Origin of the sequence: Streptomyces sp. DvalAA-43, from assembly GCF_900091725.1 — a bacterium.
Taxonomy (GTDB): Bacteria; Actinomycetota; Actinomycetes; order Streptomycetales; family Streptomycetaceae; genus Streptomyces; species Streptomyces pulveraceus.
Genome location: NZ_FMBW01000026.1, coordinates 170575 through 226074, shown reverse-complemented (window position 1 = coordinate 226074; position 55500 = coordinate 170575). Strand labels below are relative to the sequence as shown.

Sequence of the window (55500 nt, the reverse complement as noted above, 5' to 3'; positions counted from 1 at the left end):
GGTCGATGCGGTTGCGGATGGAGTCGATGAACGGAACGACGATGTTCAGGCCTGCGTTGAGCGTGCGGGTGTAGCGGCCGAAACGCTCCACGATGGCGGCGCTGGCCTGCGGGATGACCTGGATCGTCTTGATCAGGGCGATGAAGACGAGCACCACCAGAATGATCAGAACGATGATGATCGGTTGCATCGTGTTCCTCGTTGCCCTTCGGTTGCCGACGGATCGCGATGATCGAGGTCGAAATCGCGGGAGGGGCCGGGTGTCGTGCCGGCCCCGATCTCATGATGATCGACATCGAGTGTGACAGAACGTGCGCTGCCTTGTGGGTGGTTCGGTCACATGACGACTGCCGTTGCTCCGTCGATGTCGACGACATCGACCTGTTGGCCGGGGTCGAAGCTCTGGCCCTCGTCGAGCGCGCGGGCGGACCAGACCTCCCCGGCCAGCTTGATCCGGCCACCGCTGCCGTCGACCCGTTCCAGGACGACGGCCTGACGGCCCTTCAGCGCATCGATGCCGGTGGCCAGTTGGGGCCGGTCGGAACGGTGTCTCGCGGCGATCGGGCGGACCACGGCGACGAGCGCCACGGAGACCACGACGAACACCAGCACCTGGGCCACGATGCCGCCGCCGAGTGCCGCGACCACTGCCGCGGCGATCGCTCCGACGGCGAACATGCCGAATTCGGGCATCGCAGTCATGACGAGCGGGATGCCCAGTCCCACCGCGCCGATCAGCCACCACACCCACGCGTCGATGTCCACGTGGTCATGGTAGAACCGCGAACGCCCTCGCGGACAGGGCACAAGCGGGCCACTGCACCCGCCGTGCCTGTTGAGTCCGTCGTGCCCGTCGGGTCCGGAGGCCGTCGCCGTCCGCCACCGGGGACGACAAGTCCTAGGAGAGCGGCAGTCCGTGGGCCGTGTAGCGGTCGCCGGTGTGCTCGACGACGAGCGGCAGCCCGAAGCAGAGGGAGAGGTTGCGGGAGCTGAGCTCGGTCTCCATGGGGCCCGCGGCGAGCACCTTGCCCTGGCGGATCATCAGGACGTGGGTGAATCCGGGGGCGATCTCCTCGACATGGTGGGTGACCATGATCATGGAGGGGGCGTACGGGTCGCGGGCCAGCCGGCCGAGGCGGCGGACCAGGTCCTCACGGCCGCCGAGGTCGAGTCCCGCCGCCGGCTCGTCGAGGAGCAGCAGCTCGGGGTCGGTCATCATGGCGCGGGCGATCAGGGTGCGCTTGCGCTCGCCCTCGGACAGGGTGCCGAACTTGCGGTCGAGGTACTCGGTCATGCCGAGCCGGTCGAGGAAGGCGCGGGCACGCTCCTCGTCGACGGCCTCGTAGTTCTCGTGCCAGGTGGCGGTCATGCCGTACGCGGCGGTGAGAACCGTCTGCAGCACGGTCTGGCGCCTGGGCAGCTTCTCGGCCATGGCGACGCCCGCGATGCCGATGCGGGGGCGGAGCTCGAAGACATCGGTGCCGACGCCGCCGAGCTGCTCGCCGAGGACCCGGGCGGTGCCGGTGCTCGGGAAGAGGTAGCTGGACGCGATGTTGAGGAGGGTGGTCTTGCCGGCGCCGTTCGGGCCGAGGATGACCCAGCGCTCCCCCTCCTTGACCGACCAGGAGACGTCGTCCACCAGAGCGCGTCCGTCGCGGACCACGGATACGTCCACCAGCTCCAGTACATCGCTCATGGCGCGTTGTCTCCCCATGCAGTGTCGAGATCGTCGGTGCCTGTGGGCACAGCCTCCAGGGAAATCTACGCCACCGTACGAGTGCTCCCGGCGCTGGGCCCGCGTGAGGACAGGCCCCGGGCGCGTTCCCTAGGCTGTTCCCATGCTTTCGGAACCACGCTCAGGGCTGTTGGCCGCTTGGGGAAACGCGCTTCTGGCGGGACTGGTGTCGCCGGACGAGGCGGCGCTCGCCATTGTCGGGGAGGACGCGGTGCACCGCGTCGAGGGATTGCCGGGCGAGGCGGGGCCGGTCGGGCTCACGCTGGCGCTCGGGCGGTTGCGGGGTCTGGGGGTGACGGGTTTCCGGGTGGCGTTGCCGGCTCCCGGGCATCCGCTGGGGCTGAGCGGTCCGCCGGACTTCAACGCGCGGGCGCTGGAGGCCGAGGAGGCGGTGGTGGGCTTCGGCGCTCCGTACGGGCTGGTTCCCGAGGTGCGTGAGGTGGGCCCGGACGGGGATCTGCACATCGAGGTGGTGTGGCGGTGTCTGCCCGTACGGGAGGCGCCGCCGGCCGATGTGCCGTCGCTGAGCGAGGCGGAGCGGGAGCTGGCCGAGGGGCTGCGGGACGCGACGGCGGTGCTGTCGCGGCTGGACGTGGCCGGTTCGGGGCCGGTGGCCGATGCGGCGGTGGACGCGTACCGGGCACGGGCGGAGCGGGGGCGCGAGGTGCTGGCCCCGGGGTATCCGCCACGGGCGGTGCGGGTGCTGGAGCTCGCACAGCGGGTGGGGCTGCTCATCTCGGTGGCGTACGAGAACGGGCACGGTGGGGCGGTGAGCGCTTCGGAGATCGCGGCCCGGGGTGAGGCGCTGCGGCCGGTGGAGCGGGTGGCCCGGCGGGCGCAGGTGGCCGCGTACAACGCGTATGTGGAGGAGCGCGAGCGGGAGCGGTAGGCCGTGGGGGCGGGCTCCCGGCGTCGCCGGACGGGGCTCTGCGCGCCCGTCCGGCGAGGTGTGACCGTGCAGCCGTCAGCGGGCTGTGGGGCCGGTCAGCCGTTCAGGCCGAAGTTGCCGAAGGCCGGGTTGAGCAGGCCGATCACGTTGACCGTGTTGCCGACCACGTTCACCGGGATGTGCACCGGGACCTGGACGGTGTTGCCGCTGACCACACCCGGGGAGTGGGCCGCGGCGCCGTGGGCACCCGCGCCGTGTCCGGCGGCGGAGGCCGCGCCCGCACCGGCGGCGATGATGCCACCGGCGATCATGGTGACGGCAGCGGCCTTCTTCAGGTTCTTCACTTCAGGATCCTCCTAGCGTGGCTGCGGCAAAGCCGCCGCAGCACCCTGGAGAACGGCCGTCCGTCGAACAGGTTGCGCCGTCCGGGTGACATACACCCGACAGTATGAATCTCAGTTATGAATCCCGGTCCGGGAGAAGGCTGGAGAAGGCGGCCCGCTTCGCCGGCGGTCAGTCCGCCGCTCCATGCCGGACGGCCCAGAGAGCCGCCTGGGTCCGGTCCGAGAGATCCAGCTTCATCAGGATGTTCGAGACGTGGGTCTTGACGGTCTTCTCGGAGAGGACCAGCGCTCGCGCGATCTCGCGATTGGAACGGCCGTCGGCGATCAGGCCCAACACCTCCCGTTCCCGTTCGGTGAGCGTGCTCCCCCGGCCCGTACCGCTGCCCGGGTCCTCCTGGGCGAGCAGGGCCCCCGCGACCTCCGGCTGGAGCAGGACGTGGCCCGCGTGCACCGAGCGGATGGCACCGGCCAGGGCGTCCGGGTCGACGTCCTTGTACACATAGCCGGAGGCTCCGGCGCGCAGGGCGGGGACCACGGTGCGCTGCTCGGTGAAGCTGGTGACGATGAGGACCTTGGCCGGGTTCTCCAGCTCACGGAGCCTGCGCAGGGCCTCGATGCCGTCGGTGCCGGGCATCTTGATGTCCATCAGGACGACGTCGGGACGGAGCTCCTCGGCCCTGGCCACCCCCTCGGCGCCGTCGGCCGCCTCGCCGACCACTTCTATGTCGTCCTGGATCTCCAGGAACGTACGCAGACCGCGGCGGACCACCTGGTGGTCGTCGACCAGCAGCACCCTGATGATCTTGTCAGCCACCGGGCACCTCCATCTCGATCGTGGTGCCCTTGCCGGGCGCCGATTCAACGGTGAGCCTGCCGCCCACGCCACTGGCCCGGTCCCGCATCGAGACCAGGCCCAGGTGCCGGCCGGCCTGCCGGGTCGCCGCGGGTTCGAAGCCGCTGCCGTCGTCGGTGATCCGCAGCAGCGTGCCGCTGCCGTGCCGGGCCAGTGTGACGTCGACCCGGTCCGCCCCGGAGTGGCGCAGCGCGTTGTGCAGGGCTTCCTGGGAGACCCGGAGCAGCGCCTCCTCCTGGGCGGCGGGCAGGGCTCGTATGCCCAGGCTCTCGAAGGTGACCCGGGCCGTGTGGGCCCGGTCGAGGACCTGGATCTGGGTGCGGAGGGTGGCGACGAGACCGTCCTCGTCGAGCGCCGCGGGGCGCAGCTCGACAACGGCGGCACGCAGTTCCTCCGCGGCTTCCGCGGCGAGCGCGGCGACCTGCTGGAGCTCGCCCTTGGCGCGGGCCGGGTCGCGGTCCACCAGGGCGGCGGCGGCCTGGGCCGTCAGCCGCAGCGAGAAGAGCTTCTGGCTGACCGCGTCGTGCAGCTCGTGGGCGAGCCGGGAGCGCTCCTCGGCGATGGTGAGCTCCCGGCTTCGTTCGTAGAGGCGGGCGTTGGTGAGGGCGATCGCCGCGTGCTGGGCGAGGGTGGCCAGCAGCTCCTCGTCCTCGGCGGTGAAGCCGCAGCTGCCCTCGGGCTTGGGGCAGCGCTTGTTGGCGAGGAAGAGCGCGCCGATGATCTCCTCGCCGTCCCTGATGGGCAGTCCGAGGAAGTCGGACATGTCGGGGTGGGCGTCGGGCCAGCCCTCGAAGCGGGGGTCCTCGCGGACGTCGGCGAGACGCTCGGCCTTCGCCTCGTGGAGCATCGCGGCGAGAATGCCGTGCTGTCGGGGCAGCGGGCCGATGGCCTTCCACTGCTCGTCGCTGACTCCGTCGACGACGAACTGGGCGAAGCCCCCGTGGTCGTCGGGGACGCCCAGGGCGGCGTACTCGGCGTCCAGCAGCTCGCGGGCCGAGGCGACGATCGTCTTCAGGACGTCGCGCACTTCGAGATGCCGGCTCATGGCGAGCAGGGCGGCGCTCACGGCTGCGAGGCCCGACGGTGGGCGATGGCTCATGGCCTCACCGTACCGGCGGGGTTCGAACGCCGTATCGGCCTGTGGACGGCTGCGGATTAGGGCGCAGGGACTAGGTCTCCTCTCGGCCCCGGTCCGCCGTACGGACCCCGGGCCCGTACGCCCGGAGGCCGGGGTGCGGGGCCTTCCCAGCTCCGGAACCTCACACTCCGAATTGCTGGAGCAACGGTTGGTCAGGTTGTTACCCGGCCGATGTGAGGCCGGGCATAGGACCCACATCACTTACGAAGCCTGCTAGTGGACACATAAGCGCCACATCAGTGGTCATGAGCGCGGCCCGACACGTTCGAGCGGGGGCCCGGTCCACTATCGGGGTTCGTACGTCACACCTTTGCCACCAGATTTTGCTGGCGCTAAGAATTGCACTCGTCCCCGACGGAGATGCGAGAACGCCGCTTCCCGTCTTCGTCCTCCGTGAGGACTCCCGCGATTCGAAGAGGTACGTCTGCATGTCCCTGTCCAGCATCTCCGGCCGTCGCCGCCGCCTGAACAAGACCCAGAAGCTCTCCGTCGCGGGTATCTCCGCCATGGCCGTCGCCGCGCTCTCGTTCTCGCTCGTCCCCGCCAACGCCGACCCCAAGCCCGAGGCCGCGACCCCCGTGTCCGCCGCCCCCGCGGTCTTCACGTCGGTCGCCGGTACTCCGCAGGCCAAGGCCGTGCAGGCCAGCATCATCGAGCAGCACTCCACCGCCGAGAAGCTGGTGAAGGCCGCCGACCTCGCCAAGGCCAAGAAGGCCGCCGCCGTCGCGAAGGCCAAGGCCGCGAAGGCCGCCGAGGCCGCGAAGGCCGAGGCGAAGGCGAAGGCCGCAGCCCGGGTGAAGGCCGAGGCCACCGCCGCGAAGCGCACCGAGACGCAGGCCGCCAGCCGCTCCGAGGTCCGTACCCCGGTCTACGCCAACAACCTGGACGGCTGGATCAGCCAGGCCCTGGACATCATGCGGGCCCACGGCATCCCCGGTTCGTACAACGGTCTGCACCGCAACATCATGCGCGAGTCGACCGGCAACCCGAACGCGGTCAACGGCTGGGACGTCAACGCCCAGAACGGCACCCCGTCCTGCGGCCTGCTCCAGGTCATCCAGCCGACGTTCAACGCGTACCACGTCCCCGGCACCTCGTCGAACATCTACGACCCGGTCGCCAACATCACGGCCGCGGCCAACTACGCGGCCGACAAGTACGGCTCGATCGACAACGTCAACAGCGCGTACTGACCGGCGGCGCGCCGCGCCGGACCGCGTCCGCACACGCCGAAGGGCGGCACCCCGCGCGGGGTGCCGCCCTTCGGCGTGTGGTGCCGGTGCCCGCGCCTACTTGCGCATGACCTCCGGCTCGTGGCGGCGCAGCAGTCGCGCGACCACGACGCCGCAGACGACGCCGAGCAGCAGGAGTACGGAGATGTTGATCCCCCACTGGCCGGCCGAGTGCTCCCACAGCGGGTCCAGGTCGGTCGGGTTCTTGGGGTCCCACGGCGCCATGAGGTGCGAGAGGTCCAGCGTGGTGCCCGCGCCGGCGATGGCCCAGCGGGACGGCATCAGCCAGGCGAACTGCTCCAGGCCGGGAGATCCGTAGACCTGGAAGAGGATGCCGGTGAAGACGACCTGGACGATCGCGAACATGACCAGCAGCGGCATGGTCTTCTCGGCGGTCTTCACCAGCGAGGAGATGACCAGGCCGAACATCATCGAGGTGAAGCCGAGCACGATGATCGTCAGGCAGATCTCGACGGCCGGCGGCATGATCAGGCCCTCGGCCGGCAGCTCACGGGTGGCGAAGCCGATGCCGCAGATGATGACGCCCTGGATGGCGGTGATCACGCCGAGGACGATCACCTTGGACATCAGATAGGCGGAGCGGGACAGACCGGTGGCCCGTTCCCGTTCGTAGATGACGCGTTCCTTGATCAGTTCTCGTACGGAGTTGGCCGCGCCGGAGAAGCACATGCCGACCGCCAGGATCAGCATGATCGTTCCGGCGGCGCTGTTGAACCGGGACGGCGGGTCCGGCGGGGCCAGGCCGAACTTGGCCGGGATGACCACGCTGACGATGCCGAGCACGGCGGGCAGGATCACCATCAGGCCCATGAAGCCCTTGTCGGACGCGATCACCGAGACGTACCGGCGTATCAGCGTCCACAGCTGGGCCGACCAGCTCTGCGGCTTCGGCGGCCGCAGCTGCTGCGGGGGCGGCATGTGCACGGACTGCGCGGCGACGGCGTCGATGTCCGCGGCGTACATCTGGTAGTGCTGCGAACCGCGCCAGCGGCCCGCCCAGTCGTAGTCGCGGTAGCTCTCGAACGCGGAGAAGACATCGGCCCAGGTGGTGTAGCCGAAGAAGTTGAGCGCTTCCTCCGGCGGGCCGAAGTAGGCGACGGAACCGCCCGGCGCCATGACCAGCAGCTTGTCGCAGATCGCCAGCTCGGCGACGGAGTGCGTGACGACCAGGACGGTGCGGCCGTCGTCGGCCAGTCCGCGCAGCAGCTGCATGACATCGCGGTCCATGCCCGGGTCGAGGCCGGAGGTCGGCTCGTCCAGGAAGATCAGCGACGGCTTGGTGAGCAGCTCCAGGGCGACGGAGACGCGCTTGCGCTGTCCGCCGGAGAGCGCGGTGACCTTCTTGTCCTTGTGGATGTCGAGCTTGAGCTCGGCGAGGACCTCATGGATCCGGGCCTGGCGCTCGGCCTCGGTGGTGTCCGCGGGGAAGCGGAGCTTGGCCGCGTACTTGAGCGCCTTGGTGACGGTGAGTTCCTTGTGCAGGATGTCGTCCTGCGGGACCAGACCGATGCGCTGGCGCAGCTCGGCGAACTGCTTGTAGAGGTTCCGGTTGTCGTAGAGGACGTCGCCCTGGTTGGCGGGCCGGTAGCCGGTGAGCGCCTTGAGCAGGGTGGACTTTCCGGATCCCGACGGGCCGATGACCGCGATGAGCGACTTCTCCGGGACGCCGAAGGAGACGTCCTTGAGGATCTGCTTCCCGCCGTCGACCGTCACCGTGAGGTGGCGGGCGGAGAAGGAGACCTCACCGGTGTCGACGAACTCTTCCAGCCGGTCCCCGACCAGGCGGAAGGTCGAGTGACCGACGCCGACGATGTCGTTGGGGCCGATGAGCGCGGAGCCGGACTTGGCGAGCGGCTGGCCGTTGACGTACGTGCCGTTGTGGGATCCGAGGTCACGGATCTCGAAGCGGCCGTCCGGCGTCGCGTGGAATTCGGCGTGGTGACGCGAGACCTGGAGGTCGGAGACGACCAGTTCGTTCTCCAGCGCACGACCGATGCGCATGACGCGGCCGAGGTCCAGCCGGTGGAACGTGGTCGGGCTGCGGTCGCCGTACACCGACGGGGCCCCCGCGGCCCCGCCGGGACCGCCCGCGCCGGGTGTCCCCGCCATGCCCTGCTGATGCGGGACCTGGGGTTGCGCGGGCTGCGGCGGCGGGCCCTGGGGGGCCTGCTGCTGCCAGCCCTGCTGCGGCTGGTGCGGGGCGGGCGCCTGCTGGCCGGGCCAGCCGGGGCCGCCCTGCTGGGGCTGCTGAGCGGGAGCCTGCTGAGCGCCCGCGCCGTGTCCGCTGTACACATCGGCGCCCGCCGCGGCGGCGATGCTCAGCCGCGGCCCGTCAGTGGCGTTGCCCAGATGGACGACGGTGCCGGGGCCGATCTCCAGCTGCTGGATCCTGCTGCCCTGCACATAGGTGCCGTTGGTGCTGCCGTGGTCCGCTATGAACCAACTCCGGCCGCCCCAGCTGATCGTGGCATGCCGCCACGACACCCTGGCGTCGTCGATCGTCAGGTCGCCCTGCGGATCGCGCCCGAGGGTGTACGGCCTGGACGGATCGAGCGTCCAGGTCCTTCCATTCAATTCCAGTACGAGTTCCGGCACTCCGCGCCCCACTAGTTGTCCCCCGTGTCGCCCCCGTCGCAGGGGGCCTAGGGATGCTGAACATCGTGGGGAACTATTCCAGGAGCAGTCCCGGATACGAAAGTCGGGCGGGGCGAAGACCCTGCCTGGGCCTGCATCGTTACGGTGCCGACACGAAGTAACGGAGCAGGGCGCGGCAAGCATGCCGAGTGCGTACGAAATAACGGCGAACGGGATGTCCCGGGCACTGTGGCCCGCCGCTTGCCGTCCGCCGGATACCGGGCGGATCCGGACGCGCGCGGTCCGTCACGGGGCGGGCGCACCGGGCGGGGGTACGGGGGCGACGCGCCGTCCGGTCCTCGGGACGGGCCTCCGGTACCGCGGGAGGGACCGATACGGTGGAAGCACCATGAGCGCATCTCAGCCACCTCGGTCCTCCTCGTCTCCTGAGTCCCCTGAGTCCCGTCGGGGCACCGGCACACCCACCCTTCTCGTGAAGATCTTCGGGAAGGACCGCCCCGGCATCACCGCCGGGCTCTTCGACACCCTCGCCGCCTACTCGGTCGATGTCGTCGACATCGAGCAGGTCGTCACCCGTGGCCGCATCGTCCTGTGCGCGCTGGTCACCGCCCCGACCGCGGACGGCACCACCGAGGGCGATCTGCGGGCGACCGTGCACAGCTGGGCCGACTCGCTGAAGCTCCAGGCCGAGATCATCTCCGGTACGGGTGACAACCGGCCGCGCGGCGACGGGCGTTCCCATGTGACGGTGCTCGGGCACCCGCTGACCGCGGAGTCGACCGCCGCCATAGCGGCCACGATCACCTCGACCGGCGGCAATATCGACCGCATCTTCCGGCTCGCGAAGTACCCGGTCACGGCGGTCGAGTTCGCGGTGTCCGGCACCGGGACCGAACAGCTGCGGACCGCGCTGGCGACGGAGTCCGCCGGCATCGGTGTCGATGTGGCGGTGGTGTCGGCCGGGCTGAGCCGCCGGGCGCAGCGGCTGGTCGTCATGGACGTCGACTCCACGCTCATCCAGGACGAGGTCATCGAGCTGTTCGCGGCGCACGCGGGCTGCGAGGACAAGGTCGCCGAGGTGACCGAACAGGCGATGCGCGGCGAGCTCGACTTCGAACAGTCGCTGCACGCGCGGGTGGCGCTGCTGGCCGGGCTCGACGCGTCGGTGGTGGACAAGGTGCGCGCCGAGGTACGGCTGACGCCGGGCGCGCGCACCCTGATCCGTACGCTGAAGCGGCTCGGGTACCAAGTGGGGGTGGTCTCGGGCGGGTTCACCCAGGTCACCGACGATCTGAAGGAGCGGCTCGGGCTCGACTTCGCCTCTGCCAACACCTTGGAAGTGGTCGACGGAAAGCTCACGGGACGGGTCGTCGGCGACATCGTCGACCGGGCCGGCAAGGCCCGGCTGCTGCGCAGCTTCGCCGAGCAGGCCGGGGTGCCGCTGGCGCAGACCGTCGCGATCGGTGACGGTGCCAACGACCTGGACATGCTGAACACCGCCGGGCTCGGGGTGGCCTTCAACGCCAAGCCGGTGGTCCGCGAGGCCGCGCACACCGCGGTGAACGTGCCGTTCCTGGACACCGTGCTGTATCTGCTGGGCATCACGCGCGAGGAGGTCGAGGCCGCCGACGGTCTCGTCGACTGACGCGTTCGCGCGTACGACGCGTTCACACATACGGCGCAGGGCCCCGGTGCGGGAAGCACCGGGGCCCTGCGTCGTACGGCGGCGGGGTCAGTCGTTGGGCGTCCAGTACTCGACCAGCTTGCCCACTCCGTGCTCCACGCCCTTCCAGGAGCCGGTGAACTCGACGACGGCGAACGCGGCGGTGGGGAAGCCGCCACGGGTCATCCGGGCCAGGGTGTCGCCCTCGGCCGATTCCGAGAGGGCGTCGGCGACCGCGTGCATGCCGGGGTTGTGGCCGATGACCAGGAGGTCGCGCACATCGTCGGGGGTCTCGTTGATGAGGGCGATGAGCTCGCCGAGAGACGCCTCGTACAGCCGCTCCTCGTACACCGTCCGGGGGCGGTGCGGCATCTCGTGGACGGCCAGCTTCCATGTCTCGCGCGTCCTGGCCGCGGTGGAGCAGAGGGCCAGATCGAGATCGATCCCGGAGTCGACGAGTCTGCGGCCTGCGACGGGGGCATCCTTGCGGCCGCGCTCCGCGAGCGGCCGTTCGTGGTCGGAGTCCTGCGACCATTCCGCCTTTGCGTGCCTGAGAAGGACGATCCTGCGAGGTGTATCGACGCTCATACACCTCAGCTTCGCACGAAATGTGCCGCCCGGCTCAGGGTGTTGAAGGGCTTCCACGGGGTGCGCGGGCGACGTCAGCGGGTCACCAGGGCCGTGATTCGCTCAAGCAACCGGTTGACCGCCGGGGCGGTGGCGTCGGCGTGCGCCTCACCGGGTCCCACGATCAGCAGCAGCAGTGCGGCGAACGCGAGCGCGGGCAGCGCGATGGCCCACCACGGCAGCCGGACCTCGACGCTGCCCGTGGCCGGGTGGGTGGTCCGGGTGTGCGTTCGGGCCGGCATGTCCGCCTCCGTAAGTCATCGGTGCTGATACCGGAAAACTACGGTTCCGGGACGGCCGGCCCCATCCGGTGAGCCACCCAGTTCACCCTGACCCTGGCCCCCTAGGGGATGCGGGGGCTAGCCCCACCATCGGCGGCGCACGGCCGCACGGCTCAGGGTGACGCGATCGAGGCGATCACGGCGACGATCACGGTGATCAGCAGCATCGCCCCGAGGACGACGAGGAGCTTCTTCTGACCGTTCTGAGGATTCGGGTCGAGCACAGGAGACATGGGCTCAGTCTCGCATCTCAGCACTCGTTCTCGATCGTCCGGTCCCGCCCGGCCAGGATTCCGACCGCCATCTGCGGCACCATGAGGCCCGCCATCAGGGCGATCGGCAGCTCCCAGCCGCCGCTGTGCTGGTAGAGCACACCGATCAGCAGCGGTCCGGGGATCGAGATGAGGTAGCCGACGGACTGGGCGAACGCGGACAGCCGGACCACTCCCGCGCCGGTCCGCGACCGCATGCCGATCATGGTCAGGGCGAGCGGGAAGGAGCAGTTCGAGATGCCGAGGAGCAGTGCCCAGGCCCAGGCCCCGCCGGCCGGGGCGAGGTAGAGGCCCGCGTAGCCGATGAGGCCGCAGCTGCCGAGGAAGACGACGATCGGGCCCTGGTTCTTCATCCGGGCGGCGACCCTCGGGATGACGAAGGCGAGCGGTACGCCCATCGCCATGGTCACGGCGAGCAGCACACCCGCCGTACCGGCCGAGACCCCGGCGTCACGGAAGATCTGCGGCATCCATCCCATGGTGATGTACGCGGCGGTGGCCTGGAGGCCGAAGAAGCAGGCGAGGGCCCAGGCGGTACGGCTGCGGGTGATCTTGAGGGCCGGGGTGCCGGTGCCGGCGTGCTGGGCGACGGGCTGCCCCGGGGCGCCGCCGCGGTCCCGTACCACCGGTATCCAGGGCAGGATCGCGACGACGGCGAGCGCGGCCCAGACGCCGAGTCCCAGCCGCCAGCTGCCGCCCAGCGCGCTGGTCATGGGCACGGTCACCGCGGCGGCGAGCGAGGTGCCGAGGGCCAGGGCCATCGAGTAGAGCCCGGTCATGGAGCCGACCCGGTCCGGGAACCAGCGCTTGACGATGACCGGCATCAGGACGTTGCTGACGGCGATGCCCATGAGGGCGAGGGCGCTCGCGGCGAGGAAGCCGGCCGTCCCGCCGACGAGCGGCCTGATCACCAGACCGGCGGTGATGGCGATCATCCCGGCGCAGACGACCGCGCCCGGACCGAAGCGTCGGGCGAGGCGCGGCGCCATGATGCCGAAGACCGCGAAACAGAGCGGCGGCACAGAGGTGAGGACACCGGCGACGCTGCCGCTCATGTGCAGCCCGTCCCGTACCTCTTCGAGGAGGGCACCGAGGCTGGTGATGGCGGGGCGGAGGTTGAGTGCGGTGAGGACCAGCCCGACGACGACCAGCCGGAGCAGCCAGGGAGCGGGTCCTTGGGCGGCCTCGGCCGTCTGCGGGGCCGTGGGTTTCGTGGGGGTGTTCGCCGGGGTGGCGGGGCTCAGGGTCCGGGTCTCGTCATCGGGCATGAGGCCCATCATAGAATCATGGGATGATTGATTGTCCAATCCGCCGGGAGCCTTTCCGTCCCATCCGCCGGGAGCCCTTCTGAGACCATGCGCTCCAGGCACAGCGACTCCCGTCACCCCTCATCGCCCCAGCAACCCGACCAAGGAGCACCATGGCGCTGACGTCTCCGCGGCGTTCGGCACTCGCCGACCAGGTGATTGCCCAGCTCAGGAATCAGATCACCTCGGGCGAATGGCCCGTGGGTTCACGCATTCCCACCGAGCCCGAGCTGGTGGAGCAGCTGGGGGTGGCCCGCAACACCGTCCGGGAGGCCGTGCGCGCCCTCGCGCACAACGGTCTGCTGGACATCCGGCAGGGTTCGGGCACCTATGTCGTCGCCACCAGCGAACTGGCCGGGGTGATGCACCGCCGTTTCGCCTCGGCCGATCCGGTCCATATCGCCGAGCTGCGCTCCACCCTGGAGTCGTCGGCGGCGAGGCTGGCTGCCGCCCGGCGCACCGAGCGGGATCTGAAGCAGTTGGACGCGCTCATGGCGCGTCGGGAGGAGACCTGGGCCGCGGGTGACGCCGAGGCGTTCGTCGCGGCGGACGCGACGCTGCATCTGGCCGTGGTCGCCGCCTCGCACAACGACGTGCTGACCGGTCTCTACGCCGACCTGGGCGATCTGCTGCGCGACTACCTCCGGGGCGACATCGGCCACGAGCTGCGGCCGGAGAACCACATGGACCACGCCAGGCTGGTCGAGGCGATCCGGGTCGGGGACGCGGAGACGGCGGCGGCCGAGGCCGCGGGCCATGCGCTGAGCTGTCTGGTGGACCGGGTCTAGGGAACCGGGTCCAGGGTCTGCCCGGCATCGTCCGTCCGGATGAAAACCCGGATCAGGCCGGGCGGTCCGGCGACGCGTCCCGCACCCGGTGCGTGACCCAGGCGGAGCCGACTTCCTTCCAGCAGCGGTCATCGAGCCGGACGGTCCGTCCGGGGCCCACGTCGACCGGGGTGGCGTCGGCGTCTATGTCCCACCAGCGGCGGCATTCGGTGTGCAGCTGTACGCGGTCGGTGGAGGGGTACGGGTTGTGGCAGTAGGTGACGACCCGGGAACCCCGGACCGACGTACGGCATTCGGCTCCGGCGGGTTCCGGGCTGGGAGCGGCGGGGGCGGACGCCCCGGCTCCCGCCCGGCCCGCCATGGATATCCCCACCGGGGCGGCGAGTCCGGCGAGAGCTATGGCGGCCGCCAGCAGCGCCCCGGTCCGGCGACGTATGGAGCGCACGCGACCTCCTCCCGTAGCCCGACCCGAAGTCCGGTTCACCACATTCTGCGGTGGATCGACCGTCTTTTCGACTTGAGCGGGGCGAAGGGCCCGGACGCGGACGAGCCGCGTACCGCCTCCTCGGAGGCGGTACGCGGCTCGCGGGTCAGAACCTGTCGTACGGGATCAGGCACCCATCATGTGCACGCCTCCGTCGACGTGGATGATCTCGCCCGTCGTCTTCGGGAAGAAGTCCGAGAGCAGCGCGACGACCGCACGGCCGGCCGGCTCCGGGTCGGACATGTCCCACGCCAGCGGGGAGCGGGTGTTCCACACGTCGGCGAGCTCGCCGAAGCCCGGGATGGACTTGGCGGCCATCGAGCCGATCGGTCCGGCGGAGACCAGGTTGCAGCGCAGCCCGTCCTTGCCCAGGTCACGGGCGAGGTAGCGGGAGGTGGCCTCCAGCGCGGCCTTGGCCGGGCCCATCCAGTCGTACTGCGGCCAGGCGAACTGCGCGTCGAAGGTGAGGCCGACGATCGAGCCGCCCTCGCTCATCAGCGGCTTGCAGGCCATGGCGAGCGACTTCAGCGAGAACGCCGAGACGTGCATCGCCGTGGCGACGGACTCGAACGGGGTGTTGAGGAAGTTGCCGCCGAGTGCGTCCTGCGGCGCGAAGCCGATGGAGTGGACGACGCCGTCGAGCGAACCGAGCTCGTCCTTCACCAGGCCGGCGAGCCGGTCCAGGTGCTCGGTGTTGGTCACGTCCAGCTCGATGACCTTGGCCGGCCTGGGCAGCTTCTTGGCGATGCGCTCCGTCAGCGTGGGCCGCGGGAAGGCGGTCAGGATGATCTCCGCGCCCTGCTCCTGGGCCACCTTGGCGGTGTGGAACGCGATGGACGACTCCATCAGCACCCCGGTGATGAGGATGCGCTTGCCGTCGAGAATTCCGCTCATGGTGATCAGTGACCCATGCCCAATCCGCCGTCAACGGGGATGACGGCTCCAGTGATGTACGACGCGTCGTCGGAGGCGAGGAAGCGCACCGCGGCGGCGATCTCCTCGGGCTGCGCGTAGCGGCCGAGCGGCACCTGGGACACGATGCCCTTGCGCTGCTCCTCGGTGAGCACCTGCGTCATGTCGGTGTCGACGAAACCGGGCGCGACGACGTTGAAAGTGATGTTCCGGGAGCCGAGCTCACGGGCCAGCGAGCGGGCGAAGCCGACCAGGCCGGCCTTGGAGGCGGCGTAGTTCGCCTGCCCGGCCGAGCCGAGCAGCCCGACCACGGAGGAGATGAGGACGACGCGGCCCTTCTTGGCGCGCAGCATGCCGCGGTTGGCGCGCTTGACGACGCGGAAGGTGCCGGTGAGGTTGGTGTCGAGCACGGACGTGAAGTCGTCCTCGGACATCCGCATCAGCAACTGGTCCTTGGTGATACCGGCGTTGGCGACCAGCACCTCCACGTTGCCGTGCTTCTCCTCGATCTCCTTGTAGGCCTGCTCCACCTGTTCGGCGTCGGTGATGTCGCACCGGACCGCGAGAACACCGGCCTCGGTGAGCGCCGCGGGCGGCTCGCCGGAGCGGTAGGTGATCGCGACCTTGTCGCCGTTGTCGGCGAAAGCGCGGGCGATGGCGAGGCCGATGCCCCGGTTTCCTCCGGTGACGAGAACCGAGCGGCTCAACGGATCACCCTTTCCCTAGCGGTCTGGTACATCGAAAACCTATCGGTACCAGGTGCTCCACGAGGAATCGGCCCCTGACAGCGCCTCCCTCCGGGCACTGTGGGGTTCCTACAGTCGGGTACGCATCGACCGGTCGCCGCCCCGCCCGGCGCCTCGTGTGCGATGACGGCGGCGGCGTCCGAGCGGATTCGCGCCACGCACCGTGCACGGGGGACTCGGCCGGGAAACCTGTGGCCGGTCGCCCTCGGCGCACGACATGGTTCACTGCGGAGACTTGTCGAAAAGACGGAGTACTACATGCCTCATGAGGTAGATCAGTCATTCCTGGCCCTGCCCCTGCGGGCCCTCGCCGACGCGGCGCTCGCCCGCGCGCGGGCGCTGGGCGCCGCGCATGCCGACTTCCGGCTGGAGCGGGTGCGCAGCGCGTCCTGGCGGCTGCGGGACGCCCGGCCCGCCGGGTCCTCGGACACCACCGATCTCGGCTACGCGGTGCGGGTGGTGCACGGCGGGGCGTGGGGCTTCGCGTCCGGGGTGGACCTGACGATGGACGCCGCGGCGAAGGTGGCCTCGCAGGCCGTCGCCATGGCGAAGCTGTCGGCCAAGGTGATCGCGGCGGCCGGCTCGGACGAGAGGGTCGAGCTGGCCGACGAGCCGGTGCACGGCGAGCGGACCTGGGTCTCGGCGTACGACATCGACCCCTTCGACGTACCGGCCGAGGAGAAGGCGGGGCTGCTCGCCGAGTGGAGCGGCCGGCTCCTCGGTGCCGAGGGCGTCGCGCATGTGGACGCCTCGCTGATGACCGTCCACGAGAACAAGTTCTACGCGGACACGGCCGGCACCGTGACCACCCAGCAACGGGTGCGGCTGCATCCGCAGTTCACCGCGGTCGCCGTGGACGGGACCACCGGTGAGTTCGACTCGATGCGGACGATCGCCCCGCCGGTGGGCCGCGGCTGGGAGTACCTGACCGGGACCGGCTGGGACTGGGACGGCGAACTGGAGCGGATTCCCGGGCTGCTGGCCGAGAAGATGCGGGCGCCGAGCGTCGAGGCGGGGACGTACGACCTGGTCGTCGACCCCTCCAACCTCTGGCTGACCATCCATGAGTCGATCGGCCACGCCACCGAGCTGGACCGGGCGCTGGGCTACGAGGCGGCGTACGCCGGGACGTCGTTCGCCACCTTCGACCAGCTGGGGAAGCTGGCGTACGGCTCCCCCGTGATGAATGTGACCGGTGACCGCACCGCCGAGCACGGGCTCGCGACCATCGGGTACGACGACGAGGGTGTCCAGGCGCAGTCCTGGGACCTGATCAAGGACGGGACGCTGGTCGGGTACCAACTGGACCGGCGGATCGCGAAGCTGACGGGGCTGGGCCGTTCCAACGGCTGCGCGTACGCGGACTCGCCGGGCCATGTCCCCGTCCAGCGGATGGCCAATGTGTCGCTGCGGCCGGATCCGGGCGGGCTGTCCACGGAGGATCTGATCGGCGGGGTGGAGCGCGGCATCTACGTGGTCGGCGACCGGTCCTGGTCGATCGACATGCAGCGCTACAACTTCCAGTTCACCGGTCAGCGGTTCTTCCGGATCGAGAACGGCAGGCTGGCCGGGCAGCTGCGCGACGTCGCGTACCAGGCGACGACGACGGACTTCTGGGGCTCGATGGAGAAGGTCGGCGGCCCGCAGACATACGTCCTGGGCGGCGCCTTCAACTGCGGCAAGGCCCAGCCCGGCCAGATCGCGGCCGTCTCGCACGGCTGCCCCTCCGCCCTCTTCCGAGGCGTGAACATCCTCAATACGACGCAGGAGGCCGGACGATGAGCCGTCACCACGGAACCGGCTGGGGGTCCGGGGGTCGTCCCCCGGGACAGCACAGTCTCAATACGACGCAGGAGGCCGGACGATGAGCCGCGTCAGCAAGCCGCACGAGATCGTCGAGCGGGCACTCGAACTGTCCACCGCCGACGGCTGCGTGGTCATCGCCGACGAGGAGTCGTCCGCGAATCTGCGCTGGGCCGGCAACGCGCTCACGACGAACGGGGTGACCCGGGGGCGGACCCTGACCGTCATCGCGACCGTCGACGGCGCGCAGGGCACCGCGTCCGGTGTGGTGTCGCGGTCCGCGGTCACCGCCGACGACCTGGAGCCGCTGGTGAGGGCCGCCGAGGCGGCGGCGCGCGGGGCCGGTCCGGCGGAGGACGCGCAGCCGCTGGTCACCGGGGTGCCCACGTCGCCCGACTTCACGGACGCACCGGCCGAGACCGACTCGGACGTCTTCGCGGAGTTCGCCCCGGCGCTCGGCGACGCCTTCGCCCGCGCCCGCTCCGGCGGCCGTGAGCTGTACGGCTTCGCCCACCACGAGCTGACGTCGACCTACCTCGGTACGTCGACCGGGCTGCGGCTGCGCCACGACCAGCCGACCGGGAAGCTGGAGCTCAACGCCAAGTCCCCCGACCGCACCCGTTCGTGCTGGGCGGGCCGCGCGACGCGTGACTTCAAGGACGTCGACCCGGTCGGGCTGGACGCGGAGCTGGCGCAGCGGCTGCGCTGGGCACAGCGCCGTATCGAGCTGCCCGCCGGGCGGTACGAGACGCTGCTGCCGCCGACCGCCGTGGCCGATCTGCTGATCTACCAGCTGTGGTCGTCGGCCGCGCGGGACGCCGCGGAGGGCCGGACGGTGTTCTCGAAGCCGGGCGGCGGGACCAGGGTCGGCGAGCGGCTCTCCGAGCTGCCGCTGACGCTCCGCAGCGACCCGTACGCACCGGGTCTGGAGTCGGCGCCGTTCGTGATCGCCCACTCCTCCGGGGACAGCGCCTCCGTCTTCGACAACGGTCTGCCGCTGACGCCGACCGACTGGCTGCGGGAGGGCCGGCTGGAGCATCTGACGACCACCCGGCACTCGGCGGGGCTGACCGGGCAGCCGGTCACGCCGACGATCGACAACCTGGTGCTGGAGGGCGGCGGTGAGCGGTCCCTGGAGGAGATGGTGGCCGCGACGACCGGGCGCGGGCTCCTGCTGACCTGCATGTGGTACATCCGCGAGGTCGATCCGGCCACACTGCTGCTGACCGGGCTGACCCGTGACGGGGTGTATCTCGTCGAGGACGGCGAGGTCGTCGGCGAGGTGAACAACTTCCGGTTCAACGAGTCGCCGGTGGATCTGCTGTCGCGGGCCTCGGAGGCGGGCCGTACCGAGAGGACGCTGCCGCGCGAGTGGGGCGACTGGTTCACCCGGGCCGCGATGCCCGCGCTGCGCATCCCCGACTTCAACATGAGCTCGGTGAGTCCGGGCGTGTGACCCGCCTAGACTGAGCAGGAAGACCCTTACCCGTACGCATCACGAGGAGCACCGGAACCGTGACGGACATCGTCGACGAGCTGAAGTGGCGCGGGCTGTTCGCCCAGTCCACTGATGAGGACGCACTGCGCAAGGCTCTCGCGGACGGTCCCGTCACCTTCTATTGCGGCTACGACCCCACCGCGGCGAGTCTGCACGTCGGCCATCTGGTGCAGGTGCTCACCATGCGCCGGCTCCAGCGGGCCGGTCTGCGGCCGCTCGCCCTGGTGGGCGGTGCGACGGGTCAGATCGGTGACCCGCGGCCGACCGCGGAGCGCACGCTGAACGATCCGGAGACGGTCGCAGCCTGGGTGTCGCGGCTGCGGTCCCAGATCGAGCCGTTCCTCTCCTTCGAGGGCGAGAACGCGGCGGTCATGGTGAACAACCTGGACTGGACCGCGGGCATGTCCGCGATCGAGTTCCTCCGGGACATCGGCAAGCACTTCCGCGTCAACAAGATGCTGACCAAGGAGTCCATCGCCCGGCGGCTGGAGTCCGACGAGGGCATCAGCTACACCGAGTTCAGCTACCAGCTACTCCAGAGCATGGACTTCCTGGAGCTGTACCGGCGCTACGGCTGCACCCTCCAGCAGGGCGGCAGCGACCAGTGGGGCAACCTCACCGCCGGTCTCGACCTGATCCACCGCCTGGAGCCGGGCGCCGAGGTGCACGCGCTGGCGACCCCGCTGATGACGAAGGCGGACGGGACCAAGTTCGGCAAGTCCGAGAGCGGTGCCGTCTGGCTCGATCCGACGATGACCACGCCGTACGCGTTCTACCAGTTCTGGCTGAACGTGGACGACCGGGACATCTCGCGGTACATGCGCGTCCTCAGCTTCCTCGGCCCCGAGGAGCTGACGGAGCTGGAGAAGGTCACCGAGGAGCGTCCGCAGGCCCGGTCGGCGCAGCGCGCGCTGGCCGAGGAGCTGACGACGCTGGTGCACGGTGCCGATCAGTGCGCCGCGGTCATCGCGGCGTCGAAGGCGCTCTTCGGCCAGGGCGAGCTCGGCGAGCTGGACGAGGCGACGCTGGGCGCCGCGCTGTCCGAGGTGCCGCACGCGCGGGTCACCGAGCTCGGCCCGCTGGTGGATCTCCTGGTGGAGGTCGGTCTGGCGCCGAGCAAGTCGGGCGCCCGTCGCACGGTGAAGGAGGGCGGCGCGTACGTGAACAACGTCAAGGTCACGGACGGCGAGAGCGCGCCGGCCCGCGAGGAGCTGCTGCACGGGCGCTGGCTGGTACTGCGCCGGGGCAAGAAGAACCTCGCCGCCGTCGAGGTCACCGGCTGATCCCGGACCACGACCGCGCACCGCGGGCCGGGCACGCATGGCGCGTGTCCGGCCCGCGGTGCGTCCGCCCGCCGGTTCAGGTCTTGTGCCTGGACCCGCGGAACGAGGCCCACAGCATGTCGCCGACGCCGACGACCACCACCGCACCGATCAGCTGGAACAGATGGCGGATCCAGTCGATGCCCTTGGTGTCGTTGACACCGATCCAGGTGGCGACGGCATTGCCGAGCACGCTGCCGATCATGCCGAAGATGATCGTCAGCCAGAGTGGGATGTTCTGTTTGCCGGGCAGGATCGCCTTCGCGATCAGACCGAGCACCAGACCCACGATGATTGCCCACAACCAGCCCATGTCGCCTCCTCGTGCGACGCGATGTCGCGCATGTCCGCCCAGTCTCGGCCCGCGCGCCCGGCACCGCATGCCGGAAGGGTCCGTACGTGCGGCACGGATGCCGATATGTACGAACAGGGCGTGCCCCGGTCTCGAAGCCGCCGGGTGGCGGGCGTACCGTGGTTCGCGGCCCGGTCCGGGAGCGTCCGGCACGGGAATGCGGTGCCCCCGGCCCGCCGGGCGCTGGGGGAAGGGTGAGGGAGACGTGATGCGGAAGCAGAGCGGCGGCGAGGTCTTCCGGATCACGGGCGCCCGGCAGGGACTCGCGGACGATGTGCGCGGCAGGCAGCGGCGCTATGTGATCTCGATGTCCGTACGGACGGTCTCGGTGGTCCTGGCCGCGGTGCTGTGGAACGTCGAACGGTATGTCGCGATCGTGGCGCTCGCGCTCGGCGTGCTGCTGCCGTACGTGGCGGTGGTCATCGCCAACGCGGGCCGGGAGAACACCCCTTCGCTCCCTTCCACCTTCGTACCGGCGCCGATGCGTCCGGCGCTCGGCCCGGCGCCCGTGGCCGGTGCCGCGGAATCGGGTCCGGAGGGCGACGGGGTCCACCACGGCGGCGGACCGGCCTGAGCCCGGCCGGGCACGCGGGCAGCCGAAGCTCAAGAAAACCTCAGATCAATCATGAAGTTACGGTGCACCGCACCCCGGTCTGCGTGACATACTTCGTAGGCGCTCCGCATCCCCCGTCGGAGCGACAGACCGACGCCGGGCAGCTCCCCCCGTGGCTGCCCGGCGTCGCTTTTTCTCCGGCCCGGTCCACCCCGGACAGGCCCTAGGGTTGAGTCCGTGAACTCCCCTGAAACCGCAGCTGAGAGCGGTGCCACCACACCCATCTGTTCCGCCAAGGGCTGCCGGGCCGACGCCGTGTGGGTGCTCGCCTGGAACAACCCGAAGCTGCACACCCCCGAGCGCCGCAAGACCTGGCTGGCCTGCGAGGAACACCGGGAGCACCTCTCCTCGTTCCTCGGCGTCCGGGGCTTCCTCAAGGATGTCGTGACGCTGGCGGAGTGGGAGTCCGGCGCCGACGGCCGTGGTCGGTCCTAGGGCCTGACCAGACGAGAGGCCCTAGCCGCCGATCGCCGACATCGGCCGGTCGGGCTGGAGGAAGGACGGGTCGTCCAGGCCCGATCCGGCCTTCTTGCCCCACATCGCGAGCGTCCAGATCCGGGCGATCTCCTCGTCCGGGGCGTCCGAGCGCAGGGCGCCGCGCAGATCGGTCTCCTCGCGGGCGAAGAGGCAGGTGCGCACCTGGCCGTCCGCGGTGAGCCTGGTGCGGTCGCAGGCGCGGCAGAACGGGCGGGTGACGGAGGCGATGACACCGACCCGGTGGGGGCCGCCGTCGACGGTCCAGCGCTCGGCCGGGGCGGAGCCGCGCTCCCCGTCGCCCTCCTCGGTGAGGGTGAAGCGGGTGCGCAGCGAGGTGAGTATGTCGTCCGCCGTGATCATGCCGTCGCGCTTCCAGCCATGCTGGGCGTCCAGCGGCATCTGCTCGATGAAGCGGAGCTCGTACCCCTGCTCGACGGCCCAGGCGAGCAGCTCGGGGGCCTCGTCGTCGTTGAGCCCCGGCATCAGGACGGTGTTGACCTTGACCGGGGTGAGCCCGGCGTCGCGGGCGGCTTCGAGGCCGGCCAGCACGTCGTGGTGGCGGTCGCGGCGGGTGAGGGTCTTGAAGACCTCGGGGCGCAGGGTGTCCAGCGAGACGTTGACCCGGTCGAGACCGGCGGCCTTGAGCGCGGCGGCGGTGCGACGGAGGCCGATGCCGTTGGTGGTGAGGGACATCCTGGGACGCGGGTCGAGGGCCGCGCACCGCTCGACGATGGAGACGAGCCCGGGGCGGAGCAGCGGCTCGCCGCCGGTGAATCGGACCTCGGTGATGCCGAGCCGGGTGACGGCGATGCGGATCAGCCGGACGATCTCGTCGTCGCTGAGCAGGTCGGGCTTGGCGAGCCATTGCAGGCCCTCTTCGGGCATGCAGTAGGTGCACCGCAGATTGCACCGGTCGGTCAGCGAGACGCGCAGGTCGGTGGCCACCCGGTCGTACGTGTCGATGAGCATGTGGGCCCCCTCCCCCAATGGCTTCCCGGGTGCCGAGCCCGCTCTTCCGGCCGGCTGCTCCGGCTGACTCTTCCGAGACTACGCGAGAGCGGTGACATCGGCGGGGCCCGTTTGACACGAGGTGCGGCGCGGCCGTGTCGTAGGACCCTACGACACGGCCGCGGAACGGGCGGGCCGCCGGGTCAGTGCGCTCCGATGCCGGTGAGGGACTTGACCTCCAGCTCGGCGTACTTGCCCTTGTCCGGCTCCTCCTTCGAGAGGAGGGATCCGATCCAGCCGAGCAGGAAGCCCAGCGGAATGGAGATCAGGCCGGGGTTCTCCAGCGGGAACCAGGCGAAGTCGGCGCCCTTGAACATCGACGTCTTGGGGTTGCCGGAGACGACCGGTGAGAACAGCACCAGGATCACCGAGCTCGCCAGTCCGCCGTAGATCGACCACAGCGCGCCCCGGGTGGTGAACCGCTTCCAGAAGAGGCTGTAGAGGATGGTCGGCAGGTTGGCGGAGGCGGCGACGGCGAAGGCGAGCGCCACCAGTCCGGCGACGTTCATGTCGCGGGCGAAGGCGCCCAGGACGATCGCGACCGCGCCGATGAGGACGGTGGCCCAGCGGGCCGCCCGCATCTCCTCCTTCTCGGTGGCCTTCCCCTTGCGGATGACGTTGGCGTAGATGTCGTGCGCGAAGGAGGACGAGGAGGCGAGGGTGAGTCCCGCGACGACGGCGAGGATGGTGGCGAAGGCGACGGCCGAGATCACCGCGAGCAGCACGGCGCCGCTGGTGGAGCCGACCCCGCCGAGGTATTCGGCGAGCTGCGGGGCGGCCGCGTTGCCCGCCGGGTTCTTCGCCTTGATCTCGTCGGGGCCGATGAGGGCGGCGGCGCCGAAGCCGAGGGCGATGGTCATCAGGTAGAAGGCGCCGATGATGCCGATGGCCCAGTTGACCGACTTCCGGGCGGCCTTGGCGGTCGGCACCGTGTAGAAGCGGATCAGGATGTGCGGCAGGCCGGCGGTGCCGAGGACCAGGGCGATGCCGAGGGAGAGGAAGTCCAGCTTCGAGGTGCCGGTGGCGCCGTACTTGAGGCCGGGCTCCAGGAACGCCGCTCCGTGGCCGCTCTTCGAGGCGGCCGTGCCCAGCAGGTCGGAGATGTTGAAGTCGAACTTGAGCAGTACCAGGAAGGTCATCAGGAGGGCGCCCGCGATCAGCAGTACGGCCTTGACCATCTGCACCCAGGTGGTGCCCTTCATGCCACCGATGGTGACGTACACGATCATCAGTACGCCGACCAGGGCGACGATGAGGATCTTGCCCGCGTCGCTGGTGATGCCGAGGAGCAGCGAGACCAGGACGCCCGCGCCCGCCATCTGCGCCAGCAGGTAGAAGATCGAGACGATGATGGTGGAGACGCCGGAGGCGGTACGGACCGGGCGCTGGCGCATCCGGTAGGCGAGGACGTCGCCCATCGTGTAGCGGCCCGAGTTGCGCAGGGGTTCGGCGACCAGGAGCAGGGCCACGAGCCAGGCGACGAGGAAGCCGATGGAGTACAGGAAGCCGTCGTAGCCGAAGAGGGCGATGGCCCCGGCGATGCCGAGGAACGACGCGGCGGACATGTAGTCGCCGGAGACCGCGAGTCCGTTCTGGAAGGCGGTGAACTGGCGGCCGCCCGCGTAGAAGTCGGAGGCGCTCCGGGTCTGCCGTCCGGCCCAGACGGTGATGCCCAGGGTCGCGGCGACGAACACGGCGAAGAGCGTGATGATCAGCGGCCGGTGCTCGGTGGTCGAGGAGGCGGCCAGCTGGAGGGCGGGGTGCGAGTGGTACGCGGCGCTCATGCGTCGGCCTCCATACGGGACTTGATGGCCTCGGCCTTCGGGTCGAGCTTCGCGGCCGCGTGCCGCGAGTAGAGCCAGGCGATGAGGAAGGTGGTGACGAACTGGGCGAGGCCGAACACGAAGGCCACGTTGATGTTGCTGTACACCTTGGCGCCCATGAAGCCGCCCGCGTAGTTGGACAGCAGCACGTAGAGCAGGTACCAGAGGACGAAGGCGATGGTCAGCGGGAAGGCGAACGAGCGGTACGAGCGTCGCAGTTCGCCGAACTCCTCGCTCTCCTGCATCGCGATGAACGCCTCGGTCGTGGGCTGGGCGGGGCGGGCGTCCGTACTGATCTCGGGCGGCGGCGGTGCATCGGTAGCCACGGAATCTCCTCGCGACGCGGGTGCGGTGGTGTCGGTGACGGTGGGTCCTACCGGGAAGGGACCGGTGTCGGGGCATCGGTGCACTTCCCCCGACAACGGCACGGAGAGCGCGGCGAAGCGGTTCACCACGCTTCCGTACTTCTCCCGCGCGCCGATTCACGCCCGTCCGGCCGAATCCGGCCCGCCGAACTCATTGATGCGCGGGGATGATCAGCGATAACTTCACTGGTCATGTACGCGACCGGGTGCGCCCGCGTCCGGTCGCCCGGCACGGATGATGTGGAGACCCCATGGCTCATCTGGGATCCAGACGGACGCGCGCGCTCACGTTGCCCGTCGGATTGGCCCTCACGGCCTCGCTCGGCTTCCTGCCGACGGGTGCCGCCTCTGCCGCACCCGTGGACGCACGCCCCGCGGCGGCGGTGTCGACGGACGGCCCCAAACTCTCGTACGTGGTCAACACGCGGGGCGGTCACGGGACCGTCAAGCAGGTGCGGAAGGCGATAGCCGAGGCCGGCGGCACGGTGGTGATCGCCTACGAGCAGATCGGCGTCATCGTCGTCCACTCGCAGAACCCGGACTTCGCGAAGACGATCCGCCAGGTCAGGGGGGTCGATTCGGCGGGGGCCACCCGCACCAGCCCCATCATCCCGCAGGCCACCACGGACACCGGGGTCGAGCAGCCGCTGACCGCGGCGCAGGCGAAGTCCGCCGCGGCGAAGGCGACGGCGGGCCAGGACCCGATGGAGCCCCTGCAGTGGGACCTGCCCGCGATCAAGGCGGACCAGGCACACAAGAAGACGCTGGGCAGCCGCGACGTCACGGTCGCGGTCATCGATACGGGGGTCGACGACACCCACCCGGACCTGGCGCCGAACTTCGACCGCCGGGCCTCGGCGAGCTGCGTCTCCGGGGCGCCGGACACGACGGACGGCGCCTGGCGTTCCAAGCCGAACGAGAGCAACCACGGCACCCATGTCGCGGGGACCATCGCCGCCGCGAAGAACGGTATCGGGGTGACGGGCGTCGCGCCGGGCGTCAAGGTCGCCGGGATCAAGGTGGCGAACCCGGACGGGTTCTTCTACACGGAGTCGATCGTCTGCGGCTTCGTCTGGGCCGCCGAGCACGGCGTCGACGTCACCAACAACAGCTACTTCACCGACCCGTGGATGTTCAACTGCAAGAACGACCCCGACCAGGGCGCCCTGGTCGACGCCGTCGCGCGGGCCACGCGGTACGCGGAGCGCAAGGGCACGGTCAACATCGCCTCGTCCGGCAACAGCAGCTTCGATCTGGCCTCCGACGCGATCGAGGACACGCAGAGCCCGAACGACGGCACCACCGTCACCCGGACGATCAACCCGCGCGAGTGCCTGGACATCCCGGTGCAGCTGCCGGGCGTCGTGACGGTCTCCGCGACGGGTGCCAAGGGCCTGAAGGCCTCGTACTCGAACTACGGGAACGGCGTCATCGACGTGGCGGCGCCGGGCGGCGACTCCACGGCCTACCAGACGCCCGCACCGCCGGCCACCAGCGGTCTGATCCTGTCCACGCTGCCGAACGGCGCGTACGGCTACAAGGCCGGTACGTCGATGGCCTCCCCGCATGTCGCGGGTGTCGCGGCCCTGATCAAGTCGGTCCACCCGCACGCCTCGGCGGCCGCGGTGAAGGCGCTGCTGCTCGCCGAGGCCGACGCCACCGCGTGCGGCGCGCCGTACGACATCGACGGTGACGGCACGATCGACGCCGTCTGCGAGGGCGGCAAGAACCGCAACGGCTTCTACGGTGCCGGTGTGGTGAACGCGCTGAACGCGGTCCGCTGGTAGCGGGAGACGCGGCGCGGCGGGAGGGGCCGGGGTTTCGGGCGGCCCCTCCCGCCTGGTGGCACTCAGTGCCATAGTGTGGGGATGACTGATGCACGCAGGTCCGGAACCGAACAGGCCTGGGCGGCGCTCGGCGGCGATACCGCGCTTCTCGCGCACCTGGGGACGGACGGTCCGGAGGGACTGCTCCCGGCCCGGCTGCCCGTCATGGAGCTGGCCCGTTCCGCCGTCGCGGTCTGCTCGCTGGCCGCCGCCGAGCTGGCCGCGCGCCGCACCGGGCGTCCCGTGCCGCGGGTCCGCGTCGACGACGGCGCGGTGGCCACGGCGTTCACCAGCGAACGCCATCTGCGGATCGACGGGCGGGCGCCGACCACCTTCGCCCCGCTGTCCCGGTTCTGGCGCACGGCGGACGGCTGGGTCCGTACCCACGCCAACTACCCGCACCACCGGGCCCGGTTGCTCGCCACTCTGGAGCTGCCCGCGGACACCCCGGACGACGTCGCCGTGGCGGCGGCGGCCGCCTCGTTCGCCGGGCGCCGGGGCGACGAGATCGAGCACACGGTGTACGCGGCGGGCGGCCTGGCCGTGGCCGCCCGTACGCCCGAGGAGTGGGCGGCCGGTCCGCGGGGCGCCGCGGTCGCCGGCACACCGCTGGTGGCCAGGGAGCGCATCGACGGCGCGGCGGTCCGCCGGACGGCGGCGCTCACCGGTGAACCGCTGCTGCCCGCCGCCGGGGTGCGGGTCCTCGACCTCACCCGGGTGATCGCGGGACCGGTCGCCACCCGTACGCTCGCGCTGCTCGGCGCGGACGTGCTGAGGATCGACGCCCCGCAGCTCCCGGAGAGCCCGGACGCACACAGCGACACCGGTTTCGGGAAGCGGTCGGTGGACCTGGATCTCGGCAGCCGCTCCGGTTCGGCCGTGTTCGACGGGCTGCTGGCCGAGGCGGACGTGGTCGTCCTCGGCTACCGGCCCGGTGCGGTCGAGCGGTTCGGGCTGACGCCGCGGTCCCTGGCCGCGCGCAGGCCGGGGCTGGTGATCGGGCGGCTCTCGGCCTGGGGGCACGGTCCGTGGGCCGGGCGGCGCGGCTTCGACAGCCTGGTCCAGGTGGCCACCGGCATCGCGTCGGTCGAGGCCGGCACCGGGCCCGGGGGCCCGCCCGGTGCGCTGCCCGCCCAGGCGCTCGACCACGGCACCGGCTATCTGCTGGCCGCCGCCGTGCTGCGGGCGCTGACCGAGCAGCACGAGGAGGGCGGCTCGCGGCTGGCGACGCTCTCGCTCGCCCGTACCGCCGCCTGGCTGCTCGACGAGCTGCCCGCCCGGGAATCCGGCGCGGCGGCCGGGGGTGCGTACGACCCGGAGAAGTGGCTCACCGCGACGGACAGCCCGCTGGGGCGGCTGCGGCACGCGGTGCCACCGGTTGCTTTCGAGGGTTCGCCCGCCGACTGGTCGCGCCCGCCCGGCCCGCTGGGGGCGGAGGCGGCCGCCTGGCTCACGGCCCGATGAACCGCGCAGCCGCTTGGCTCATGGCCTGATGAGCCGGACGGCCGCCCGGCTCACGGCCCGATGAACCGCGCGAACGCCCTGCTCACGGCTTGATGAGCACCTTCAGCGCGGTGCGCTCGTCCATCGCCTTGTATCCGGCCGGGACGTCGTCGAGGCCCACGGTCAGGTCGAAGACGGGCGAGGGGTCGATCGTGCCGGACAGGATGTCGGGCAGCAGTTCCGGGATGTAGGTGCGCACGGGCGCGACGCCGCCGCGCAGGGCGATGTTCCGGTCGAACATGACGCCGAGGTCCAGGCCGGTGCCGCTGCCGTGCGGCACGCCGACGTAGCCGATGGAGCCGCCGTCGCGGGTGATCCCGACGGCGGTGCGCATCGACTGTTCGGTGCCGACGGCCTCGATCACCGCCTGCGCGCCCTCGCCGCCGAGCAGTTCCCGTACGGCTTCGACGGCCGCCTCGCCGCGCTCGGCGACGACATCCGTGGCGCCGAAGGTGCGGGCGATGTCCGTGCGCGCCCGGTGGCGGCCGAGGGCGATGATCCGCTCGGCGCCGAGCCGCTTGGCGGCCATGACGCCGCACAGCCCGACCGCCCCGTCACCGACGACCGCGACGGTGGATCCGGGCTTCACCCCCGCGCCGACGGCGGCGTGGTGTCCGGTGCCGAGCACGTCGGACAGGGCGAGGAGCGCGGTGAGCAGGTGGTCGTCGGTGGCCGCGGCGGCGGGGAGCTTGATCAGCGTGCCGTCGGCGAACGGGACGCGCACGGCCTCGCCCTGCCCGCCGTCGGAGCCGACCGAGCCCCAGAAGCCGCCCTGCGGGCAGGAGGTCGTCAGCCCCTCGGCGCAGTGGGCGCAGGTGCCGTCGGACCAGACGAAGGGGGCGACGACGAGGTCACCGACGGCGAAGCCGGCCACCTCGGAACCCGCCTCCTCGACGATCCCGAGGAACTCGTGCCCGATGCGCTGGCCGGGCTGCCGGGCCGCCTCGCCCCGGTACGCCCACAGGTCGCTGCCGCAGATGCAGGCCCGCAGGACCCGCAGGACCACATCGGTGGGCTGCTGGACGGACGGGTCGGGCACCTCCTGCACGCGTATGTCGTGGGGGGCGTGGATGACGGTGGCGCGCATGCGTGGGGTTCCTTGCCGGTCTCAGCTGCTGATACTCCGTGCACGGTACGCCCCGGGGGTGACACCGGCCCATTTCGGACCCGGTGCGAGGATCCCGACGGTCAGCAGGAACTGCGCCGCGAGGTAGGTGAGCATGACCCAGAAGTCGGGGGCGGGCAGCTGCGGCCAGTCCGCGATGCCGGTGGCGATCAGCGCGTCGGAGAGCAGGAAGAGCGCCCCGCCGGTGGCCGCGTACCGGCCGAGGGTGCCCGCGCGGTACGCCATCGCCGTGAGCAGCAGGCTGTAGCCGGTCATCGGGATCCGCAGCTCGGCGGGGAGACCGGGCCAGAGCAGCGCGACGAAACAGGTCAGGACCACGACGTAGACGAGCCCGGCGGACAGCGAGCCGCGGGTCCGGCCGAAGTACCACAGATAACAGACGTGGCCCACGGCGAAGGAACCCATCCCGACGAGGAAAGCCGCATCGGCGTCGGCCAGCAGGAGTGTGTCCCCGCCCCAGCCGAACAGGAGCGCCGCGACCAGCAGCCGGGGCCCGCGCCGGGCGACGGCGTACCCGGCCAGCAGCGGCATCAGCAGCGGCTTGGCGACGAGGTGGGCGGCCGGGATGTCGGCGAGCACACCGACGAGGTCGACGGCCGAGGCCACGAGGAAGGCGAGGAACAGCGGGCGCACGAGACGCTCCCGCCGGTCCGGGGCGGTGTCCGCGCTCATCCGGTGCGCTCCCGGGCGGGGGCGGCCGTGCGGGCGGCCGTCGCGGCGGGCTGCCAGCCGGGCCCGCGGAAGATCCGCCCGGCCCGCTCGCCCCAGCTGCCCGCCGCCCGTACGTCGCGGGCGATGGCGGCGTACTCGTGGGTGGCGACACGGAGCGGGTTGAAGGTGTCGATGTTCTTGGTGAGGCCGAACACGGGCCGCTCGGTCTCGGCGGTGAACGAACCGAAGAGCCGGTCCCAGACGATCAGGATGCCGCCGAAGTTCCGGTCCAGGTAGCCGCCCTGCGAGGCGTGGTGCACCCGGTGGTGGGAGGGCGTGTTCAGTACGTACTCGAAGGGCCCGGGGAGCTTGCCGATGCGCTCGGTGTGCACCCAGAACTGGTAGACGAGGTTCGCCGACGAGCAGAAGGCGAGGGCCGCCGGATGGACCCCGCACGCGATCATCGGCAGGTAGAACGGCCAGACGGTCAGCGAGGTCCAGGGCTGGCGCAGCGCGGTGGAGAGGTTGAACTTCCGGCTGGAGTGGTGGACCACATGGCAGGCCCAGAGGATCCGGATGACGTGGTGGCCGCGGTGGGACCAGTAGTAGAAGAAGTCCTGGGCGAGCAGCATCAGCAGGACGGTCCACCAGAGCACGGGGACGCGGAGCGGGGTCAGTTCGTAGACCGCGGTGTAGATCGCGACGATGGGCACTTTCCACAGCAGGTCGAAGACCAGGCTGCCCAGCCCCATGCTGATGCTGGTGACGGCGTCCTTCGCCTCGTATCCGGCGGCGTCCTCGTCGGGGTGGAAGTGGTGGAGGGCCATTTCCAGCACAGTGAGCAGGACGAAGGCCGGTATGGACCAGAGCACTACATCGGGCAGGTTCGGCGGCATGCGAGCACCGTAGAGCCGCAGGTCGGCCCGGGACTAGACGTTGTTACCAACAAGTATGCGAGACGCGGTGTCAGCAGTCTTTGGCGACTTCTGCCAATGCGGGCGTCGTACGATCCCTGCACTGGAGCTTCCATGGGGGAGGAACTGCCGTGCAGGGTCTGGAAGTTGCGCTGGTCCGGCTGGCGACGACCGTGATCGGCACGGTGACCAGGTCGCTGGTCACGCCGAGGCCCGGCGCGGGCCTCGTCCCGGACCCGGTGCGCCCCCTCCCCCGCCCGGCGAAGCCGGACCGGCTGACGCGGGTACTCGGCGACCGGCTGGACCGGTCGTACGCCGGGCTGCCGGAGCACGAGCGGCTGGCCGCGGTGGAGGCGGTGCGGGACACCTTCGCGGCGGCGGGCGAGCTGACGGCGGACCGGCTGTTCGCCGCGGGCCTGGATCCGGAACGGCTGGCCGCCGAGCTGCCGCCGCCCGCCGCGGGCCTGTCGGACCGCGCGACCGGTCTCTACGAGGAGCTGCTCGGCCGGTGCTGCGCCCATGTCGTGGAGCAGCTGACCGCCGAACCGTCCTTCGCGGCGCGGGCGGCGGTGGAGCAGACCCGCGCGGCGGAGCGGACCCGGGAGCTGGTGGCGGACGTACGGGAACGGGTCGGCCCGCACCCGGACGCGGCCGCCCTGGATTTCGAGCGGCGGTACGCGGAGTTCATGGCCGCGACGCACTGCCGGATGGGTCTGTTCGGGCTGACGCTGGGGCGGTCGGCGGGCGAGTGGCCGCTGGAGACGGCCTACATCAGCCTGACGGTGACCGGGAACGGGGCCCGGCAGACCGGTCTTGAGCACCCGGCCACGGTGACGGTCTCCGTCGAGCAGGCGCTGTCCGGGACGGACCGGCTGCTGCTGCGGGGCCCGGCCGGTTCGGGCAAGAGCACACTGGTGCAGTGGCTCGCGGTGAACGCCGCCCGCCGTACGTTCGGCACCGACCTGATGGACTGGAACCGCTGCGTGCCGTTCGTCCTGCGGCTGCGTGCGTTCACCTCCCACGAAACCCTGCCCACGCCCGAGGAGTTCCTGCGTGCGGCCGGTGTCCCGCTGCACGGCGCGGCACCGGCCGGCTGGGTGGACGGGCTGCTGGCCTCGGGGCGGGGCCTGGTGCTGGTGGACGGGGTCGACGAGGTCCCGGCGCGGCTGCGCCGGCGTACCGAGAAGTGGCTGAAGGACCTGATCGTGGCGTACCCGAGATCCCGGTACGTGGTGACGACCAGGCCGTCCGCCGTTCCGGAGAGCTGGCTGTCCGGCTCCGGTTTCGAGGCGCACTCGTTGCTGGCGATGAACCAGAAGGACATCCGCTCGTTCATCGGCCACTGGCACGGGGCGGCCCGGTCCGAATGCCTCGGGCCCGAGGAGCGCGAACAGCTCGACGGGTACGAGGCCTCGCTGCGGCGCGCGGTGGGCACCCGCCGCGACCTGGGGCGGCTCGCGACGAACCCGCTGATGTGCGCCCTGCTGTGCGCGCTGAACCGGGATCGGAGGATGCAACTACCCAGGGCCCGCAAGGAGTTGTACGACGCGGCGCTGGACATGCTGCTGGTGCGACGCGACACGGAGCGCGAGATCGTCGGCGTCGAGGGCGTCGACCTGACGCGGGAGGAGCAGACGGCGCTGCTGCAACGGCTGGCGTACTGGCTGATCCGCAACGGGCAGGCGGAGGCGGACCGCGAGGAGGCCGTCGCGATGGTGGCGGAGTGGCTGCGGGCGATGCCACAGGTGCGGGGCACGGCCGAGCAGGTCTTCTCGCATCTGCTGATCCGCAGCGGACTGCTGCGCGAACCGGCGCCGGGTGCCGTGGACTTCGTACACCGGACGTTCCAGGACTACCTGGGCGCCAAGGCGGCGGTGGAGGCCCGCGACTTCGGCGTCCTGGTCAAGCACGCGCACGACGACCAGTGGCACGACGTGGTGCAGATGGCGGTGGGGCACGCCCGCGCCGACGAACGGGCCCGGATGCTGAGGCGGTTGCTGAAGCGCGCGGGCCAGACCCGCAAGCACCGGCACCGGCTGGTGCTGCTGGCGGCGGCGAGCCTGGAACACGCCCCGGAGCTGGACCCGGCAGTGCGTGCCGAGGTCCAGCGCCAGACGGCCGAACTGCTGCCACCGCGTACGAAGGCGGAGGCGGAGGCGCTGGCCGGGGTCGGTGAACTGGTGCTGGAACTGCTGCCGGGACCGGAGGAGGTGGAGAACGAGTACGCGGCCGGGTACGTGGTGCTGACGGCTGCGCTGGTGGGCGGCGAAGCGGCGTACGAAGTGGTCAAGGGCTACCGGGGCGACGAGCGGGTATCGGTGGCATTCCAGTTGTCCGACGCGTGGGGCTCGTTCGACACCGATGACTATGCCCGGGAGGTGCTCGCGGCGGGGACCTGGGACAAGGTCAGCGTGTCCGCCACGAGCGCCGACCAGATGGCGGCCCTGCGGTACGTGCCCGAGGCCCAGGGAATCCATTTGCGCGGCGACCACCCGGACCTGTCCCCACTGATCTCCTGGCGCGGGCTGGGAAGGCTCTTCGTCTTCGACAACGAGGCCCTGACCGACATCGCCCCGATGGCCTCGATGTGCTCACTCACGGAAGTGGGACTCAGCCTGTGCCCCGAGGTCAGTGATCTGAGTCCGCTGTCTCGTCTTCCGCTGACCTGGCTGACCCTGAGCCATCTGCATCCCAAAGTGCCACTGGAACAGCTGCAACCGTTCACAGAACTCCGCTTCCTGAATCTGGGCCACCGCTTCGCCGTCGACAGCATCGGAGAACTGGCGCTGAGCAGCCCATTCAAGTTGCTCGGCCTGTTCGGGGAAGCCAGCAAGCTGAGCCTGGAGGGAATAGAGCACTGGACCGAGCTGGAAAGTCTCGTCATTGAGAGCTTGTCTCAGCTCCGCTATGTGTGCAGGGCCCCGTTCTCCCGACGCCTTCGCCATCTCACCCTCCGCTCGCTGAGCGCCCTGGAATTGGCCGAACTCGCCAGCCTCAGCACCTTGAACTCGCTCTCGCTCAACTTTTGCCGCCTGCGACAAGGGCTGGAACCGCTGCGGGAGCTGACCGCGCTGGCAACTCTCCGCCTGCACGCCGAGCCCGAGAACGCCCCCTACGACCTGACTCCCCTGGCCGGGCTCGACGGCCTCACGATCCACCTCGGCAGCGAGACACCGGCCACCGGCACCGACCTCTTCCCTCCCGAGCGCATCGTCCGCCACTCCTAGACCCCCACCGCCCCCAACAACTCCCCCGCCCCATAGGTGACCGCCATCGCCAACGCTCCCCCGCCCATGTTCCGCAGCACCGCCGGTCCCACCCTCGCCTCGCCCAGCCGGGCGCTCCACCAGCCCGTGAGGGCCAGCGCCGCCAGTACCGAGAGCACGGTCACCAGGAGCCGCAGCGACGAGGGCGGCAGCACGATCGCCAGCAGCGGCAGCAGCGCTCCCACCGTGAACGCCAGGAAGCTCGCGCCCGCCGCGTGCCACGGGTTCGTCAGCTCGTCCGGGTCGATGCCCAGCTCGACCACCGCGTGGGCGCGCAGCGCATCGCGCGCGGTGAGCTGGAGGGCCGCCTCGCGGGCGACTTCATGGCTCAGGCCCTTGCCCTCCAACAGGCCGGTCAGCTCTTCGAGTTCCGCCTCGGGGGCCTCCGTCAGCTCCCGTTTCTCCGTCGCCAGCGCGGCCTTCTCCGAATCGCGCTGGGTGGAGACCGAGACGTACTCGCCCGCCGCCATCGACATGGACCCGGCCAGCAGTCCGGCCAGGCCCGCCGTGAGCAGGGCGGCGCGGTCGCCGGTGGCCCCGGCCACGCCGACGACCAGGCCCGCGGTGGAGACCACACCGTCATTGGCGCCGAGGACCGCGGCGCGCAGCCAGTTCAGCCGTGCGCCGAGTCCGTTGCCGTGCGGTTCGTCGTGCGTCCGGGTATCCGTCACCCGGGGATGGTCTCACCCCGCCCGGCGACCTGACGCGTACCGACCCGCCCGACGGGGAGTCAGAGCGTGCGGGTGCCGCCGGAGTGCCGGACGGCCGAATAGGAGACTGTCAGTCGCGGCCCGTATTCTCTGTGACCATGCTCGACGACCGCCAGACCGCAGCACCGTGGCCGACCGCCTACCCACAGGGGTACGCGGTCGTCGACGTGGAGACCACCGGACTCGCACGGGACGACCGGATAGTGTCCGCCGCCGTCTACCGCCTGGACGCGCAGGGCAACGTCGAGGACCACTGGTACACCCTCGTCAACCCCGAGCGCGATCCCGGACCGGTCTGGATCCACGGGCTGACCAGCGATGTGCTGGAGGGTGCCCCGCTCTTCCCGGAGGTCGCCGCCCAGCTCTCCGAGCGGCTCGCGGACCGCGTCCTCGTCGCGCACAACGCGGCCTTCGACTGGTCGATGCTGGCCCGGGAGTACGCGCGGGCCTCGGTCGTCGCCCCCGTCGAGCAGCGGCTGTGCACCATCGCGCTCTCCAAGGAGCTGCGCCTTCCGCTGCCCAACCACAAGCTGGAGTCGCTGGCCGCGCACTTCGGCGTCGTGCAGCAGCGCGCCCACCACGCCCTGGACGACGCCCGGGTGCTGGCCGAGGCGTTCCGGCCGAGCCTGCACGCGGCGGCGCGGAGCGGGGTGCGGCTGCCGCTGCTGGAGTGCCGGCCGCTGACCGAGTGGTCGGACTCCCCGGTCACCCCGCGGATCGGCTACCAGCCCTCGTACGGTCAGAACAGCTGGCGCGCCTCGCGTAAGCGCCCGGCGTGCCCGTATCCGAACCCCGGGCGGTACGAGAAGGAGAAACCTCTCATGCAGGGCATGCGGGTGGCCTTCTCCGGGGACACCTCCGTCGACCGCGAGCTGCTGGAGGACCGGGCCGTGGAGGCGGGGCTGCATGTGGCGACCAGTGTGTCCCGGCTGACCAGTCTGCTGGTCACCAATGACCCGGACTCGGCGACGTCGAAGACGGTCAAGGCCAAGTCGTTCGGCACACCGATCCTGGACGAGAGCGCCTTCACCCACCTGCTGCGCGATGTGGCACCCGCGTCCGCCGCAGAGCCCCGGGCGGCCACGCCGTCATCGGAGTGAACCGGCACCGACTCGCCCGGCCGCCGCTCGCCCGCCACGCCCTCGCGTCCCACCCTGTGGCGCATGGCACGTTGTGAGGTTTGCGGAAACGACTACGGCATGTCCTTCGAGGTGCACGCGCAGGGCGCGGTGCATGTCTTCGACTGCTTCTCCTGCGCCATTCACCGCATGGCGCCCATCTGTGAGCACTGCCGGGTCCAGATCATCGGCCAGGGCGTCGAGGTCGACGGGCACTGGTTCTGCGGCGGTCACTGCGCCCGCGCCGAGGGGAAGGTGGGCATCATCGACAAAGTCTGAGCAGCGGCCGCCGGGCCCTCTTCCCCCACCCCTGCGCGATGCGCCCCACGACACAGTTGTACCGTCGTGGGGTGTACCGCTTCCTGTTGACCCGGCAGTGGCTGATCCTCGCCCTCCTCGCCCTCGTCCTGATTCCCACGATGGTCGAGCTGGGCTTCTGGCAGTTGCACCGGCATGAGCACAAGGTCGCGCAGAACTCCCTGATCTCCCGCAATCTCAAGGCGAAGCCGGTTCCGGTGGCCTCGCTCACCGCTCCGGGGCACACCGTCCCGCGCTCCGACTACTGGCGGACGGTGACGGCCACGGGCACGTACGACACCGCGCATCAGGTGGTCGTGCGCCGCAGGACCGCCACCGACGGCCGGATTGGTGTCCATGTGCTGGTTCCGTTCGACCTCAAGGGCGGCGGCACCGTCCTGGTCAACCGCGGCTGGGTGCCCTCCGCCGACAGCCAGCGCGCCTTCCCCTACGTACCGGCCGCGCCCAGGGGCGAAGTGACCCTCACCGGACGGCTCAAGGCCGACGAGACGACGAGTGCCAGCGGCATCAAGGACATCTCGGACCTGCCGGACCGCCAGGTGATGCTGATCAACAGCGCGCAGGAGGCCGAGCGGCTCTCCCGGCCGGTGCTCGGCGGCTACATCGAGCAGACCGCGCCCGAGTCCGTCGGGGACTCCCCGGAACTGATCGAGGCCCCGGACGACGGCTCGATCGGCCCGCACATGGCATACGCGGTCCAGTGGTGGCTCTTCGCCGCCGGGGTCCCGGTGGGATACGTGGTCCTGGCCCGCAGGGAGAAGCGCGACCGGGTGGCGGCCGCGGCCGAGGCCGCCGCCGGGGAGCAGCAGCCCTCCGAGCCCGAGAAGCCGGCACCCGCCACGGCCTGACGCCGTGTCCGCCGGATGCGGGCGGGTGCGTTCCGGCGGGTGACCCCCGCCGCCCGGGATTGCTTAACGAGGCCCAGGTTCGGGAACACGCCAGAACGTGACCCCACGCATCGAGGACTACGCCCTCATCGGCGATCTCCAGACAGCCGCCCTGGTCGGCAGAAACGGTTCTGTCGACTGGCTCTGCCTGCCCCGCTTCGACTCGGGCGCCTGTTTCGCCGCCCTGCTCGGCGACGAGGACAACGGCCACTGGCGGATCGCCCCGAAGGGTGCGGAGACCTGCACCCGACGCGGCTACGCGGGTGAGTCCCTCGTCCTGGAGACGTTCTGGGAGACCCGCACCGGCACGGTCAAGGTCACCGACTTCATGCCGCAGCGTGACCGGGAACCCGATGTCATGCGGATCGTCGAGGGTGTCAGCGGCACCGTCGAGATGGGCTCCGTGATCCGGCTGCGCTTCGACTTCGGCTCGGTGGTGCCGTGGGTGCGCCGCTCGCAGGGGCACCGGGTGGCGGTCGCGGGGCCGGACTCGGCCTGGCTGCGCAGCGAGCCGTCGGTCAAGACCTGGGGCCAGCAGTTCTCCACCTGCTCGTCCTTCACCGTCTCGGCGGGCGAGAAGGTGGCGTTCGTCCTGACCTGGCATCCCTCGCACTCCCCCCGCCCGGATCTGGTCGACCCGTACGAGGCGCTGGAGAGCACCCTGTCCGACTGGGCCCAGTGGTCCGCGCGGTGCAAGTACCGGGGCCCCTACCGGGAGGCGGTGATCCGCTCGCTGATCACGCTGAAGGCGCTGACCTTCGGCCCGACCGGCGGCATCGTGGCGGCGCCCACCACCTCGCTGCCGGAGGAGATCGGGGGCGTACGGAACTGGGACTACCGCTTCTGCTGGCTGCGGGACTCCACGCTGACCCTCGGCGCCCTCGTCTCGGCGGGCTATCTGGAGGAGGCCGCCGCCTGGCGGGACTGGCTGCTGCGGGCGGTCGCCGGGGACCCCGCCGACCTCCAGATCATGTACGGCCTCGCGGGCGAACGCAGACTGCCCGAGGCTGAGCTGCCGTGGCTGCGCGGGTACGAGAACTCCGCCCCGGTCCGGATCGGCAACGCCGCGGTCCGTCAGCGCCAGCTCGATGTCTACGGCGAGGTCATCGACTCGCTGCGGCTCGCCCGCGAGGCGGGTCTGGACGACAAGCCGCACGCCTGGAACCTCCAGCTCAGCCTGCTGGGCTTCCTGGAGTCCACCTGGCGCGAGCCGGACGAGGGGCTGTGGGAGATCCGCGGCCAGCGCCGTCACTTCGTGCACTCCAAGGTGATGGCCTGGGTCGCCGCCGACCGCGCCGTACGCACCCTGGAGAACAACCCCGCGCTGGCCGGTGACCCCGACCGGTGGCGGGCGATGCGGGACGCCGTGCACCGGGAGGTGTGCGAGAAGGGGTACGACCCGGAGCGGAACACCTTCACGCAGTCCTACGGCTCCCGGAACCTGGACGCCGCGACGCTGCTGATCGCCCGGACCGGTTTCCTGCCGCCGGACGATCCCCGGCTGATCGGAACGGTCGACGCGGTCCGGGCCGAGCTGGGCAGCGACTGCCTGGTCCGCCGCTACAGCACGGACGGTTCCTCGATCGACGGGCTGCCGGGCAGTGAAGGGGCCTTTCTGGCGTGCTCGTTCTGGCTGGCCGACGCCCTGATCCTGACCGGGCGTGCCGGGGAGGCCCGGAATCTCTTCGAACGGCTCCTGAAGCTCTGCAACGATGTGGGGCTGCTCGCCGAGGAGTACGACACCGTCGGCCGCCGCCAGCTGGGCAACTTCCCGCAGGCGTTCAGCCACATCGGCCTCGTGGGCACCGCCATGGCACTGGCCGGGGAGGACACGATGGAGCCCGACGCGGCAGGATAGGGGCCATGGATCTTGGACTGAAGGACCGTGTGTACATCGTCACCGGAGCGACCCGGGGGCTGGGCAACGCCACGGCACGGGTGCTCGCCGACGACGGCGCGAGGGTGATCGTCACCGGCCGGGACGGTGAGCGTGCCGAGGCGGCCGCCGCCGAACTGGGGCCGGGCGCGGTCGGCCTCGCCGCCGACAACGCCGACCCCGCGTCCGCGCAGCGGCTGGTGGACGCGGCGCACGAGCGGTTCGGACGGCTGGACGGCATTCTCATCAGCGTCGGCGGACCGGCTCCCGGTTTCGTCGCCGACAACACCGACGAGCAGTGGCAGTCGGCCTTCGAGTCGGTGTTCCTGGGCGCGGTACGTCTCGCCAGGGCGGCGGCGGCCGTGCTCGGCGAGGGCGGTGTCATCGGCTTCGTGCTCTCCGGCTCCGTGTACGAGCCGATCGCCGGGCTGACCATCTCGAACGGTCTCCGTCCCGGCCTGGCCGGTTTCGCCAAGTCCCTGGCCGACGAGCTCGGTCCCCGCGGCATCCGGGTGGTGGGCGTGCTGCCGGCCCGGATCGACACGGACCGGGCGCGTGAGCTGGACGCCCGCTCGGGCGACGCGGAGGCCTCCCGGGCGGCCCACGAGGCGCTGATCCCGCTGCGACGCTACGGCACGCCGGAGGAGTTCGGCCGGGCCGCGGCGTTCCTGCTCTCGCCCGCGGCGTCGTATCTGACCGGCATCATGCTGCCGGTCGACGGCGGCTCCCGGCACGGTTTCTGAACGGGGCCCCGCACCCGGTCGACGGCGGCTCCCGGCACGGCTTCCGAACCGGGGCCCCGCACCCGGTCGACAGCGGCTCCCAGCACGGTTCCTGAACGGAGCCCCGTCGCCGTTCGCCGGCCGGTCCTGCCCGGCGGCCGGGCGGGAGAGCCGTGGCAACCGCCCTCAGCTCACCCGCTCCGCACGGTGCTTGACCGCCCTCAGCCGCACCTCGGCCGGGAGTTCGGCCAGCCCCGCCGAATCCCGCGCATGGGCCAGCGCCTCGTCGGAGAGACGGCCGAGCGCCTCGTCCGGCGCCGCGTGCGGCTCCATCAGCAGACGGATCCTGGCCTGCGGCGAGCTGCGCCGCCCGGTCAGCGCGACCTGGGCGCGGGCCACCCCGTCCAGCGTCCCCGCCTCGTCGGCGAGCACCCCTTCCAGGGCCCGGCCCCGCAGCAGCGCACCCTCGCCGTCGCCGCTGTCCACCAGCACCTCGGCGAGGCGGGCGCGGCGCAGCTGGGCCAGCAGCCACCACAGGGCGAGGACGACCACGACGGCGAGGGCGGCGATGACCGTCGGCCACCACCAGCCCTGGTCGCGCCAGCGGTCCCGGTCGGCCTGGCTGAGGAGCACATCGCCCTTGCCGTACCAGGGCCACCAGGACGGCACGGCCAGGCCGAGCCCGGCGGCGAGCACCGCGCCGCCGCAGCAGATCAGCACCAGCCCGGCAAGGCCGAGCAGTACCCGGTTGACGGTCCTGAGCAACGGGCTCACCCCTTCTTCGCGGGCCTGCGGACATGCACGGACAGGCTCGGCGGCCGGGCGAGCCCCAGCTCCTTGATGCCGGTCCCGAGCACGGTGTCCAGATCGGCCCGTACGTCGTCGAGTTCTCGGAAGTGCGACACGGCGTGCACCACCGCCCGGCCCCGGCCCATCCGGACCCGTACCGACTGCACGCCGGACACCTCGACGGCCCGGTCGCGCAGGACCAGGGCGGCCGCGGACCGGTCGAGGGCGGCCCGTACACCGGGGCGGTCGCGGCGCATCGGCAGCAGGGCGCGGAGTCCGGGGGTGACGGCGAGCACGAGCAGCCACAGGCCGATCAGCACGGCGACCGCGGCGGCGCCGAGCAGCCAGGCACTCTCCAGCGGGCGCCGGGCGAGCTCGTCGGCCAGCGAGCGGCGCCATCGCATCGCGGGGCGGTCGGCCCGCACCGCCGCCACGTCGTAGAGCAGCAGACCGCTGCCGCCGAGGACCACGAGCGCGAGGACCGCCGCGGGGATGCGCCGGGCCGACCAGAAGCGGCCCGCCCTGCCGCCGTCCGCCCGCCGCGCGGGCACCGGGTCGTAGGCGGCGGACGAGGCCGACTGGTCGAGTTCGATGACATCTCCCCGCCCGGCCTCCTCGACGGGGCCGGTGACGGGCAGCCCTCCCGTACGGTGCTCCGGTTCCTGGGGTTCGGTCATCGGATCCTCCCCTGTGCCGCGATGCTCGCGCCCGTCGGATGCAGGCGCTCGACCTGTACGGCCACCTCGGGCACCTCCATCCCCGCCAACGCTTTTACCCGCTCGGCGACACGCCGACGCACCGCGCCGCACCGGCGGCCGATGTCGCAGGGGTATCCGAGCTCCAGGCTCACCCGTACCCGGGCGGTGTCCCGGTGCACCGTGACGGTGGCGCGCGGTGCGGCGCCCTCCGCCGCGGGCTCGTCGATCGCCTCCTTCGCCGCCTGCGCGGCGATCTTCGCGACCACCCGGTCGGCGATCCGGGTCTCCCCCCGCTCACCTGCGGCGACCCGGCCGTTCTCCCCCGACAACGCCGTCACCGCCGTCGGTCGCCGCGCTCGCGACTCCGGAAGAAGTCGCCGGGCTCCAGGTCGCCCTCCGCGAAGCGACCGGCGACGAAGCCGATCGCCCCCAGGGCGGCTACCAGCAGGAAGGCCCCGAAGCCGCCGAAGTACCCGGCGAATCCGAGCGCCATGCCGGCCACCATGCCGACCACAGCCATGCTCATCGTGCGCTCCTCAACTGCCTCGCGGACTGCCTGGCGCCAGAAGGACTACTGGAGACGTGGCTCGGGCTGGTCCTCGTCGTCTGCCTCGTCGGGCAGCTTCACATCGCTCACCGCGATGTTGACCTCGACGACTTCCAGGCCGGCCATCCGCTCCACCGCCGCGACCACGTTCTCCCGTACCTCACGGGCGACTTCGCCGATCGAGACGCCGTACTCGACGACGATCTCCAGGTCGAGCGCGGTCTGGGACTCCCCGACCTCCGCCTTCACCCCGCGCGTGACGGACTTGCCGCCGCCGGGCACCCGGTCGCGCACCGCTCCGAAGGTGCGCGAGAAGCCGCTGCCCATCGCGTGGACACCGACCACATCGCGGGCCGCCATTCCCGCGATCTTCTCGACCACGCCGTCGGCGATGGTCGTACGGCCACGGGTGGCGGCGGCGCCACCGCCGCGCTTGATGAGCGGACTCGATTCCTTGTCGGAGCCCTCGGGCCGGTTCCGCTGTGTGGTGTCGGTCATCGCCATGTTTCCCTTCGGGACAGATGGGACCTGGGGCCACTCGCTCGGGTCGTGCCGGGCCCGAGCCAAATGAAAGGCCCTCTTTGCTCACATTAGGTGCGCTTGCCCCGTCTCGCGCCGTGGATGCGGCAGGCTGGGGAAATGACGACTGCTGACGGCCCGCGCGAGGCCGACGGATGGACGGCGGCGGTACGGCAACGGCTCGGCCTCGGGCGGCTGCTACCACTGGGTGGTCCGGCGGACGGGGCCTGGATCGCGGAGCGGGCCGCGGTCGCGGTGCTGCGCGACGCGGTGGCAGAGGGGCCGGGGCCCGGCCCGGCGCTCGGGGAGCTGAGGATCTCGGTGGCCGATCCGGACACGGCGCCGGACGCGGAGGTGGCGCCACCGCCGAGTGCGCTGCCGCCGGGGCCGCTGCGGATCGAGGCGGCCATGGCGGCCGTGTCCGGCCGGCCGCTGCCCGTCGCGGCCGAGGCACTGCGTTCGGCGCTGCTGACGGCGGCCGCGCAACGGCTCGGTCTGGTGGTCGCCGCGGTGGACGTCCGGGTGACGGAACTGCTGGACGCGCCACCCGAACGACCGGCCCCCGCTCCGGTGGAGGTGCGCGCGGCAGCGGCGGAGGGGGTCGCGGGGACCGCGGCGGCGGGTGTGGCGGGTGTGGCGACGCTGACCCGGGTGCTGGGCCGTGCGGTGCACATGGGCCCGGACCACGTACGGGTCGAACTGGCGACGGACGCGGACCGCCGGGCGCTCGACGTGGCCCGTGCGGTGCGGAGCGCCGTGACGGCCGCGGTGGAGGGGCGCCCCCCGGTCGCGGTGCTGGTCACCGCGGTGGTGGAGCGGGGCTGAGCGTGGGGCGGGCTGAGCGTGGGGCGGGCCCCGGCCGGGCCCGCCCGCCGGACGCTCAGTCGGTGATGCCCGCCAGATCGCGCAGCCGACGGCCCTGCGCGGCGCGTTCGGCGACGCGCTGCTCCTCGTAACGACGGGAGACGGCACCGCTCAGCAGCGCCTTGGTCTCCACGACGGCGTCGCGCGGGGCGGCCAGCAGCGCACCGGCCAGATCGCGGGCCGCGGCGTCCAGCTCACCGGCGGGGACCACGAGATTGGCCAGACCGGTGCGCTCGGCCTCCTCGGCGTGCACGAAGCGGCCCGTGGCGCAGATTTCGAGCGCGCGGGCGTACCCCACCAGGTGCACCAGGGGGTGCGTGCCGGTGAGGTCGGGCACCAGACCGAGGCTGGTCTCGCGCATGGCGAACTGCACGTCCTCGGCGACGATCCGCAGATCGCAGGCGAGGGCGAGCTGGAAGCCGGCACCGATCGCATGCCCCTGGACCGCCGCGATCGACACGATGTCGTTGCGGCGCCACCAGGTGAACGCCTCCTGGTACTCGGCGATGGTCGCGTCGAGCTCGGCCTCCGGGCCGCGCGCCATGTCGAGGAAGGACGGCTCACCGTCGAACCCCTCGGGGGTGAACGCCTGTCGGTCGAGCCCCGCGGAGAAGGACTTGCCCTCGCCCCGGAGCACGACGACCCGCACGCTGCCGGGCAGTGCCCGTCCGGCCGCTGTCAACGCCCGCCACAGAGCGGGGGACTGAGCGTTGCGCTTGGCCGGATTGGTGAGGGTCACCGTGGCGACCGCGTCGTCGACGGTGAGTCGTACGCCGTCCTTGTCGAGCAATGGGTCGAGCGAGGTCATGGGGCGCCTCCGGATCGGTTCAGTCAGCACACACAGCTAAGTGACTGAACAGTAACCACCCGGTCGGCATCGCTGCCGGCCGGGTGGCCACCGTCGGAACCGTTGAGCCCCGGGCCGGACGACGCACCCCGGAGCCGTCAGGCCGTGGCGGCCTTCTTGCCCCGTGTCGCTCCGCCGCGTCCCCGCAGCGTCACTCCGGACTCACTGAGCATCCGGTGGACGAACCCATAGGAGCGGCCGGTCTCTTCGGCCAACGCCCGGATGCTCGCACCGGAGTCGTACTTCTTCTTCAGGTCTGCCGCGAGCTTGTCGCGCGCGGCGCCGGTAACCCGGCTGCCCTTCTTCAGAGTCTCGGCCACCCGTGCCTCCTCATGGGAAGTGCGCTCTGGACTCTCATGATCACCCCTCGGGGGCTTCCTGGCCACCCATTCGGCAAGGTCCGTGCAACCCGGTTCCCGGCCGGAGAAGGGGCGCACACGACCGGAATCCCGCATTCCGCAGGGCTGTGGCGGCCGGTGGGGCGGGGCCCCGGACGAAGCGGCAGGTCAGGGCCGTACGGGGAGCGCATCCCCCGTACGGGTGCGCCCGGCAGGTATCTGCCGGGCGCTGTGCGCGGGTACGAGAGGTACTCACACAGATGATGGATCACGCGTAGGCCGAATGATCCAGACGGAGTGGATCAGACGGACAGCGGGGCCGGATCAGGCCAGTGCGACCAGGTCCTGGTAGTCCGCGCCCCACAGGTCCTCGACACCGTCGGGCAGCAGGATGATGCGCTCGGGCTGGAGGGCCTCGACCGCTCCCTCGTCGTGCGTGACGAGGACGACGGCGCCCTTGTACGTGCGCAGCGCGCCGAGGATCTCCGCGCGGCTGGCCAGGTCGAGGTTGTTGGTCGGCTCGTCCAGCAGCAGCACATTGGCGGAGGAGACCACCAGGGTCGCCAGGGCGAGCCGGGTCTTCTCGCCGCCGGAGAGGACACCGGCGGGCTTGTCGACGTCGTCGCCGGAGAAGAGGAAGGAGCCCAGCGTCTTGCGGACCTCGACCAGGTCGAGGTCGGGCGCCGCGGAGCGCATGTTCTCCAGGACGGAGCGGTCCGGGTCGAGGGTCTCGTGCTCCTGGGCGTAGTAGCCGAGCTTGAGACCGTGGCCCTCGATCACCTTGCCGGTGTCGGGCTCCTCGGCGCCGCCGAGGAGCCGGAGCAGGGTGGTCTTGCCCGCGCCGTTGAGGCCGAGGATGACGACCCGGGAGCCCTTGTCGATGGCGAGGTCCACATCGGTGAAGATTTCCAGCGAGCCGTACGACTTGGACAGACCCTCCGCCATCAGCGGGGTCTTGCCGCACGGTGCGGGCTCGGGGAAGCGGAGCTTGGCCACCTTGTCGGAGACCCGGACGGCCTCCAGACCGGAGAGCAGCCGCTCGGCACGCTTGGCCATGTTCTGCGCGGCGACGGTCTTGGTGGCCTTCGCGCGCATCTTGTCGGCCTGCGAGTTGAGGGCCGCGGCCTTCTTCTCGGCGTTCTGCCGCTCGCGCTTACGGCGCTTCTCGTCGGCCTCGCGCTGCTGCTGGTAGAGCTTCCAGCCCATGTTGTAGATGTCGATCTGCGAGCGGTTGGCGTCGAGGTAGAAGACCTTGTTGACGACCGTCTCGACGAGCTCGGCATCGTGGGAGATCACGATGAAGCCGCCACGGTAGGTCTTGAGGTAGTCGCGCAGCCAGACGATCGAGTCGGCGTCGAGGTGGTTGGTCGGCTCGTCGAGCAGCAGGATGTCGGCGTCCGAGAAGAGGATGCGGGCCAGCTCGACGCGGCGGCGCTGACCGCCGGAGAGTGTATGGAGCGGCTGTCCGAGCACCCGGTCGGGCAGGCTGAGCGCGGCGGCGATGGTGGCGGCCTCGGCCTCGGCGGCGTACCCGCCCTTGGTGAGGAACTCCGTCTCCAGGCGCTCGTACTTCTTCATCGCCTTCTCGCGGGTGGCGCCCTTGCCGGTCGCCATCCGCTCCTCGTTCTCCCGCATCTTGCGCAGGATCTCGTCGAGGCCGCGGGCGGAGAGGATCCGGTCGCGGGCCAGCACGTCGAGGTCGCCGGTGCGGGGGTCCTGCGGGAGGTAGCCCACCTCGCCGGAGCGGGTGATGGTGCCGCCGACGGGGTTGCCCTCGCCCGCCAGGCACTTGGTGAGCGTGGTCTTGCCCGCTCCGTTGCGGCCGACGAGGCCGATGCGGTCGCCCTTGGCGACACGGAAGGAGGCGGACTCGATGAGAATGCGGGCGCCGGCACGCAGCTCGATGCCGGAAGCGGTGATCACGGTAAAACTCCAGGGCGGTTTGGACGGCTGACGGGACGAGGGCGGAGGTGTCTCGACGCCGCTAATGCACAAGGAGAATTGCCATACGGGTCATTCTACTGGCGGTGCGCAACTGCTTTTCCGCGTACGCCCGCGGCACCGGCCGGGCGGTCGCCCGGCGTCGCCGCCCCACTCCCCCGCGCGACCAGAAAGGGCATCACCGAGTGAACTGCCCGATACTCGGCGGAGGCGGTGAGGCCGGAGCGGAAGGTGGTGCCATGCAGTTCGACGACGACGCCGACCTGGACACGTCCGAGGTCCAGGACGTGCGCGGCAGCCGGATCCCGGGCGGCAGGGCCACCGTGGGCGGCGGCATCGTCGGCATCATCGCGCTGATCCTGGGGCTGCTCTTCGGTGTCGGCCCCGATCAGCTCGGCCTGTCGTCCGGCGGCCCGGACACGTCGCCGACCGCGTCTACGGCGGCCCAGGTGGAGCAGACCTGCCGGACCGGGCGGGACGCGAACACCAGGGACGACTGCCGGATCGTGGCGGTGGTCAACAGCGTGCAGGACTACTGGAAGCAGGAGTTCCAGCGGCGCCGGGGCACGTACACACCCGCGCGCACGGTCCTGTTCAGCGACCGGATCGGCACCGCGTGCGGCTCCGCCACCTCGGCGGTCGGGCCGTTCTACTGTCCGGGCGACCGGCAGGTCTACCTGGACCTCGGGTTCTTCGACGAGCTGCGGACGGAGTTCGGCTCCAGCGGCGGACCGTTCGCCCAGGCCTATGTCGTCGCCCATGAGTACGGACACCATGTGCAGGACCTGATGGGGACGCTGGGCCGGTCGCAGGACGGCCGGACCGGCGCGAACAGCAACTCGGTCCGGGTGGAGCTCCAGGCGGACTGCTACGCCGGGGTCTGGGCGCATCACGCGACGACCACGCCCGACGAGTCGACCGGGCGGCCGCTGGTCACCTCGCTGACCCAGGCGGACATCCGGGAGGGCCTCGACGCGGCGGCCGCGGTCGGTGACGACCGGATCCAGGAGAAGTTCCAGGGCCGGGTCACGCCGGAGTCCTGGACGCACGGCTCGGCCGCGCAGCGCCGGCAGTGGTTCACCACCGGCTTCCGCAGCGGCGACATGGCCCACTGCGACACCTTCCGCTGAGCCCCGGCCCGACCCCGGGGCCGTGCCGGGCCGTTGTCAGTGGCCGATGGAAGACTGAGACGCAGATCACAGAAGCGGGTCACGGGAGTACGAGAAGAGGTGAGCGCCATGGCAGGCGCACCGGTCGGCGTTCCGACGATCTACCCGACGATTCTGTACGACGACGCGAAGGCCGCGATCAGGACACTGACGGAGGGCCTCGGCTTCACCGAGGAAGCGGTGTACGAGGGCGAGGGCGGCCAGGTGCTCCATGCCGAGCTGTCCTGCGGCAACGGCAGGGTGATGCTGGGCTCCAAGGGCCGCGAGGGCGTCTTCGCCGAGGCGATGCGGGGAGCGGGTCCCGCCGGTGTCTACGTCGTGGTCGACGAGGTCGACGCCCACCATGCCAGAGCCGTGGAGCACGGGGTGGAGATCCTGATGCCGCCCACCGATCAGGACTACGGCTCGCGCGACTACATGGCGCGGGACGCCGAGGGCAATGTGTGGGCCTTCGGTACGTACGCGCCGGGGTCGGCGGGCTGACGGCCGGACGGACCCGGGGCCGGGCCCGTCCGGTGCGGGGTGTCAGGCGCCGCCGGTGTGCACCTGGAACGCGGCCCGGCGCACCGCCTTGGCCAGCGCGGGGTCCGGGTGCGCGGCGGCCAGGGCCACCAGCACCTGGACGGTGCGCGGGTGGCCGACGGCCCGTACCTCGTCCAGCAGGGCCGGCACCGTGCCCTGGACGGCCGAGTCGAGATGGCGGACCAGCAGCCCGGTCTCGCCGTGGTCGGCGACGGCCGCCGCGGTGTCGACCCAGAGCCAGGTGGACTCCTCCCGGCTGAGGACGTCCTGGGCGTCCTCGGGGTCGGCTCCGTCGTACTCGGCCAGCCAGAGCAGTGCGTAGGGGCGCAGCGAGGGGTCGGTGACGACGGCGCGGACCTCGGGTTCGGCGGGGGCGCCGACGACCCGGAGCGCCTCGAAGGCGAGCCCCCGCAGGAGCGCGTCCTCGCCGCGGGCGACGGCGAGCAGTTCGGCGACGGCGCTGCCGACCGTGCGGGCGGCCAGCCAGGCCCGGTATTCGTCGCGGGCCGGGCCGGGGGTGAGCCGGGCGCAGCCGAGCAGCATGTCGGCGGCGGACTGCTCGATGTTCCCGGCCGGGCTCTGGGCGGCCACGCAGATCTGTTCCAGCTTGACCCAGACCGCCCAGTTGCCGAGCGGGGTGAGGGTGGCGTGACCGGCGCCGAGGGTGAGTGCGCCGACGGCGGCCAGCCCCTCCAGGGCCCAGTCCAGCAGCAGCGCCACCAGGGCGGCGGAGTGCGTGGCGGGAGCGGGTTCGGCGGGTGCGGGCACCGGCTCGGGGCCGTAGGGGACTTCGCAGCGCTCCTCGCGGAGTTCCGCGACGCGCTGGCCGAGCAGGTCCAGCAGGGCGGGCACGGTGACCGGGCCCGCCGAGAGCTGGAGGAGGGAGAGGACCTGCGGCACGGCCTCGACGGCCTCGGCGACCGCGGTGGACTCGATGTCCGCGGGCGCCGGGTGGACGAGCGACCAGGCGTCGAAGAGCGCCACCCAGCCGCGGAGCACGGCGGAGTCGTCCCGGTCCCAGGCGCGCAGCCGCCAGCCGGGGCGCGCGGTGTCGCCGTGCAGTTCGACGAGGCCGGCGAGCCTGGCCCGGTCCCAGCCGGAGCGCACCTGGGCCGGGGACAATTCCAGAGCTGTCGCGGCCCGTTGGAGCGCCTGGGCGGCGAGCGGTGGTGCGCCGGGGATCGCGCCGTCGGCTGCCCAGCGGGCGATCCGTACGGCGTCGGCGAGGGCCGTCCTGGCCTGCCGGGCCAGTTCCGACCGGGGAGGGGTGCCCTCCGGGGGGCGGGGGGCCGGCCTGGTGCGCCGGGTGGTCACGGCCTTGCGAGCGGTGGCAAGGGGTCGCGGGCGGACAATTCGCAGCCTGGAGTCGCGCGGGTTACGGGACGTCACGGGGAGCAGTCTTGCTCCTGACGGCCCGAAAGCCCAAACGGAACCCGAATTCCCGGTGCAGGGGGCGGTGGGAGGGGCCCCGGACCAATCGGCCGATCCCTCCCATCAGGTCACATCAGAGGCGTCAGGAAGCGGCGCAGGGTCTCTTCGTAGTGGGCCGGGTCGGCGTTCCACATCGCCGCATGCGGAGCCTGCGGGACGGGGTGCAGGGCGATCAGGTCCGGACGGGCGGCGGCGAGGTCGCGGGACGGCTGCCAGGGGGCGAGCCTGTCGTCGGGGCCGTGGAAGATCAGGGTCGGGACGTGCAGGGCCGACGCGAGGGAGCCGTCCAGCAGCCGGGCGCCGTGCAGTCCGGTCTGCCCCTCGGCGGCGCGGACGGCGAGCGGCAGCAGGGCGGCCGGGACGCCGCGGGCGACGGCCAGGGCACGCAGCGTGGCGGCCCAGTCCAGCACCGGGGAGTCGAGGACGAGACCGCTGATCCGGTCGCGCAGCGCGGAGTTGACGGCCGCGTGCAGCGCCATCGAGGCGCCGGTGGACCAGCCGTGCAGGACGACCTTCGTGGCCCCGTACCGCACGGCGAAGCGGATCGCGGCGTCCAGGTCGCGCCATTCGGATTCGCCGAGATGGGCGAGGCCGTCGGGGGAGCGCGGGGCTCCGGCGTCGCCGCGGTAGGCCAGGTCGAGCACGGGCAGGCGCAGGTCGTGCAGGAACCTCATGACGTTCATGGGGTGTTCCCTGGTGGTGCCGAGGCCGTGCACGGTGATGACCCAGGTGTCGCGGGGGCCGGGCAGGAACCAGGCGGGCAGGGCGCCGAGCTCGCCGGGGATCTCGACCTCCCGGTGGTCGAGGCCGAGGGCCGAGGAGGGGTCGCCGCTGTGCAGTTGCGGGGTGACGCGGACCTTGGCGCCGGTCTCCAGGATGCCGCGGTCGACGCGTACCAGTCTGCGGACGACGGTGTCGGGGGCGTGGTGGGCGTGTTCGATCACCGGGCCGACCACGGCATGGACGTCCTTGCCCACCAGTCCGTACATACCGGGCCGCAGGGCGGTGAAGGAGCGGGTCAGGGTGACCTGCCCGGCCGCCGTGGCGTGCACGGTGAGTCTGCGGTCGGCGGGGAGCGGTCGTCCGGACGGCGCCCGGAGGGCGGCGTCGCTGGCGTACCGGCCGGCCGCGACCGCTGCCGCACCGACGCCGAGGATCGTGGTGACGGCTGCTGCCGTAACTGTTGCCGGGCGCACCGCTTCAGTGTCGTAGGGGGTGCGGGACCCTGCCAGCGGACGGGGGCCGGCCGGGTCAGCCCGGCTGCCCGTATCCCTTGAGCGCCTCCCCCACATCGTGCAGCTGCTGCGGCGAGAGCAGGTTCGGGGTGTGGCCGGGGACGGAGCTCGCGGTGAGCCAGAGGCGGCAGAGCCATTCCAGCTGGGCGGTCCGGTCGTACGCCTGGTCCAGGGTGGTTCCGTAGGTGACGGTCCCGTGGTTCTGGAGCAGACAGCCCGTGCGGTCCCGCAGGGCGGTGAGCATGTTCTCGGCCAGTTCGCCGGTGCCGTAGCGCGCGTAGGCGGCGACGCGGACGGGGCCGCCGAGCATGGCGGCGGCGTAGTGGATCGACGGGACCTCGGCGACCAGGGTGGAGACGGCCGTGGCGTGCACCGCGTGGGTGTGCACGACGGCGGCCGCGTCGGTGTTCCGGTAGACGGCGAGGTGGAGCGGGAGTTCGCTGGTGGGGGCCAGTTCGCCGAGTACGCGGTTGCCCTCCGGATCGACGCCGACGGCGTCCTCGGGGCCCAGCCGGTCGTAGGGCACTCCGCTCGGTGTGACCAGGATCGTGTCGCCGACCCGTGCCGACACGTTTCCCGAGGTCCCGACGACGAGGCCCTCGGCCGCCGTCCGCCGGGCGGTGGCGACGACGCCGTCCCAGGCGCGTCCGATCGCGTCCCGCTGCTGCTCGCTCATGTGCCGATCCTGTCAGCCGCGGCGGCGGACGGGTATGGGGTCGGACACAGCCGCGCACCGCGGGAAAGCCGGGCCACGCCTGCCCCGGAGGCAAGCGGAATGCTCCGGCTCCGCTTGGGAACACCCCAGCGCCCTGCCCAGTTCATCTTCCGTTCACCCAGGTTGCCTACGGTCCACTTGCCAATGACGTCGAACGATTGCCTGGGTAAATGGAACACATCACGCTGCTCCTCGCGATTGTGATCGTGACAGCTCTAGTGTTCGATTTCACGAACGGTTTCCACGACACCGCGAACGCGATGGCGACGACCATCTCGACCGGTGCACTCAGACCGAAGACAGCGGTGGCCATGTCCGCCGTTCTCAATCTCGTCGGCGCGTTCCTGTCGGTGGAGGTCGCCAAGACGATCTCCGGCGGGATCATCAACGAGGACGGGCTGCGGACAGAGGTCATCTTCGCGGCACTCGTCGGCGCCATTCTGTGGAATCTGCTGACCTGGCTGGTCGGACTGCCGTCCAGCTCCTCGCACGCCCTGTTCGGCGGCCTGATCGGCGCGGCCGTGATGTCGGCGGGCTGGTCGTCCGTCAACGGCGGCACCGTCGTCACCAAGGTGCTGCTCCCCGCGGTCGCCGCCCCGATCGTCGCCGGTCTGGCCGCGCTGCTGGCCACCAGGCTGACGTACCGGATCGGCGGGAAGGTCCGCAACGACGCCCAGGAGAAGGCCACCGCCAAGGGGTACCGGGCCGGCCAGATCGCCTCGGCCGGACTGGTCTCGCTCGCCCACGGCACCAACGACGCGCAGAAGACCATGGGCATCATCACCCTGGCCCTGGTCACCGGCGGCGTCCTGCACCCGGGCGCCAACCCGCCGGTCTGGGTCATCGTCGCCGCCGGTACGGCCATCGCGCTCGGCACCTACCTGGGCGGCTGGCGCATCATCCGCACCATGGGCAGCGGCCTCACCGACCTCAGGCCGCCGCAGGGCTTCGCCGCCCAGACCAGCGCGGCCACCGTCATCCTGGCCTCCTCGCACCTCGGCTTCTCCCTCTCCACCACCCAGTCCTGCTCCGGCGCCGTGATGGGCGCGGGCCTCGGCCGCCAGGGCGGTGTGGTCCGCTGGTCCACCGCCACCCGGATGTTCGTCGCCTGGGGTCTGACCCTGCCGGCCGCCGGTCTGGTCGGCGCGGGCGCGGAGCTCCTCACCAAGCAGGGCACCTGGGGTGTCGTCGTCGTCGCGGTGCTGCTGGTCGCGGGCTCCGGTGCGATCTGGCTGGTGTCGCGGCGCAAGCCGGTCGGCCACGACGACGTCGCGCCTGCGGACGTCGACGCCGAGCCCGCGGGCGTCGTCACCACCGCCATCGCCGCCGTCAGCCCGCCGCCCACCGCGGCCCAGGCCACGGCCCAGAACCTCATGACCACCATTCCGGCCCCGGCCGGAACCACCCAGGACCCGGCGCGACCCGCCACCGTCTGAACCGGCCGTCCAAAGGATTCAGCATGAACATCGACTGGGCAGCCCTCGGCTCCGTATTCGGCGTCTCCCTCGTGGTCACCGTCGCGCTGGTGGGCCTCTTCACCCTGGGCATCGTCGGCCTCTCCAAGCAGCCGGAACCGGCGGCGCAGGGCGGCTCCGGCTCCTCGCTGCTGCTGGCCCGCGCCGGCGCGTACGTCTGCTTCGCGCTGTGCGCGGCGGCCGTCGCGTACGGCATCTATCTGATCGTCGCCTGAACCGCTCCCGCGCACCTTCCCCGTCGGGCCGGACACCACATGTGTCCGGCCCGATGTGGGTATCAGCACACTGCGCCGTCGCAGGTCAACGGCAGGTTGACGGGCGTTCGCGGGGCGTGGTGGACTGCCGGAGCCAATTACGGCGACAGCAGAGGAAGCCGGTGCGAATCCGGCGCGGTCCCGCCACTGTCACCGGGGAGCGGTCCCCCACACCGGAAGTCACGGCACGCGCGAGCGGGCTGGAAGGCCGGGGGAACCGCGGATCCGGGAGCCAGGAGACTCTCGTCGCCGGTCACGTCGAACCAGGGCGCGGACCCTGAGTGAGGACATATCGCCATGCCTGGCCGCCCTGCGTCCGCTGTTTCGGCGCTCTCGTCGAGAGCCGTCTGTACGAAGGTCCGCCGAGGCGCGACGGCCGGCTGAACCGTGCGAGCCGACCGCATCTTCGCGTACGGCGCCACGGCCGGTCTGATCGGCGATCTGCTGCTCGGTGACCCCCGCAGGGGCCACCCGGTCGCCGCCTTCGGGCGGGCCGCGGCGGGTGTCGAGCGCCGGCTGTGGCGCGACCACCGCGGCTGGGGCGCGCTGCACACGCTCGTCTGCGCCGGAGGCGCCGCGGGTGGCGCCGCGCTGCTCACCCGTGCCGTCCGCCACAGCCCCGCCGCCTCCGTGGCCCTGACCGCCGCCGCCACCTGGTCCGTCGTCGGCGGCACGTCCCTGGGGCGCGAGGCACGGGCCATCGGCGACGCCCTGGCCGCCGGTGACCTGGGCCTGGCCCGCGAGCGGCTGCCGCATCTGTGCGGGCGCGACCCGCAGTCCCTGGACGGGCCGCAGATCGCCCGCGCCGTGGTGGAGTCCGTGGCGGAGAACACCTCGGACGCCGTGGTCGGCGCCCTGGTGTGGGGCGCGCTGGCCGGGGTCCCCGGGCTGGCCGGCTTCCGGGCCGCCAACACCCTCGACGCCATGGTCGGCCACAGGTCCCCCCGCCACCTGCGCTACGGCTGGGCCTCGGCCCGCCTCGACGACCTCGCGGGGTGGCCCGGCGCCCGGCTCACGGCCCTGCTCGCGGTGGCCGCGGGGGGACGGCCGGGCGGTGCGCTCCGCGCCTGGCGGGCCGATGCCGCCAAGCACCCGAGCCCCAACGCGGGCCCGGTGGAGGCCTCGTTCGCGGGTGCGCTCGGCGTACGGCTCGGCGGCACCCTCGCGTACGGCGGCCGGGTCGAGCACCGCCCGGTGCTCAACGGGGAGACGGGCCGGGCGGTGGAGACCGCCGACATCGAGCGCGCGGTACGGCTGTCGCGCCGGGTGGGCGCGCTGGCCCTCGGTGTCTGCGTGGCGGGACGGCTCGGCGCGGCCCTCGCCGCACGACGGATCGCGGGGCGCCGCACGGCAGGGCCCCGCATCGCAGGACGGAGAAGCACATGAGCGGCGGACTACTGGTCGCCGGAACCACTTCCGACGCGGGCAAGAGCGTCGTCACGGCAGGCATCTGCCGCTGGCTCGTGCGCCGGGGCGTGAAGGTGGCGCCCTTCAAGGCGCAGAACATGTCGCTGAACTCGTTCGTCACCCGCGAGGGCGCCGAGATCGGGCGCGCCCAGGCCATGCAGGCCCAGGCCGCCCGCGTCGAGCCGACCGCGCTGATGAACCCGGTCCTGCTCAAGCCCGGCGGCGACCGCTCCAGCCAGGTCGTCCTGATGGGGAAGCCGGTCGGCGAGATGAGCGCGCGCGGCTACCACGGAGGCAGGCAGGAAGCGCTGTTCTCCACGGTCGTGGACTGCCTGGAGCAGCTGCGGAGCACGTACGACGCGGTGATCTGCGAGGGGGCGGGCAGCCCGGCGGAGATCAATCTGCGGCGCACGGACATCGTGAACATGGGCGTGGCACGGGCGGCGCGCTTCCCGGTGGTGGTGGTCGGCGACATCGACCGCGGTGGCGTCTTCGCCTCGTTCTTCGGCACGACGGCGCTGCTCGCCGCGGAGGACCAGTCACTGATCGCCGGCTATCTGGTCAACAAGTTCCGCGGCGACGTGTCGCTGCTGGAGCCGGGCCTGGAGATGCTGCGGGACCTCACCGGGCGGCCGACGTACGGGGTGCTGCCCTTCGCCCACGGCCTCGGCATCGACGAGGAGG

General features: G+C 71.5%; 57 protein-coding genes and 1 riboswitch (2 of these 58 cut by a window edge). Of the genes, 24 read left to right on the top strand and 33 right to left on the bottom strand.

Annotated features, from left to right (window positions below):
• The 3 genes from GA0115234_RS05920 to GA0115234_RS05910 all read right to left on the bottom strand — a co-directional run.
• Positions 1-190 carry the 5' portion of an SPFH domain-containing protein gene (locus GA0115234_RS05920; protein ID WP_093539783.1) on the bottom strand. 740 nt of this gene lie to the left of the window's left edge, so 190 of the gene's 930 nt are visible here — the first part of the coding sequence; its start codon is at positions 188-190; the stop codon falls past the left edge of the window.
• A gap of 146 nt (positions 191-336) precedes the next feature.
• A complete protein-coding gene (locus GA0115234_RS05915) occupies positions 337-765 on the bottom strand; it encodes an NfeD family protein (RefSeq protein WP_093539782.1) in 429 nt (142 codons plus the stop codon).
• 133 nt (positions 766-898) lie between these two features.
• On the bottom strand, positions 899-1696 hold the full coding sequence (locus GA0115234_RS05910; RefSeq protein ID WP_093539781.1) for an ABC transporter ATP-binding protein: 798 nt from the start codon (positions 1694-1696) through the stop codon (positions 899-901).
• A 142-nt stretch (positions 1697-1838) separates the two neighbouring features.
• On the opposite strand from GA0115234_RS05910, the gene GA0115234_RS05905 reads away from it, so the two are divergent.
• Positions 1839-2624 (top strand): hypothetical protein, encoded by a 786-nt coding sequence (locus tag GA0115234_RS05905; protein WP_093539780.1) that lies wholly within the window; start codon positions 1839-1841, stop codon positions 2622-2624.
• Positions 2625-2719: 95 nt separating this feature from the next.
• Here GA0115234_RS05905 and GA0115234_RS05900 read toward each other — a convergent pair whose 3' ends face one another.
• The 3 genes from GA0115234_RS05900 to GA0115234_RS05890 all read right to left on the bottom strand — a co-directional run bounded on the left by GA0115234_RS05900 (position 2720) and on the right by GA0115234_RS05890 (position 4920).
• Positions 2720-2968, bottom strand: a complete 249-nt coding sequence (locus tag GA0115234_RS05900) for a chaplin (RefSeq protein ID WP_093539779.1) — start codon at positions 2966-2968, stop codon at positions 2720-2722.
• A 169-nt stretch (positions 2969-3137) separates the two neighbouring features.
• Positions 3138-3782 (bottom strand): response regulator, encoded by a 645-nt coding sequence (locus tag GA0115234_RS05895; RefSeq protein ID WP_093539778.1) that lies wholly within the window; start codon positions 3780-3782, stop codon positions 3138-3140.
• Positions 3775-4920 (bottom strand): GAF domain-containing sensor histidine kinase, encoded by a 1146-nt coding sequence (locus GA0115234_RS05890; RefSeq protein ID WP_093539777.1) that lies wholly within the window; start codon positions 4918-4920, stop codon positions 3775-3777. The genes GA0115234_RS05895 and GA0115234_RS05890 overlap by 8 nt, the downstream gene beginning before the upstream one ends.
• A gap of 467 nt (positions 4921-5387) precedes the next feature.
• On the opposite strand from GA0115234_RS05890, the gene GA0115234_RS05885 reads away from it, so the two are divergent.
• On the top strand, positions 5388-6152 hold the full coding sequence (locus GA0115234_RS05885; protein ID WP_093539776.1) for a transglycosylase SLT domain-containing protein: 765 nt from the start codon (positions 5388-5390) through the stop codon (positions 6150-6152).
• Between the two features lie 96 nt (positions 6153-6248).
• Here the strand turns inward: GA0115234_RS05885 and GA0115234_RS05880 are convergent, their stop codons facing one another.
• On the bottom strand, positions 6249-8819 hold the full coding sequence (locus GA0115234_RS05880) for an ABC transporter ATP-binding protein/permease (protein WP_093539775.1): 2571 nt from the start codon (positions 8817-8819) through the stop codon (positions 6249-6251).
• 376 nt (positions 8820-9195) lie between these two features.
• Between GA0115234_RS05880 and serB the strand changes: the two genes are divergently transcribed.
• Complete coding sequence (serB, locus tag GA0115234_RS05875) at positions 9196-10452, top strand: phosphoserine phosphatase SerB (protein WP_093539774.1); 1257 nt, start codon at positions 9196-9198, stop codon at positions 10450-10452.
• Between the two features lie 87 nt (positions 10453-10539).
• Here serB and GA0115234_RS05870 read toward each other — a convergent pair whose 3' ends face one another.
• The 4 genes from GA0115234_RS05870 to GA0115234_RS05855 form a co-directional block, all read right to left on the bottom strand.
• Positions 10540-11058 (bottom strand): SixA phosphatase family protein, encoded by a 519-nt coding sequence (locus GA0115234_RS05870; protein ID WP_093539773.1) that lies wholly within the window; start codon positions 11056-11058, stop codon positions 10540-10542.
• Between the two features lie 74 nt (positions 11059-11132).
• On the bottom strand, positions 11133-11339 hold the full coding sequence (locus GA0115234_RS05865; protein ID WP_093539772.1) for a hypothetical protein: 207 nt from the start codon (positions 11337-11339) through the stop codon (positions 11133-11135).
• A gap of 152 nt (positions 11340-11491) precedes the next feature.
• Positions 11492-11602 (bottom strand): SGM_5486 family transporter-associated protein, encoded by a 111-nt coding sequence (locus GA0115234_RS43240; RefSeq protein WP_093539771.1) that lies wholly within the window; start codon positions 11600-11602, stop codon positions 11492-11494.
• A gap of 26 nt (positions 11603-11628) precedes the next feature.
• On the bottom strand, positions 11629-12918 hold the full coding sequence (locus GA0115234_RS05855) for a CynX/NimT family MFS transporter (RefSeq protein WP_093539803.1): 1290 nt from the start codon (positions 12916-12918) through the stop codon (positions 11629-11631).
• 152 nt (positions 12919-13070) lie between these two features.
• Here GA0115234_RS05855 and GA0115234_RS05850 point away from each other — a divergent pair, with 152 nt between their 5' ends.
• Positions 13071-13745, top strand: coding sequence for a FadR/GntR family transcriptional regulator (locus GA0115234_RS05850; RefSeq protein WP_093539770.1), 675 nt, complete (start codon positions 13071-13073; stop codon positions 13743-13745).
• A 52-nt stretch (positions 13746-13797) separates the two neighbouring features.
• Here GA0115234_RS05850 and GA0115234_RS05845 read toward each other — a convergent pair whose 3' ends face one another.
• The 3 genes from GA0115234_RS05845 to fabG form a co-directional block, all read right to left on the bottom strand.
• On the bottom strand, positions 13798-14190 hold the full coding sequence (locus GA0115234_RS05845) for a hypothetical protein (RefSeq protein ID WP_093539769.1): 393 nt from the start codon (positions 14188-14190) through the stop codon (positions 13798-13800).
• 165 nt (positions 14191-14355) lie between these two features.
• Positions 14356-15123: an enoyl-ACP reductase FabI gene (fabI, locus tag GA0115234_RS05840; protein WP_093539768.1), complete on the bottom strand. Its 768-nt coding sequence runs from the start codon at positions 15121-15123 to the stop codon at positions 14356-14358.
• A gap of 5 nt (positions 15124-15128) precedes the next feature.
• Entirely contained in the window at positions 15129-15848 is a 720-nt protein-coding gene (fabG, locus tag GA0115234_RS05835; RefSeq protein ID WP_093539767.1) for a 3-oxoacyl-[acyl-carrier-protein] reductase, read from the bottom strand.
• Between the two features lie 297 nt (positions 15849-16145).
• Between fabG and GA0115234_RS05830 the strand changes: the two genes are divergently transcribed.
• The 3 genes from GA0115234_RS05830 (at position 16146) to tyrS (ending at position 20471) form a co-directional block, all read left to right on the top strand.
• A complete protein-coding gene (locus tag GA0115234_RS05830; protein ID WP_093539766.1) occupies positions 16146-17669 on the top strand; it encodes a TldD/PmbA family protein in 1524 nt (507 codons plus the stop codon).
• Between the two features lie 82 nt (positions 17670-17751).
• Positions 17752-19146, top strand: coding sequence for a metallopeptidase TldD-related protein (locus GA0115234_RS05825; protein ID WP_093539765.1), 1395 nt, complete (start codon positions 17752-17754; stop codon positions 19144-19146).
• Between the two features lie 59 nt (positions 19147-19205).
• Positions 19206-20471 carry a tyrosine--tRNA ligase gene (gene tyrS / locus GA0115234_RS05820; protein ID WP_093539764.1) on the top strand — a complete coding sequence of 422 codons (1266 nt, stop codon included), beginning with the start codon at positions 19206-19208 and terminating at the stop codon, positions 20469-20471.
• A gap of 76 nt (positions 20472-20547) precedes the next feature.
• Here the strand turns inward: tyrS and GA0115234_RS05815 are convergent, their stop codons facing one another.
• Entirely contained in the window at positions 20548-20823 is a 276-nt protein-coding gene (locus GA0115234_RS05815; protein WP_093539763.1) for a GlsB/YeaQ/YmgE family stress response membrane protein, read from the bottom strand.
• A gap of 247 nt (positions 20824-21070) precedes the next feature.
• Between GA0115234_RS05815 and GA0115234_RS05810 the strand changes: the two genes are divergently transcribed.
• Together GA0115234_RS05810 and GA0115234_RS05805 are read left to right on the top strand one after the other, a co-directional pair.
• Entirely contained in the window at positions 21071-21436 is a 366-nt protein-coding gene (locus tag GA0115234_RS05810) for a DUF3099 domain-containing protein (protein ID WP_093539762.1), read from the top strand.
• A 216-nt stretch (positions 21437-21652) separates the two neighbouring features.
• Positions 21653-21910, top strand: coding sequence for a hypothetical protein (locus GA0115234_RS05805; RefSeq protein ID WP_093539761.1), 258 nt, complete (start codon positions 21653-21655; stop codon positions 21908-21910).
• Positions 21911-21931: 21 nt separating this feature from the next.
• On the opposite strand, the gene moaA is transcribed toward GA0115234_RS05805, so the two are convergent.
• The 3 genes from moaA to GA0115234_RS05790 form a co-directional block, all read right to left on the bottom strand.
• Positions 21932-22921: a GTP 3',8-cyclase MoaA gene (gene moaA / locus GA0115234_RS05800; RefSeq protein WP_093539760.1), complete on the bottom strand. Its 990-nt coding sequence runs from the start codon at positions 22919-22921 to the stop codon at positions 21932-21934.
• 182 nt (positions 22922-23103) lie between these two features.
• A complete protein-coding gene (locus GA0115234_RS05795) occupies positions 23104-24744 on the bottom strand; it encodes a solute symporter family protein (protein ID WP_093539759.1) in 1641 nt (546 codons plus the stop codon).
• Positions 24741-25109 carry a DUF485 domain-containing protein gene (locus GA0115234_RS05790; protein ID WP_093539802.1) on the bottom strand — a complete coding sequence of 123 codons (369 nt, stop codon included), beginning with the start codon at positions 25107-25109 and terminating at the stop codon, positions 24741-24743. Before GA0115234_RS05790 ends, GA0115234_RS05795 begins: the two co-directional genes overlap by 4 nt.
• Positions 25110-25399: 290 nt before the next feature.
• Between GA0115234_RS05790 and GA0115234_RS05785 the strand changes: the two genes are divergently transcribed.
• Complete coding sequence (locus GA0115234_RS05785; RefSeq protein WP_093539758.1) at positions 25400-26935, top strand: S8 family peptidase; 1536 nt, start codon at positions 25400-25402, stop codon at positions 26933-26935.
• An 81-nt stretch (positions 26936-27016) separates the two neighbouring features.
• Positions 27017-28438 (top strand): CoA transferase, encoded by a 1422-nt coding sequence (locus GA0115234_RS05780; protein ID WP_093539757.1) that lies wholly within the window; start codon positions 27017-27019, stop codon positions 28436-28438.
• Between the two features lie 82 nt (positions 28439-28520).
• On the opposite strand, the gene GA0115234_RS05775 is transcribed toward GA0115234_RS05780, so the two are convergent.
• From GA0115234_RS05775 to GA0115234_RS05765, 3 genes are read right to left on the bottom strand one after another with little or no spacing between them, the layout of a single operon-like run.
• Positions 28521-29564, bottom strand: a complete 1044-nt coding sequence (locus GA0115234_RS05775) for a zinc-dependent alcohol dehydrogenase family protein (protein WP_093539756.1) — start codon at positions 29562-29564, stop codon at positions 28521-28523.
• 21 nt (positions 29565-29585) lie between these two features.
• Positions 29586-30275: a lysoplasmalogenase gene (locus GA0115234_RS05770; protein ID WP_093539755.1), complete on the bottom strand. Its 690-nt coding sequence runs from the start codon at positions 30273-30275 to the stop codon at positions 29586-29588.
• The gene (locus GA0115234_RS05765) at positions 30272-31150 is read right to left on the bottom strand and encodes a sterol desaturase family protein (RefSeq protein WP_093539754.1); all 879 of its coding nucleotides are present in this window, start codon (positions 31148-31150) and stop codon (positions 30272-30274) included. Before GA0115234_RS05765 ends, GA0115234_RS05770 begins: the two co-directional genes overlap by 4 nt.
• A 149-nt stretch (positions 31151-31299) precedes the next feature.
• On the opposite strand from GA0115234_RS05765, the gene GA0115234_RS05760 reads away from it, so the two are divergent.
• Positions 31300-34395, top strand: a complete 3096-nt coding sequence (locus tag GA0115234_RS05760) for an NACHT domain-containing protein (RefSeq protein ID WP_176729081.1) — start codon at positions 31300-31302, stop codon at positions 34393-34395.
• Here GA0115234_RS05760 and GA0115234_RS05755 read toward each other — a convergent pair.
• Positions 34392-35105 carry a VIT1/CCC1 transporter family protein gene (locus GA0115234_RS05755; protein ID WP_093539753.1) on the bottom strand — a complete coding sequence of 238 codons (714 nt, stop codon included), beginning with the start codon at positions 35103-35105 and terminating at the stop codon, positions 34392-34394. The genes GA0115234_RS05760 and GA0115234_RS05755 overlap by 4 nt on opposite strands.
• Before the next feature lie 131 nt (positions 35106-35236).
• Between GA0115234_RS05755 and GA0115234_RS05750 the strand changes: the two genes are divergently transcribed.
• The 5 genes from GA0115234_RS05750 (at position 35237) to GA0115234_RS05730 (ending at position 40086) form a co-directional block, all read left to right on the top strand.
• On the top strand, positions 35237-36244 hold the full coding sequence (locus tag GA0115234_RS05750; RefSeq protein WP_093539752.1) for a DEDDh family exonuclease: 1008 nt from the start codon (positions 35237-35239) through the stop codon (positions 36242-36244).
• A gap of 63 nt (positions 36245-36307) precedes the next feature.
• Positions 36308-36541 carry a hypothetical protein gene (locus GA0115234_RS05745; protein WP_072482991.1) on the top strand — a complete coding sequence of 78 codons (234 nt, stop codon included), beginning with the start codon at positions 36308-36310 and terminating at the stop codon, positions 36539-36541.
• A gap of 71 nt (positions 36542-36612) precedes the next feature.
• A complete protein-coding gene (locus GA0115234_RS05740) occupies positions 36613-37428 on the top strand; it encodes an SURF1 family cytochrome oxidase biogenesis protein (protein WP_093539751.1) in 816 nt (271 codons plus the stop codon).
• A gap of 97 nt (positions 37429-37525) precedes the next feature.
• Positions 37526-39325 (top strand): glycoside hydrolase family 15 protein, encoded by a 1800-nt coding sequence (locus GA0115234_RS05735; RefSeq protein ID WP_093539750.1) that lies wholly within the window; start codon positions 37526-37528, stop codon positions 39323-39325.
• 5 nt (positions 39326-39330) lie between these two features.
• Positions 39331-40086, top strand: coding sequence for an SDR family oxidoreductase (locus GA0115234_RS05730; protein ID WP_093539749.1), 756 nt, complete (start codon positions 39331-39333; stop codon positions 40084-40086).
• 165 nt (positions 40087-40251) lie between these two features.
• On the opposite strand, the gene amaP is transcribed toward GA0115234_RS05730, so the two are convergent.
• From amaP to GA0115234_RS05705, 5 genes are read right to left on the bottom strand one after another with little or no spacing between them, the layout of a single operon-like run.
• Positions 40252-40830: an alkaline shock response membrane anchor protein AmaP gene (gene amaP, locus GA0115234_RS05725; RefSeq protein WP_202553416.1), complete on the bottom strand. Its 579-nt coding sequence runs from the start codon at positions 40828-40830 to the stop codon at positions 40252-40254.
• 5 nt (positions 40831-40835) lie between these two features.
• The gene (locus GA0115234_RS05720; protein ID WP_093539747.1) at positions 40836-41531 is read right to left on the bottom strand and encodes a DUF6286 domain-containing protein; all 696 of its coding nucleotides are present in this window, start codon (positions 41529-41531) and stop codon (positions 40836-40838) included.
• Positions 41528-41890, bottom strand: coding sequence for an Asp23/Gls24 family envelope stress response protein (locus tag GA0115234_RS05715; RefSeq protein WP_093539746.1), 363 nt, complete (start codon positions 41888-41890; stop codon positions 41528-41530). The genes GA0115234_RS05720 and GA0115234_RS05715 overlap by 4 nt, the downstream gene beginning before the upstream one ends.
• Positions 41887-42078, bottom strand: coding sequence for a hypothetical protein (locus GA0115234_RS05710; RefSeq protein ID WP_093539745.1), 192 nt, complete (start codon positions 42076-42078; stop codon positions 41887-41889). Before GA0115234_RS05710 ends, GA0115234_RS05715 begins: the two co-directional genes overlap by 4 nt.
• Before the next feature lie 45 nt (positions 42079-42123).
• Positions 42124-42597 carry an Asp23/Gls24 family envelope stress response protein gene (locus GA0115234_RS05705; RefSeq protein ID WP_093539744.1) on the bottom strand — a complete coding sequence of 158 codons (474 nt, stop codon included), beginning with the start codon at positions 42595-42597 and terminating at the stop codon, positions 42124-42126.
• A 141-nt stretch (positions 42598-42738) separates the two neighbouring features.
• Between GA0115234_RS05705 and GA0115234_RS05700 the strand changes: the two genes are divergently transcribed.
• Complete coding sequence (locus GA0115234_RS05700; protein WP_093539743.1) at positions 42739-43443, top strand: hypothetical protein; 705 nt, start codon at positions 42739-42741, stop codon at positions 43441-43443.
• A gap of 55 nt (positions 43444-43498) precedes the next feature.
• Here GA0115234_RS05700 and GA0115234_RS05695 read toward each other — a convergent pair whose 3' ends face one another.
• The 3 genes from GA0115234_RS05695 to GA0115234_RS05685 form a co-directional block, all read right to left on the bottom strand.
• Positions 43499-44290, bottom strand: coding sequence for an enoyl-CoA hydratase/isomerase family protein (locus tag GA0115234_RS05695; RefSeq protein ID WP_093539742.1), 792 nt, complete (start codon positions 44288-44290; stop codon positions 43499-43501).
• 137 nt (positions 44291-44427) lie between these two features.
• Complete coding sequence (locus tag GA0115234_RS05690) at positions 44428-44649, bottom strand: helix-turn-helix domain-containing protein (RefSeq protein ID WP_018518904.1); 222 nt, start codon at positions 44647-44649, stop codon at positions 44428-44430.
• A 342-nt stretch (positions 44650-44991) separates the two neighbouring features.
• A complete protein-coding gene (locus GA0115234_RS05685; RefSeq protein WP_093539741.1) occupies positions 44992-46590 on the bottom strand; it encodes an ABC-F family ATP-binding cassette domain-containing protein in 1599 nt (532 codons plus the stop codon).
• A 257-nt stretch (positions 46591-46847) separates the two neighbouring features.
• Between GA0115234_RS05685 and GA0115234_RS05680 the strand changes: the two genes are divergently transcribed.
• Both GA0115234_RS05680 and GA0115234_RS05675 read left to right on the top strand, forming a co-directional pair.
• The gene (locus GA0115234_RS05680) at positions 46848-47738 is read left to right on the top strand and encodes a KPN_02809 family neutral zinc metallopeptidase (protein WP_093539740.1); all 891 of its coding nucleotides are present in this window, start codon (positions 46848-46850) and stop codon (positions 47736-47738) included.
• 108 nt (positions 47739-47846) lie between these two features.
• Positions 47847-48260: a VOC family protein gene (locus GA0115234_RS05675; protein WP_093539739.1), complete on the top strand. Its 414-nt coding sequence runs from the start codon at positions 47847-47849 to the stop codon at positions 48258-48260.
• A 42-nt stretch (positions 48261-48302) separates the two neighbouring features.
• Here the strand turns inward: GA0115234_RS05675 and GA0115234_RS05670 are convergent, their stop codons facing one another.
• The 3 genes from GA0115234_RS05670 to GA0115234_RS05660 all read right to left on the bottom strand — a co-directional run bounded on the left by GA0115234_RS05670 (position 48303) and on the right by GA0115234_RS05660 (position 51641).
• Positions 48303-49613, bottom strand: a complete 1311-nt coding sequence (locus tag GA0115234_RS05670) for a hypothetical protein (protein ID WP_093539738.1) — start codon at positions 49611-49613, stop codon at positions 48303-48305.
• A gap of 185 nt (positions 49614-49798) precedes the next feature.
• Positions 49799-50926 carry an alpha/beta hydrolase gene (locus tag GA0115234_RS05665; protein WP_093539737.1) on the bottom strand — a complete coding sequence of 376 codons (1128 nt, stop codon included), beginning with the start codon at positions 50924-50926 and terminating at the stop codon, positions 49799-49801.
• Between the two features lie 55 nt (positions 50927-50981).
• Positions 50982-51641 (bottom strand): class II aldolase/adducin family protein, encoded by a 660-nt coding sequence (locus tag GA0115234_RS05660; protein WP_093539736.1) that lies wholly within the window; start codon positions 51639-51641, stop codon positions 50982-50984.
• A gap of 209 nt (positions 51642-51850) precedes the next feature.
• Here GA0115234_RS05660 and GA0115234_RS05655 point away from each other — a divergent pair, with 209 nt between their 5' ends.
• The 4 genes from GA0115234_RS05655 to GA0115234_RS05640 form a co-directional block, all read left to right on the top strand.
• Positions 51851-53116: an inorganic phosphate transporter gene (locus GA0115234_RS05655; RefSeq protein ID WP_093539735.1), complete on the top strand. Its 1266-nt coding sequence runs from the start codon at positions 51851-51853 to the stop codon at positions 53114-53116.
• Positions 53117-53139: 23 nt separating this feature from the next.
• Positions 53140-53370 carry a hypothetical protein gene (locus tag GA0115234_RS05650; RefSeq protein WP_093539734.1) on the top strand — a complete coding sequence of 77 codons (231 nt, stop codon included), beginning with the start codon at positions 53140-53142 and terminating at the stop codon, positions 53368-53370.
• Between the two features lie 150 nt (positions 53371-53520).
• Positions 53521-53652, top strand: a riboswitch (cobalamin riboswitch).
• A gap of 144 nt (positions 53653-53796) precedes the next feature.
• Positions 53797-54795 carry a cobalamin biosynthesis protein gene (locus GA0115234_RS05645; protein WP_093539733.1) on the top strand — a complete coding sequence of 333 codons (999 nt, stop codon included), beginning with the start codon at positions 53797-53799 and terminating at the stop codon, positions 54793-54795.
• A protein-coding gene (locus GA0115234_RS05640; protein ID WP_093539732.1) for a cobyric acid synthase crosses the window boundary here: on the top strand, positions 54792-55500 show its beginning. Its footprint extends 842 nt past the window's final position; the window shows 709 of its 1551 coding nt (coding positions 1-709); the start codon lies at positions 54792-54794; its stop codon lies off the right edge, out of view. Before GA0115234_RS05645 ends, GA0115234_RS05640 begins: the two co-directional genes overlap by 4 nt.

Coding starts and splice junctions, on each gene's coding strand:
- GA0115234_RS05910 (WP_093539781.1), bottom strand. CDS start 1,696: ATGAGCGATGTACTGGAGCTGGTGGACGTATCCGTGGTCCGCGACGGA.
- GA0115234_RS05905 (WP_093539780.1), top strand. CDS start 1,839: ATGCTTTCGGAACCACGCTCAGGGCTGTTGGCCGCTTGGGGAAACGCG.
- GA0115234_RS05890 (WP_093539777.1), bottom strand. CDS start 4,920: ATGAGCCATCGCCCACCGTCGGGCCTCGCAGCCGTGAGCGCCGCCCTG.
- GA0115234_RS05885 (WP_093539776.1), top strand. CDS start 5,388: ATGTCCCTGTCCAGCATCTCCGGCCGTCGCCGCCGCCTGAACAAGACC.
- serB (WP_093539774.1), top strand. CDS start 9,196: ATGAGCGCATCTCAGCCACCTCGGTCCTCCTCGTCTCCTGAGTCCCCT.
- GA0115234_RS05870 (WP_093539773.1), bottom strand. CDS start 11,058: ATGAGCGTCGATACACCTCGCAGGATCGTCCTTCTCAGGCACGCAAAG.
- GA0115234_RS05865 (WP_093539772.1), bottom strand. CDS start 11,339: ATGCCGGCCCGAACGCACACCCGGACCACCCACCCGGCCACGGGCAGC.
- GA0115234_RS05855 (WP_093539803.1), bottom strand. CDS start 12,918: ATGCCCGATGACGAGACCCGGACCCTGAGCCCCGCCACCCCGGCGAAC.
- GA0115234_RS05850 (WP_093539770.1), top strand. CDS start 13,071: ATGGCGCTGACGTCTCCGCGGCGTTCGGCACTCGCCGACCAGGTGATT.
- fabI (WP_093539768.1), bottom strand. CDS start 15,123: ATGAGCGGAATTCTCGACGGCAAGCGCATCCTCATCACCGGGGTGCTG.
- GA0115234_RS05830 (WP_093539766.1), top strand. CDS start 16,146: ATGCCTCATGAGGTAGATCAGTCATTCCTGGCCCTGCCCCTGCGGGCC.
- GA0115234_RS05825 (WP_093539765.1), top strand. CDS start 17,752: ATGAGCCGCGTCAGCAAGCCGCACGAGATCGTCGAGCGGGCACTCGAA.
- GA0115234_RS05815 (WP_093539763.1), bottom strand. CDS start 20,823: ATGGGCTGGTTGTGGGCAATCATCGTGGGTCTGGTGCTCGGTCTGATC.
- GA0115234_RS05810 (WP_093539762.1), top strand. CDS start 21,071: ATGCGGAAGCAGAGCGGCGGCGAGGTCTTCCGGATCACGGGCGCCCGG.
- moaA (WP_093539760.1), bottom strand. CDS start 22,921: ATGCTCATCGACACGTACGACCGGGTGGCCACCGACCTGCGCGTCTCG.
- GA0115234_RS05795 (WP_093539759.1), bottom strand. CDS start 24,744: ATGAGCGCCGCGTACCACTCGCACCCCGCCCTCCAGCTGGCCGCCTCC.
- GA0115234_RS05785 (WP_093539758.1), top strand. CDS start 25,400: ATGGCTCATCTGGGATCCAGACGGACGCGCGCGCTCACGTTGCCCGTC.
- GA0115234_RS05780 (WP_093539757.1), top strand. CDS start 27,017: ATGACTGATGCACGCAGGTCCGGAACCGAACAGGCCTGGGCGGCGCTC.
- GA0115234_RS05775 (WP_093539756.1), bottom strand. CDS start 29,564: ATGCGCGCCACCGTCATCCACGCCCCCCACGACATACGCGTGCAGGAG.
- GA0115234_RS05770 (WP_093539755.1), bottom strand. CDS start 30,275: ATGAGCGCGGACACCGCCCCGGACCGGCGGGAGCGTCTCGTGCGCCCG.
- GA0115234_RS05765 (WP_093539754.1), bottom strand. CDS start 31,150: ATGCCGCCGAACCTGCCCGATGTAGTGCTCTGGTCCATACCGGCCTTC.
- GA0115234_RS05745 (WP_072482991.1), top strand. CDS start 36,308: ATGGCACGTTGTGAGGTTTGCGGAAACGACTACGGCATGTCCTTCGAG.
- GA0115234_RS05730 (WP_093539749.1), top strand. CDS start 39,331: ATGGATCTTGGACTGAAGGACCGTGTGTACATCGTCACCGGAGCGACC.
- GA0115234_RS05720 (WP_093539747.1), bottom strand. CDS start 41,531: ATGACCGAACCCCAGGAACCGGAGCACCGTACGGGAGGGCTGCCCGTC.
- GA0115234_RS05710 (WP_093539745.1), bottom strand. CDS start 42,078: ATGAGCATGGCTGTGGTCGGCATGGTGGCCGGCATGGCGCTCGGATTC.
- GA0115234_RS05705 (WP_093539744.1), bottom strand. CDS start 42,597: ATGACCGACACCACACAGCGGAACCGGCCCGAGGGCTCCGACAAGGAA.
- GA0115234_RS05700 (WP_093539743.1), top strand. CDS start 42,739: ATGACGACTGCTGACGGCCCGCGCGAGGCCGACGGATGGACGGCGGCG.
- GA0115234_RS05695 (WP_093539742.1), bottom strand. CDS start 44,290: ATGACCTCGCTCGACCCATTGCTCGACAAGGACGGCGTACGACTCACC.
- GA0115234_RS05680 (WP_093539740.1), top strand. CDS start 46,848: ATGCAGTTCGACGACGACGCCGACCTGGACACGTCCGAGGTCCAGGAC.
- GA0115234_RS05675 (WP_093539739.1), top strand. CDS start 47,847: ATGGCAGGCGCACCGGTCGGCGTTCCGACGATCTACCCGACGATTCTG.
- GA0115234_RS05660 (WP_093539736.1), bottom strand. CDS start 51,641: ATGAGCGAGCAGCAGCGGGACGCGATCGGACGCGCCTGGGACGGCGTC.
- GA0115234_RS05655 (WP_093539735.1), top strand. CDS start 51,851: ATGGAACACATCACGCTGCTCCTCGCGATTGTGATCGTGACAGCTCTA.
- GA0115234_RS05650 (WP_093539734.1), top strand. CDS start 53,140: ATGAACATCGACTGGGCAGCCCTCGGCTCCGTATTCGGCGTCTCCCTC.